Below are 53,625 nucleotides of genomic sequence, written 5' to 3' on the forward strand. Positions count from 1 at the left end.
ACCATCGAGAAGGAAGGCCGGCCATTGGTCTTCCGGCGGGAGATTGTCCCGCGCAAAGGTATCGGTATGACCTGTCGGTCCGAGCATGTTTCCTCCCTATTTCATCGTTTGCCGTGCGATCACGACTTTCTGGACGTCCGATGCGCCCTCATAAATGCGGAGCGCCCTGATCTCCCGGTACAGGCTCTCCACAATGTGTCCGCGGCGCACGCCGTCGCCGCCATGTATCTGCACTGCCTTGTCGATCACCTCCTGCGCCCGGTCGGTGGCGAACAGCTTGGCCATTGCCGCCTCGCGGGTGACGCGCGGCGCGCCCATGTCCTTGGTCCATGCGGCGCGGTAGATGAGGAGTGCTGCAGCGTCGATGTCGAGCGCCATCTCGGCGATGTGTCCCTGCACCATCTGCAGGTCGAACAGCGGCGCACCGAAAAGCTCGCGGCTGCCTGCCCGCTCCAGGGTCTCATCAAGCGCGCGGCGTGCGAAGCCGAGTGCGGCCGCACCCACGGTCGAGCGAAACACGTCGAGCACCGACATGGCGATCTTGAAGCCATCGCCCGGCTTGCCGATCATGGCGGAGGCGGGCACGCGCACATCGTTGAAGGCAAGCCGCGCCAGCGGATGCGGCGCGATCACGTCGAGGCGCTCCGCGACCTCCAGCCCCGGCGTGTCGGCAGGTACGAGAAAGGCCGAGATGCCTCTTGCGCCCGGCGCTTCGCCGGTGCGGGCAAACACGGTGTAGAGGTCGGCGATGCCGCCATTGGAGATCCAGGTCTTCTCGCCGGACAGCACATAGTCGCCGCCGTCCCGGGTGGCGGCCATGTCCATGTTCGCCACGTCCGAACCGGAGCGCGGTTCCGACAGGGCGAAAGCCGAGAGCGCCTTGCCCGCCCGCGTTCTGTCGAGCCATTGCTGCTGCTCCGGCGTACCGAACAGGCTGATCGCCCCGGTGCCGAGGCCCTGCATGGCGAACGCGAAATCGGCCAGCCCGTCATGACGGGCCAGCGTTTCACGGGTCAGGCATAATGTGCGCACGTCGAGCGGGCCGGGATTGGCCGTGTCGACTGCGGTGGGTTTCAGGAAACCCGCTTCGCCAAGCCGGGCGACGAGGTCGCGGCAGGCGGCGTCCACGTCGCTGTGGTCGACGGGGAGGTTTTTGGCGCACCACGTATCCAGCCTGTCGGCCCAGTCGCGGTGGCGCTGTTCGAAGAAAGGCCAGTCCAGAAACGAACGATCAGCCATCAATCCCCCTCGAAAACCGGTTTTTCCTTGGCGACGAAAGCGCGGTAGGCGCGCTCGAAATCCCGGGTCTGCATGCAGATCGCCTGCGCCTGGGCTTCCGCCTCGATGGCCTGTTCCAGACCCATCGACCATTCCTGATTGAGCTGCGTCTTGGTGATGCCATGCGCGAAGGTCGGCCCGGCGGCGATCCGCGCGGCCATGTTCAGCGCCTCCGCTTCAAGCGCGTCGGCGGCGACGAGCCTGTTGTAGAAGCCCCAGCGCTCGCCTTCCTCCGCGCTCATGGAGCGGCCGGTGTAGAGCAGTTCCGCCGCTCGGCCCTGACCGATGATGCGCGGGAGCATGGCGCATGCGCCCATGTCGCAGCCTGCCAGCCCGACGCGGGTGAACAGGAATGCGGCCTTCGCCTCCGGTGTCGCCAGCCGCAGGTCGGACGCCATGGCGATGATTGCGCCGGCGCCAACCGCCACGCCGTCGATGGCGGAGATGATCGGCTTGTTGCAGGCGATCATCGCCTTCACCAGATCGCCGGTCATGCGGGTGAAGGCGAGCAGGCCCTTCATGTCCATGTCGACCAGCGGGCCGATGATGTCGTGCACATCGCCGCCCGAGCAGAAGTTTCCGCCATTGGGCAGGAACACGACCGCATCCACGTCATCTGCATAGGGGAGGGCGCGGAACGTATCGCGCAGCTCGGCATAGGACTCGAAGGTGAGCGGGTTCTTGCGGTCGGGCCGGTCAAGCTGGATCAGCGCGACATTGCCCTCCATCCGCCAGATGAAATGCTGCGGCTTTAAACCCGCCATGGAGCTCATACCCCGCCCTCCCAATTGCTTTCGAATGTCTTGAGTGTGCCGGCCAGCGCCCGGGCTTCTTCCTCGGGCAGATTGCCGAGCAGTTCGTTGATCCAGCGTTCATGCGCTTCGGCCATGGCGGCGAAGGCTTCCTTGCCGGCCGGCGTCAGCTTGATGATCGAGGTGCGGCGGTCGCCGTCGCGCTTCGTGCGGCAGGCGAGCCCGTCGGTGACGAGCCGTTCCACGATCCCGGTCACATTGCCGTTCGACACGAGGAGAAAGCGCGAGATGTCGCTCATCGCCATGCCTTCGGGCGCGCGGTCGAGCACCGACAGCACATCGAAGCGCGGCAGCGTGGTGTTGAAGCGGGCTTTGAGCCGTTCGCGCAGAACAGCCTCGACCAGGCGCGAGGCGCGCAGAATTCTGATCCACAGGCGCAGGCGTTCCTTTGCCGGAGCGCCGCTGCGAACAGCGGCGAGGGGAGCGCTTACCATGTTTCACCTCCAGAGATGGAAATCGACTGGCCGGTGACCGAATTGGCCTCGGGGCTGATGAGCCAAAGCGCAGCAGCGGCCACTTCCCGGGGCTGAATCAGCCGGCCATGGGGGTTGGCTTCGACGAACCCCTTGCGGGCTTCCTCGTGGCTGCGCCCGGTCTTCTCGACCACGCGCTGAATGGACTCTTCCAGCATCTCGGTTTCCACGTAACCGGGGCAGATCGCGTTCACCGTCACGCCGGTCTTCACCAGCTCGACGGAGAGTGCGCGCATCAGGCCGATGACGCCATGCTTCGATGCAACATAGGGCGCGACATAGGCGTAGCCCTTCAGGCCGGCCACGGACGCGATGAAGATGATGCGGCCATTGCCGCGCTTGGCCATGGGCGAAAGCGCGGGCTTCACGCTCAGGAACGCCCCGGTCATGTTGACGTCGAGGATGCGGTTCCAGTCTTCGAGCTTCGTGCGATGGGCGGGCGCGCTGGAGGCCGTGCCCGCATTGGCAATGACGATGTCGAAGGGGCCGCGCGCGGCTTCCGCCGTCTCGTAGAGCGCCTGCATCGAGGCTTCGTCGGTCACGTCGGCAGTCAGCGCATGGATGCGCTCGTGCCGGGCCGCCACTTTTTCCAGCGGCTCGGCGCGCCGCCCGCAGATCGTGACATCGATGCCTGCCTCCGCGAGCGCAAGCGCAACGGCCTCGCCGACGCCCGTTCCGCCGCCTGTCACAAGTGCGTGGCGTGAACCGGTCATCGTGTCGGCCCTTTCTTTGAAGCCGGGCGATGCCCCTCATCCGCCTGCCGGCACCTTCTCCCCGCAGGCGGGGAGAAGGACGAAGCGGCGACGTTGATGCCCCCTTCTCCCCGTGCGCGGGGAGAAGGTGAGGATGAGGGGCGGAGCCAGCGCTCGGAAAACATGATCACACCTTCCCCGTCATCTGCTCGGCCCGCTCGGCAAGCCGGTAGAGCTGGTCGCGGCCGGGCAGGTAGGGATCGGGCCAGGACACGCCCCTGTCGCCCAGCGTTGCCGCAGCATGCAGCGTCCAGTAGGGATCGGCCAGATGCGGACGGGCGAGGCAGACGAGGTCTGCGCGGCCGGCCATCAGGATCGAGTTGACGTGATCCGGCTCATAGATGTTGCCGACGGCCATGGTCGCCATGCCGGTCTCGTTGCGGATGCGATCGGAGAACGGGGTCTGGAACATGCGGCCATAAACCGGGCGCGCCTGTTTCGAGGTCTGGCCCGCCGACACGTCGCAGATGTCGACGCCGGCTTCCTGCAGCATGCGCGCAATCTCCACGGCTTCGGCCGGGGTCACGCCTGCGTCGCCCACCCAGTCATTGGCCGAGATGCGCACCGAGATCGGCTTGTCTTCCGGCCATGCGGCCCGAACCGCAGCGAAGATCTCCAGCGGATAGCGCATGCGGTTTTCCAGGCTGCCGCCATAGTCATCCGTGCGCTTGTTGGTCATCGGCGAGATGAAGGACGACAGGAGATAGCCGTGCGCAAAGTGCAGTTCGAGCATGTCGAACCCGCAGCGCTCCGCCATCCCGGCGGCAGCGACGAACTGGTCGCGCACCGCGTCCATGTCGTCGCGGTCCATCGCCTTCGGCGTCTGGTTCGCGTCGGACCATGCCACTTCGGAGGCGGCCATGAGTGGCCAGTTGCCGTCTTTCAGCGGTGCGTCCATCTCTTCCCAGCCGAGTTGGGTCGAGCCCTTGGGACCCGAATGGCCGATCTGTGCGCAGATCCGCGCATCGGTCTCACGGTGAACGAAATCGACGATGCGCGTCCAAGCGGCTTCGTGCTCCGGCTTGTAGAAACCGGGGCAGCCGGGCGTGATGCGGCCCTCGGGGCTCACACAGGTCATCTCGATATAGACGAGACCCGCGCCGCCCTTGGCGCGCTCGCAATAATGCACCATGTGCCAGTCGGTCGGGCAGCCGTCGACGGCCTTGTACTGAGCCATGGGCGAGACGACGACGCGGTTCTTCAGTGTCAGGCCGCGCAGCTTGTAGGGCGCGAACATGGGCGCGCGGGCGGCATTGTCCTCGGCGCCTGCCTGCTGCTGGAACCAGGTCTCCGCATCCGCAAGCCATTCGGGATCGCGCATGCGCAGGTTCTCGTGGCTGATGCGCTGCGAGCGGGTGAGCAGCGAATAGTTGAACTGCACCGGGTCGAGATCGAGATAGCGCTCCACCTCCTCGAACCACTCCAGCGAGTTGCGCGCCGCCGACTGCAGGCGCAGCACTTCCAGCCGCCGAGCGTCTTCGTATTTGTCGAAGGCTTCTTTCAGTGTCGGTTCGGTGTGCAGATATTCGGCCAGCGCGATGGCGCTTTCGAGCGCCAGCTTGGTGCCCGAGCCGATGGAGAAATGCGCGCTTGCCGCCGCATCGCCCATCAGCGCGATGTTCTCATGCGACCAGCGTTCGCACAGCACGCGCGGGAAGTTGATCCATGCCGAACCACGAATGTGGTTGGCGTTGGTCATCAGCTTGTGGCCGCCCAGATGATCCTTGAAGATCCGCTCGCATACGGCGATGGAATCCTGCTGGCTCATTTCGCCGAAGCCAAACTTCTCCCAGGTCTCCGGGCCGCACTCCACGATGAACGTCGCGGTCTCGTCATCGAACTGGTAGGCGTGCGCCCACACCCAGCCATGCTCTGTCTTCTCGAAGATGAAGGTGAAGGCGTCGTCGAATTTCTGATGGGTGCCGAGCCAGACGAACTTGCATTTGCGCACGTCGATGTCGGGCTTGAACACGTCGGCGAAGGTGGTTCGCGTCCGCGAGTTCAGGCCGTCGGAGGCCAGCACCATGTCGTATTCGGCCATGAAGGGGCGGGGATCATCGATCTCCGTCTCGAATTCGAGCCTGATGCCGAGTTCGCGGGCGCGCTCCTGCAAGAGAATGAGCAGGCGCATGCGGCCAATGCCGCAGAAACCGTGCCCCGTGGAGAGCGTGCGCACGCCCTTGTGCACCACGGCGATGTCGTCCCAATAGGCGAAATGCTCGCGGATGCGCTCGGCGCTGACGGGGTCGTTTTCCGCCAGATTGTCGAGGGTTTCGTCAGAGAGAACCACGCCCCAGCCGAACGTGTCGTCGGGCTTGTTGCGCTCAAAGACCGTGATGTCGTGGGCTGCATCGCGCAGCTTCATGGAGATTGCGAAATAGAGGCCCGCCGGACCACCGCCGAGAATTGCGACTTTCATGCTCGAGCTCCTTCCTCCCAGGATTGCTCTACGCCTGGCTTTGTAAGCTTGGAGCATTGCACCGGACAGACGACATTTCAAGCATGAAATTTTAAGGTTGAAATATGTCCGGTCTGGGCGCAGTGTACATCACGATCCGCAATGATGACAGTGGAGGCTGGCACGGCTATGCAGGCCCTGTTGCCACGTGCGGAGGGCGGCGCGGAGGGAGAATTGAACATGTTCTATCGTCAGGTTTCGGACTGGGATGACGCCTATGCGAATGGCGTCAACATTCCGCAGGGCGACCGCTGGCCGGATGCCTGGGTAGCCCCGGCGCAGGCCTATCGTGATGCGCTTTCGGCCGCTGGTCGGGCCGAGCTCGACATCCCCTATGGCGACGGCGCACGCAACCGCTTCGACCTGTTTCTGCCCGAAGGAAAGCCGGCCGGTCTGGTGGTGTTCATCCATGGCGGTTTCTGGCTGAAACTCGACAAGAGCTTCTGGTCGCATCTGGCCGCCGGTGCGGTCGACAGCGGCTATGCGGTAGCCATGCCGTCCTACACGCTGTGCCCTGAAAACTCGATTTCCGGCATCGTGCGCGAGATCGGCGCGGCGGTCACCGCCGCTGCCGGACGCGTCGATGGACCGCTCGTCCTGACCGGCCATTCGGCGGGCGGCCATCTTGCTTCGCGCATGGCCTGCGAGACCTCACCGCTGCCTGCGGATGTGCGCGCGCGCCTTCGCCATGTCCTGTCGATCTCCGGCGTGCATGATCTGCGCCCGATGATGAAGACGGCGATGAATGAGGGGCTGAAGATCACGCATGAGGAGGCGCAGGCGGAAAGCCCGGCGCTGCTCGCGCCCATCCCCGGCGTGCGCCTGACCTGCTGGGTTGGCGCTTCGGAGCGGGGCGAGTTCCTGCGCCAGAATGCGCTTCTCGCCAATGTCTGGGTCGGGCTTGGTGCGCAGACCGCCGCTGTGGAAGAACCCGACCGCCATCATTTCGATGTCATTGACGGGCTCGTGGATTCATCCCATCAGATCGTGCGCTGTCTGTTGACAGCGTAACGCGATGGGCCAAGTCTGGCCCGACCCTGTTTCGAACTTGCTCCATGGAGCCCTTATGAGACCTGTCTTCGTTCAACTGCGCTGCAAACCCGGCAAGACCTATGAGGTGGCCGACGAACTCTACAAGCGCGAAATCGCCTCGGAGCTTTACTCCACGAGCGGCGATTACGACCTGCTCATGAAGGTCTACATCGATGACGGTGTCGATATCGGCAAGTTCGTCAGCGAGAACATCGCCAATGTGCCCGGCATTCGCCGTTCGCTCACCACTTTGACCTTCAAGGCGTTCTGATCCCGGTCCGGTCTTACGTCTCGACCGGCACCCCCAGAACCACGATCGCCAGGCCGAGCAGCGCCAGCGCGGCGAACCCCGCCGCGCGCCACGGGCTGTTTGCATCACGCCATGCCTTGGCTGCGGCAAGTGCGGCCTGCAGCATGTAGTAAAGCGCGAAGGCCCGCGACGCGTAGCTGATGATGTGGAACACATCCGCCGACCAGGTGAGAGCGAGGCCCACCGCCACAAGCAGGGCGTAGGACCGCCTGGGCGTAAGCCGGCCGCGCGTCAGCTCTGTCAGAAGCCCACCCGATCCGCTCGTGTCCGCCACTGCCGCGCTGAACTGCGCGGCCAGTCCCGCTGCCACCAGAAGCACGGAGAGGATCGGCGCGACGGCGGCCATCATGCCAATGATGGCCGTTTCCGTGAGCGGTTGCCCGTCGATGTCGAATGTGTAGCTGATCAGCAGGATGTAGCTCATATAGATGCCGGTCGAGATCCATTGCGCCAGCTTCATCGAGCGGATCAGCGTCGGCGTGTCATAGTCGCGGCCGAGATAGCGCGATGTCTCAAACCCCTGAACCGTCACGATCAGTCCGAAGGCAAGGGCGATGGCGTGCCAGCCGCTCACACTTGGCGCGCGCAGGATCATGTCATGCGCCGACACATGCTGGATGAAGAAGATGCCGAGACCGACCAGCAGGCCGGCAATGATGGCGAGCTTGAGCGCGACGGACGCGTACTCCATCTTTTCGAGCGCCCGGAAACCGCGTGTCCAGCCAACCATCAGGATCAGCACATAGACGGCCGATGTCAGAAGCCGGGCGTCCGTTGGCTGGTTCGCTTCGGTCAGGCTCACGCCGAAAGCGCCGAACAGATTCAGATAATAGGCGACCGACACGATGTAGGCGAAGCCGAGGCTGGCTGAGGCTGTCGTTTCCAGAAGCGTTTCCAGCCTGCTGCCGTGTCGTCCCGCTTCCGCCTGAAGCATGCTCATATTGTAGCGGATCGCCGCGCCGAACAGATACGCGCCCAGACACAGCGCCAGCATGACGAGCGGCGCATTGACGCCGTAGGCGAAATTGAGGATCGGCCCCAGAACGAGAAACCCGCTGCCGATGATGGAGGCCAGCGGCGTGGTCATCGCCCTCCATGTCGGCCGGCCATGGAGACGCGGCGACCACAGCGCCAGCATCACCGCAACGACGGTCAGCAGGATGATGGCGTTCAGATACATGGAAAGACCCGGGTTTGTGCTTCGTGTCCGGTGCGACGCCGTGCGCATCGCCGGTTTGAGGATGGGCATTCTATTGATGAGGCTGGCCGGTGCGTTGCGCAAGATCAAGTGGGTTACGCAAGATCCGGCCGGGCAAAACACCTTGGCGGAATGCCGGGCTTGCGGTACGACCACACATCAAGTCGGTTTCGCACGAGGGAGGTTGCGGTGAAGCGCTCGAGAGTGAACGAGATCCTGCGCCAGGGAGAAGAGTTCATCCGCTCCTTCGGCTATGTGCTGCCGCCCTTTGCCGACTGGACCCCGGAAGAGATGAGGCACCGGCGTGCCGCAATCGACGGCATTGTCGATGCAAGGCTCGGCTGGGACATCACCGACTATGGCGCTGGCGATTTCGACCGGCGCGGCCTCTTTCTCTTCACGGTGCGTAACGGCAATCAGGAAGATTTGAAGCATGGCCGCGGCATGCTCTATGCCGAGAAGATCATGATCTCCCGGCGTGACCAGCTCGCGCCGCTGCACACCCACGCGATCAAGGCCGAAGACATCATCAACCGCGGCGGCGGCACGCTGTGCATCGAGCTTTTCGGGTCTGATCCGGAAGGCGGGATCGACCGTGTCTCGCCCGTGCGCGTGCCGACCGATGGCGTGATACGGCGCGTGGATGCCGGCGGAGTCCTGCGTCTGGAGCCGGGCGAGAGCGTCACGCTTCTGCCGGGCGTCTGGCATGCATTCTGGGGCGAGAAAGAGGATGTGCTCATCGGGGAGGTGTCTACCGTCAATGATGATGTGACGGACAATATCTTTGCAGAGCCGATCGCCCGCTTCTCCGAAATCGAGGAGGATGAGGAGCCCTGTCGGCTGCTGGTTTCGGATTACGCGACCCGGCTTTGAGGGAACCCGCCGGGCGCCCCGCCCGTTGCCTTCTCCGGCAGAACATGTTTTCTGCGCGGCGAATCTACAGGATTGAGTCATGACCTTGAACATCGGATGTCGGCCCATGCCGCTACGAGCCGCACTTGCATTGACGATGGTCATCGCTTTGCAGTCTCCGCTTTTCGCGCAGGGGCTGAAGAGCGAAGAAGCAATCGATGCCATTGTGGGCTCCGAGGTGAAAACCGAGGAAGTCGAACCGGAGACGGCGAGCAAGCGCATCATCGCGGCAATCGGCATCACGACGCAGAATGCCGAGCGCGTGCGCAAGACCTTCTCGCTTGAAGAACTGGATATCGTTCTCCTGCCCGATCTGGACAGGAAGGGGCAGGACATCGCCAAGGCGATTGCCGAGCATGAGAAAGAAATTGCCATTCTGCGTGAAGCCATCGAAGGCAGTGCGCTGTTCTTCCATGCAGTGGATTCGCGTTCCATCCAGGTCCGCGATGTGGTCGCGCTGGACTATGGTGAGGACGGCACCGTAACCATTTTCGTAAAGGGTGGCGTGAACGAAAACTGACGCGGTGATGCGCGGCGGAATTGCACTGCAAACTCTTGCCGCAGGACACGCTTTGGTTTCTTATGTCTGCGATTTTATAGAGTTGAGCGTGGACGCCTTGCCCGATGGCATCCTAGCCTGCGTAAAAGTTGTCCAAGGAGACGCTTCATGAATGCTGAGACCAGTTTGAGCACGGATGAGATCGGCAAGACGATCCTTGAGAAGATCAAGACCCATGCGCAGGACGAGGTCGAGACGATAACGCTCGATACGCCGCTCGCCGACCTTGGCATTCACTCCCTCGAACTCACCGAGATCATTTTCGATGTCGAGGACGAGTTCAACATCGAAGTGGAGATGAACACCGCCGAGGCGTGGGAAAGCATGGAGACCGTCAGGGACATCGTCGCCGCCGTGCGCGAACTGGTGGACTCCAAGAACTAGATGACAGCTCCACGCATCGTCATAACGGGCATTGGTGGCATTTGCGCGCTTGGAACGGATGCCCCGGCCATCTGGTCGGGCATGCGCGCGGGCCGTCAGGCGATTGGCCCGATCACCACGGCGCCGCTGCATGAACTGAAAGTGCGCATTGGCGCCGAGATCAAGCAGCTGCCGGAGCACGGTCTGGACCGCAAGCGGCTCGTCACCATGGACCGCTTCAGCCTGCTCGCATCCATTGCGGCGCAGGAGGCCATGAGCCAGTCGGGCTTTGCCGTGGACGATGCCAATACGCACCGCGTTGGTGCCGTGGTCGGCACCGGTGTCTGCGGCTGGGAAGCCATCGAGGAAAGCTATCGCGCGATCCTTCTGGAAGGGAAGCCGCGAACGGGCATCTTCACGGTTCCGCGCGTGATGCCCGGTGCAGCTGCCGGACAGGTCAGCATGACGCTCGGGCTGCGCGGCCCGGTGTTCGGCGCGACCTCTGCCTGCGCGTCTTCCAACCACGCGATCCTTTCGGCGGCAGACCAGCTTCGTCTCGGTCGTGCCGATGTCATGCTTGCCGGTGGCTCCGATGCGCCGCTGATCTACGGCATCCTGAAGGGCTGGGAAGCGCTGCGCGTTCTGGCTTCGGAAACCTGCCGCCCGTTCTCTGCCGACCGCAATGGTCTGGTGCTGGGCGAAGGTGCTGGCATGGTGGTGCTTGAGACGCTCGAACATGCGCAGGCGCGTGGCGCGACCATTCTGGCCGAGCTGGCCGGTGGCGGCATGTCGGCCGATGCGTCCGATATCGTGGCCCCCACGGTCGAGGGGCCTTCCGCCGCGCTTCAGGCCTGTCTGAACGAGGCCGGTCTCGCCCCTTCCGATGTCGATTACATCAACGCGCATGGCACGGGCACCAAGGCCAATGACCGCATCGAGACCGAAGCGATCAAGCGCGTGTTCGGCGCACATGCCTCGAAGCTTTCCGTGTCGTCCACCAAGTCGATGCATGCTCACTGCCTTGGCGCATCGGGCGCGCTGGAACTCATCGCCTGCGTCATGGCGATCCGGGAGGGTATCGTCCCGCCGACGGCGGGCTATCGCGAAGTCGACCCGGAATGCGATCTGGACGTCACGCCCAATGAAGCGCGCAGGCGCGATGTGCGTGTCGCCCTCAGCAATGGTTTTGCTTTCGGTGGCACCAATGCCGTTATCGCGGTGAAAGCCATGGAATAGCGGGCGCGCAATGCGCCCGTCGGGCTTGCCTTTCTAAACCTGATAATTTAAGTCCACATTATTGAGTGGCGGCCACGAGGCCGTGCGCGTCCGTTGTCGATGGCAATGGCAGCGCCTGTTTTCAGGTTTGGAAGAGGGGAAGTCTTCATGAAACGTCGTTTACTGCTCGGCTCTGCAATCATGGCGGTCATGGCAGCGCCGGCCATTGCCGCTGAACCGCAGGAAGTGGTCGAGACCTACGCGGATATCGCTCTCGCCACCTATCAGGACAGTCTCGAGACGGCGAAAGAGCTGCGTACGGCGATCAATGCGCTTGTCGAAACACCGTCGGAAGAGACCATGGCTGCCGCCCGCGAGGCATGGCTCGCTTCACGCGTTCCCTACCAGCAGACCGAGGCCTTCCGTTTTGGCAACGCCATCGTGGATGAGTGGGAAGGCAAGGTGAATGCCTGGCCTCTGGACGAGGGCCTCATCGACTATGTTGATGCAAGCTATGGCACGGAGTCGGACGCCAACGAGTTCTACACGGTCAATGTGATCGCCAATGACAAGGTGAGCGCTGGCGGTACGGATATCGACGTTACCGAAATCACCACCGAGGTGATCGCGTCGCTGCACGAGGTTGGCGGCATCGAGGCCAACGTCGCCACCGGTTACCACGCCATCGAGTTTCTTCTCTGGGGGCAGGACCTGAACGGCACCGACGCCGGTGCGGGAACACGCGCTTACACGGATTTCGACACGGAAAACTGCACGGGCGGCAATTGCGAGCGCCGCGCGCAGTATCTCCAGGCTGCCGCCGATCTCCTGATCACGGATCTCGAAGAGATGGTCGCCAACTGGGAAACCGAAGGGGAGGCCCGTGCCGAAGTGATGGCGGACCCGCAGGCGGGCCTGACGGCGATGCTGACCGGTCTCGGGTCGCTCTCCTATGGCGAACTGGCGGGCGAGCGCATGAAGCTCGGCCTGCTCCTGAACGACCCGGAGGAGGAGCATGACTGCTTCTCCGACAACACGCACAACAGCCATTACTACGATGTCGTTGGCATCCGGAACGTCTATTTCGGCGCCTATGAGCGTGTCGACGGTTCCACGGTCGAGGGGCCAAGCCTCGCCGATCTGGTGTCGGAAAAGGATACCGCCCTCGCCGATGAAGTGAAGGCGAAGCTCGACACCACGCTTGAAGCGATGGCCGTGATGAAGGCGCGCGCCGAAGGCGGCGAGGCCTATGACCAGATGATCGGTCAGGGCAATGAAGAGGGCAACGCGGTCGTTCAGGCGGCGATTGACGGTCTCGTCGATCAGACCCGTTCGCTGGAACGCGTCATCGTCGCGCTCGACCTGTCCGGGATCGAGCTTGAGGGTTCCGACAGTCTCGACAATCCGGAAGCCGTTTTCGAATAAGAGCCAATTGCCGCCGGGCCGCCATGCCGGCCCGGCGACACAGCCAACAAGTTCCGCCATGAACATGATTGCCCGCAGCACGACACTCGTCGTCTTTCTTTCAGCCCTTGTCATGACCGCCCATGCGGGAGGTTCGCTGCCCGACACGCGCGACGACCTGACGGAGAAGGACCGCGCCCGGGTCGAAAAGGTCACGAAGCCCGCCGGGCAGTTTGAAAAGGCGGAGCGCTTCGAGCGTATGGCCGCGGGCGCGGCGACCTCCACCAAGCGCATCAATGCCGATGCGTTCTCCCATTCGTCGGCCAATCTGGAATTCGAGGCGCTGGAGCGCTTCCTTTTGGGCAACGGCCTGTTCCGCAAGGACTGGGTGTCGTCGCCCGCTTCCACGCAGGCCTCCGACGGGCTGGGGCCGCTGTTCAATGCGCGGGCCTGCCAGTCGTGCCACATCAAGGACGGGCGCGGCCATGCGCCGGCGCGGGTTGAAGATTCCGCCGTGTCGCTGCTTGTGCGCGTTTCGGTGCCGCCGAATAAGGAGCAGCAGGAGGCGATTGCCGACGGGCGGCTGCATGCCGCGCCCGATCCCGTGTACGGGCTGCAGCTTCAGGATCACGCCGTGGCCGGCCTCAACCCCGAAGGCCGCGTGCAGATCACCTATGAGGATGTGCCCGTGGCGCTCGCGGGCGGCGAGACCGTCACCCTGCGCCGGCCGGTGCTCGGCATCACCGAGCCCGGTTTCGGCCCGTTCCGTGATGATCTCATGCTGTCGGCGCGCGTTGCGCCGCCGATGATCGGCCTTGGACTTCTGGAGAGTGTTCACGAAGCTGATATCCTCGCCTGGGCGGACCCGGACGACGAGGATGGCGATGGCATTTCCGGGCGGCCCGCCCGCGTGCGCGATGCACAGGGAGAGTGGCGTCTCGGTCGTTTCGGCTGGAAGGCGATTGCGCCGACCATTGCCGAGCAGAGCGCAGGCGCTTTCTCCGGCGACATGGGGCTCTCATCGCCGCTCGCGCCCGACCATTGGGGCGATTGCACTGAAGCCCAGACTGCCTGCCGCGCTCTGCCGCACGGTGCGCAGGAGCGGCTGGGCGCGGAAGAGGTGCCCGAGGATCTGCTGGATCTCGTCACCTTCTATTCCAGCCATCTCGCCGTTCCGGCCCGTCGCGATATCGACGACCCGCAGGTGCTCGCCGGCAAGAAGGTGTTTTACGAAAGCGGCTGCGCCTCCTGCCATCGTGCGAAATATGTGACGCGTCGCGATGTGGACGATCCGGCGCTCAGGTTCCAGCTGATCTGGCCCTATACCGACATGCTTCTGCACGACATGGGTGAAGACCTCGCCGATCACCGGACCGAAGGGCTTGCCGATGGCTATGAATGGCGCACCCCGCCGCTCTGGGGCATCGGGCTCACCGGCACGGTGAATGAGGAAGCGACCTTCCTGCATGACGGGCGCGCCCGCACCCTGCTTGAAGCCGTGCTCTGGCATGGGGGCGAGGCGCAGGCCGCGCGCGACCGGGTGGTCGAAATGGCGAAGCAGGACCGGGACAATCTGGTCCGCTTTCTCGAGTCGCTTTGAAGCGCCTGTAAGGTCTGAAGCATCATTGTCTTTGCGCAATTCCGGACGGAAAACCGGTTCCCGCTTGTCTTGGAATTGCTCTATCTGCCCGCTTCCTGCTGCAGGTTGAGTTCGGCAACGAAATCAAACCTGTCGCCCTTGAAATAGGAGCGCGTGAACTCGACCACGCGCCCCTCCGCCGTGCGGGATATGCGCTCCAGAAAAAGCGCGGGCTCTCCGGCGTCAGCCTCCAGCAGGCGCGCATCGAACTCCGGCAGCGCGCAGGCATGCATGCGTTGCAGGGCCTTGTGCGGCCGTGCGCCCGCCTGCGCCAGCGCTTCATAGAGTGATGTGCCGAGCGCTGAGAGATCGGGCAGAAGGTCGGCCGGCACGATGGCCAGTTCCACCGCGAGCGGCAGGGCATCGGCCAGCCGCAGCCGGTGCAGCCGCACCACGCGGTCGCCCGGCGACAGGCCAAGCACCATCGCTTCCTGGGCAGACGGATTGGCGTATTCGCGCGCCAGCCAGCGTGTTTCCGGCTTGCGGCCATAGGAGAGCATGTCTTCGGTGAAGCTGGTGATCGCCGCCAGCGGCTGCTCGAAACGCTCTGCCGGCTCCAGCACATAGGTGCCCGACCCCCGGCGCTGTTCCAGAACGCCTTCCCGCACCAGCAGCTCAATCCCCCGCCGCACGGTCACGCGTGACAGCGCTGTCGCCTCGGCCAGAATACGCTCCGAGGGCAGGGCGGCGCCCGCTTCCAGCGTCCCCGCATCGATCAGCCGTCGAATTGCATTGGCGAGCCGGATGTAAAGCGGGGTCGCATCCGCTTCGCTGGCCTGCATGTCGCGTGCGAGAAACGCGCCAAGGGGTTCTCCCTGGTCCTGCCGGGTGTCGGTCATGGGTCTGGCGTTTCCCTGTCGATTAAAAATTGGTCTTAACAATATAAGCCCAATTATGAAGCCGGCCATACCGATTTGCAAGTCCGGCATTGCGTCTGGCCACACTGTCTTATCTCTGAAGCATAATGATTACAGGGTTTGGGGGCGAATTTCCGAATTTGCGAAGAGATCTGCAGAGAGGGAATGGATTCCGGAGAAAAAGCCTGTATAAGCTATTTGGTATTAGATTGGTCTATCATGGGCCATGCAAACCGGAAACCGATGAGCTCGCCATGACAAAACCGACGGAAACCGCCAGCCAGGCCTATCGCGACATTGAACGCTTCGCGACAGCCGACATGCTCACCGCCATGCTGGACGGTCAGCAGGCCGCAATGGAGGCGGTCAGGGCCGCGCTGCCGGCGCTTGAAACAGCCATTGAAGCAACGGCCAGCCGCCTGGTTGATCCTGATAGCCGGCTTATCTATGTCGGTGCGGGCACATCGGGCCGTGTGGGCATGCTGGATGCCGTCGAGCTTTATCCGACATTCGGCTGGCCGGAGGAGCGCTGCATTTTTCTTCTGGCCGGCGGCAGCATCAGTGTGGCCGAGGCGCGCGAAAGCGCGGAAGACGATGAGGATGCGGCCCGCGCCGAGATCGCCGGTGTCGACTGTGGCCCGCGTGACGTGGTGGTCGGCCTGGCTGCCAGTGGCAGCACGCCGTACACATGCGCGGCCATCGAGGCGGCGCGCGAGCGTGGCGCGCTCACCATCGGCATTGCCAACAATCCCGGCAGCCCGCTTCTCGAAAACGCCGAGTGCGACGTGCTTCTCGAGACCGGTGGCGAAGTCCTGGCCGGGTCCACGCGCATGGCCGCAGGCACGAGCCAGAAGATTGCGATGAACCTCTTCTCCACTTCTGTCATGATGCGCCTCGGCAAGGTCTATCGCGGCCGCATGGTCGATATGAAGCCGACCAATAAGAAGCTGGTGCAGCGCGCCGTCGAGATGCTGATGCAGGTCGCGGAGTGCGATGAGGCATCGGCACGCGCCGCGCTGGAGAAGACCGCCTTTCACGTAAAGCCGGCTGTGCTGGTGGTGCGCGGCCTGTCGCCCGAGGAAGCCGCTGCGGCGCTGGCGCGTCATGGCGACGACCTTCACCGCGCACTCGACGAACCGGGCTGAACGGCCCGTCCCGTACCGCCCCACTCCGCACCGCCCCACAGGCATGATTCATATGGAAAGACTGAAATGACCGAGACACCTTCCCTGATGTTTCAGGAAACCGCCGAAGCTTCCGAGGCTGTTGGCCGGCTCTTTGCCAATGAGGCGCAGGCCTTTGCCGAGCTTGGCAGGGTCATCGCCGAGCGCTCGCCCGCGCTGGTCAGCATGTCCGCGCGCGGGTCTTCGGACCATGCGGCGAGCTTCTTCAAATATCTGTTCGAGATCCACACGGGCATTCCCGTGGCGTCCATCGGTCCTTCGGTTGCCTCGGTCTATGATGCATCGCTGAAGCTCGACCGCGCGCTTCACATCACCATTTCCCAGTCCGGCGGCAGCCCCGATATCGTGGCGGCGCAGGCATCGGCCAAGAAGGGTGGCGCAGTCACGCTGGCCGTGGTCAATGTTGCCGACAGCCCGCTCGCAAACGCCGCCGACATCGTTCTGCCGATCCATGCCGGACCGGAGCGCAGCGTCGCGGCCACCAAGAGCTTCATCGCTTCTGCTGCAGCGCTTGCCGGTGTTGCGCAGGTCGCGTCCGCCAGCGCCGCGCTCAAGGGTGCGCTCGACCGGCTGCCCGAGGCGCTGGCTGCTGCCTGCGACGTGAACTGGGAACCGGCCCTGCCGCTTCTCGCCGATGCCGGCTCTGTCTACACGGCTGGCCGTGGTCCGGGCTTCGCCATTGCACTGGAAGCGGCACTCAAGGCAAAGGAAACCGCGCAGCTTCACGCCGAAGCGTTCTCGCTGGCAGAGCTCATGCACGGGCCGATGCAGCTGGTCGACAAGGGTTTCCCGATCCTCGCCTTCGTGCCCGAGGACGAGGCGCTGGCGTCCAGCGAGCAGTCGCTTGAGAAACTGCGTGGCTTCGGCGCGCAGATTGCGAGCTTCTCCTCGCGCGATGTGGGTGAGCGCACCATCAAGACGCCGACCACCGGCCACGGTCATATCGACCCGCTGGTTTCGCTGGTTGGCTATTACCGCCTGATCGAGCGCGTTGCGCGCGAGCGTGGCCTCAACCCCGACACGCCCGACAAGCTCAACAAGGTCACCCAGACCATCTGACGCTCTACCCTGTTGAATCTGCGCATCGTGCTCTCCGAAAATCGGTTCCGATTCTCGGGCCGATGCGTTAGCTTCCGGCACTTCAACCCGTGCCGGAAGCTTCCCATGACCTTCATCCCGGATTTCGCCACCATCGTTCAGTTCGCGCTGGCCACCTTTGTGATCTCCATCACGCCGGGGCCGGACATGACCCTTTTTGTCGGTCGTGCGCTCAGCCAGGGCCGTGCAGCGGGCTTTGCCTGCATGTTCGGCGCCATGACCGGCATCATGATCCATACGGCGCTCGTGGCGCTGGGGCTCTCGGCGTTGATCGTCGCCTCGCCGGAGGCGTTCCTTGCGCTCAAGGTGTTTGGCGCGGGTTACCTGATCTGGCTTGCCGTTCAGGCAATCCGCAAGGGCTCGGCCTTCACGCCGGACAACAAGGGCGGTTCGGGCCGTTCGCTCCTGAAGAACTGGGCCACGGGGCTCGGCATCAATCTCCTGAACCCGAAGATCATCCTGTTCTTCATGACCTTCCTGCCGCAGTTCGTTTCGGCCAATGATCCCGATGCGCCGGGCAAGCTGTTTTTTCTGGGGCTGCTGTTCATCCCGCTTGCGCTCCCCATCGTTGCGCCGATGGTGATTGCGGCAGACAGTTTTTCGAAGTTCCTGAAAAAGAGCCCGCGGGTCACCCGCGTGGTCGATTATCTCTTTGCCGGCGTCTTCTCGGCCTTTGCGCTGAAGATTCTGACCGCGCAGGCCCGCTGATCGGGGAAACCAGACAAACAAAAACGCCGGCTCGCAGATCGCGCGCCGGCGTTTTTGTTTGAAGGTGGTTTGGTCCTACTCGCCGTGGCCGGCGATCATCATCGCTTCAAGCTTCAGCCGGTCGGCTTTCTTCATGCGCTCGGAAGCGGATTTGAGCTGGCCGCAGGCCGCGAGGATGTCACGACCGCGCGGGGTGCGAATGGGAGAGGCGTAGCCAGCCTTGTTGACCAGATCCGCGAACTCCTCGATCTGCTCCCAGTCGGAGCATTCGTAATCGCTGCCCGGCCATGGGTTGAAGGGGATCAGGTTGATCTTGGCAGGAATGCCCTTCAACAGCCGCACGAGCTCGCGCGCATCGTCGAGCGAATCGTTGACGCCCTTCAGCATCACATATTCGAAGGTGATGCGGCGTGCGTTCGACAGGCCGGGATAGGCGCGGCAGGCGTCGAGCAGCTCCTTGAGCGGATACTTCTTGTTGATCGGCACCAGCTCGTTGCGCAGCTCGTCGCGGATCGCATGCAGCGAGATTGCGAGCATCACGCCGATCTCTTCGCCGGTGCGGTAAATCTCGGGAACCACGCCCGAGGTGGAAAGCGTAATGCGGCGCTTGGAGAGCGACAGGCCTTCGCCATCGGAGGCGATCAGCAGGGCCTGTTTCACATTCTCGAAATTGTAGAGCGGCTCGCCCATGCCCATCATGACGATGTTGGTGACCTTGCGGCCTTCGGCCGGCACGATCGCGCCGTCGGGCGTATCGGCTTCGGGGAAATCGCCGAGCCTGTCGCGCGCCACCAGAAGCTGGTCGAGAATTTCGCCCGGCGTCAGGTTGCGCACCAGCTTCTGGGTGCCGGTGTGGCAGAAGGAACAGGTCAGGGTGCAGCCCACCTGGCTGGAAACGCACAGCGTGCCGCGGCCTTCTTCGGGAATGTAGACCGTTTCCACATCCACCGGGCGTCCTGCGCCGCGCGGCGGAAAGCGCATCAGCCATTTCCGGGTGCCGTCCTGCGAGATCTGCTCTTCGATGATCTCGGGGCGCGCAATGGTGAAGTGCTCATCGAGCTTGGTGCGCAGGTCCTTCGAGATGTTGAACATCTGCGAAAAGTCCGACACGCCGCGCACATAAAGCCAGTGCCAGAGCTGGCGCACGCGCATGCGCGCCTGCCTTTCCGGCACGCCGAGCGGGAGAAGCGCTTCAGCGAGTTGTTCGCGCGAAAGGCCGATCAGCGGCTGCTTTTCGGCGGTTGCGGCGGGGCGCAGCTCAGCGCGCCCCTCGGGCGTCGATAGATCGAGTGTCAGTGCCATGGCGTTCTTGAAACGGTTGCGGGCAGCGCTCTCCGAATGACGGGGCTGCCCTTCATTTGCCGCGCTCATAGCACGCCTGAAGGCTGCCGTCACCTCTGGTGGTCGGCAGCCTCTCTTTGCAGGATGCTATTTGCAGTTCTGCGTGGCGTTGATCGCAGCCGTCACACCGCTCAGCGAGAAGGTGTAGCTGGTGTCGTTGCCACGTCCGGACTTGGCAGCGACCTTCATGTCGGCGCCGCCCTTCATGGCCGCGATGAGCTGCGGCTCTTCCGCTGCATTCTCGAGCCAGGCCGACTGGCCCTTGGTGAACATGGTGAAGCTCTTGTTGCCGACGGTGACAATCACCTTGGAGCCCGTCTGGAAATTGTAGGCGGCAATGAACTGGGGCTCGGAGGCAACGTTCTGGCCGGGCTTCTGGCTCACAAAGAAGAAAATGTCGCCATGGTCCAGGCTGGCCGGCTGCTTCGCTTTCGGCACGCTCATGGCGTAACACACCTTGCCGTTGCCGGACTGGTAGCTGTAAACGCCCCAATCGCGATGCTGCCCCACCGCCGTAGCCTGGGCCAGTACAGGGCTCGCTGCCGCCATTCCGCAAATGAGCATCAGTGTCGAAATCAGTACGCGCATCGTCTTGACCGTCTTTTTTGCCAGTGTTTCGAGGCCGGGTAGCCTCTCTCTAGATCACTTCATTTTTACTTAATCTGGGTTACCAAAGCGTGAAGCGAATTGACGAATTCTGCATGCGCTAAACCCCGATCCGTCATCACACAATTGGTGCGACAACTGCCGAACACCCCTTCGTTATCGGTTGAAACGAATGAAAGAGGCAAGATTTTGACTGGTTATGCGTCGAACCCGGTCTCGGAGAGCGCCTTCCGCGCGGCATAAGTGTGAGCCGGCGTAATATGACGGCGCACGGCGTTGAGCGCAGCGGCGAGAACCGCCACGTCATCGGTGAAACCGAAGCCGAGCAGGAAATCCGGCACCACGTCCAGCGGCAACACGAAATAGGCGAGCGCCGCCAGCAGGATGCCGCGCACGCGGGGTGGCGTGTCCTGATCGAGCGCGCAGTAATAGCCGGCGACAATCTCTTCCATGAAGGGCACCTGGCGGGCGGCCTTCTTCATCGTGCGCCAGAATTTTGCGCGCACACGCTCTTCGCGCCTGCGGTTTTCGCGCGGCTCGACCGGTTCGAGAATTTCGCCGATTTTCACGTCGTCCATAGCGTCTCCTGATTGCAGAAATGTGGGAGATGCGTGGCGAAATTCAATGTTTGCCCGTTTTGAGCCGCCCTAGAACGCCTCAAGTCCGGGCAAAACGGTTCATAGCGGCGGCAAGCTTCAGGTCCAGTTCGGTCAGCCCGTCGGCGTCATGGGTGGAAAGCACCACGTCCACGGTTTTGTACACGTTCGACCAGTCGGGATGATGGTTGAGCTTTTCCGCCGCCAGCGCCGCGCGGGTCATGAAGGCGAAGGCCTCGGAGAAATCCGCAAAGACGAACCGCTTCTGGATCGACGCGCCATCCTCGGCCAGTTCCCAGCCCTCGAGCTTTTCAAGGGCCTCTTCCAGTGCCGTCGGATCGAGCTTTGGTCTTGTCATCGCGTCTCTCCATGGTATCGCCTGTGTGGAATGTCACTTCCGGATGATAGCGCCATGAGCATGAACGCAAAGCCCCGCACATCGATCCTCTTTGTCTGCCTCGGCAATATCTGCCGTTCGCCGCTTGCCGAGGGCGTGTTTCGCAGCGTCGTTGCGGAAAAGGGCAGGGAGGATGCGTTTCTCATCGATTCGGCCGGCACCGGCGCCTGGCATGCGGGCAATGCGCCCGATCCGCGCTCGGTGGCGATTGCCCGTGATTTCGGCGTCGACATCACCGGTCAGCGGGCGCGTCAGGTGGTGGCGGGGGATTTCGACCGCTTCGACCTGCTGCTCGGCATGGACCACAGCAATGTCCGCACCCTGCGCGAGCGCGCGCCTGCCGGAGCGGCGGACCGCGTTCATCTCTTTCTCGATTATGCGGGCGGGCGCATGATCGACATTCCCGACCCCTATTACGGGGGCGATGACGGCTTCGCGTCCGTCTACCAGACGATCCGCGAAGCCTCGGAAGCGCTGTTGTCCAGGCTCGACTGACGGTCATAGTCCGCGCCGACCAGCGGCCAGGCCTCTTCGATCACATAGGGGCCGCCGCCGACGGAAGCGCGTGACGACATCAGCACGAAACGCCCCACGGTGAACGGCACCGAAGCGAAATTGCCGCGCGCCGAAAGATAGTGCGCCACCTCATGCGGATTGGCGTTCTTGAGGCGGGCGAGCGTCACATGCGGCGTGAATTTGCGGGGATCGGGCGGCAGTCGCAGCCGCCGGCAGATGCTCTCTATCTCGCCCTGCAGGGCGTAGAGATCCGGCGAGGCGGAAACGCCGGCCCAGATGGAGTGCGGCTTCTTCTGTCCAAAGGCGCCGACGCCGGAGAGCTTCATGGTGAAAGAGGGACGCCGAACCCGATCAAGCGCATTGGCGATCTCGTCGGCCGTATGGCCTTCCACATCGCCGAAGAAACGCAATGTCAGGTGATAGTTTTCGACGTCGATCCAGCGAGCTCCTGGAAGACCCCCGCGCAGGAGTGACAACGACAAAGCCGCGTCACGCGGGATCTCGAGGGCGGTGAAAAGTCGCGGCATGGCAACCTCCTCGAATCGAACTGTCGCCATCAGCGAATCACTGATCGCCAGTCTCGGCAAGCGGTTTTTGCCGCGCTTTTTAGGCGTCGTCTCCCTGATGCGCTTCGATCACGCCGCGGATGGTTGGCAGCATGCGTTCGACCATGCGCCTAACCCCTTGTGGGTTCGGGTGCATTCCGTCTTCCAGAAGCAGCGACTGTTCCGCCGCCACGCCATCGAGAAAGAAGGGGATAAGCGTTACGTCATGCTTCTCCGCGAGCCGTTTGAAGATCGGGTTGAAGGCCGACGCGTAGTCTTCGCCCAGATTGGGGGCGGCGAGCATGCCCGCCAGAACGACCCGCTGGCCGCGCTCATCCAGCTTGGCGATCATCCGGTCGAGGTTCTCTTCCGTTGAAGCCGGCGGGATGCCGCGCAGCATGTCGTTTGCGCCGAGTTCCAGGATCACGATGTCGGCGCTCTCGGGGATGGACCATTCCAGCCGCGAAAGCCCGCCGCTGCTCGTGTCGCCGGAAACGCCGGCATTGGCCACCTTCACCGCATAGCCTTCCGCCTTCAGCGCATCCTCGAGCTGCTCGGGAAAGGATTCCCCCGGCGCGAGGTTGTAGCCGGCCATGAGGCTGTCGCCGAAACCGACGATTTCGACCTGGTTTGCAAGCGCTGCGGGAGCCGTGACAAGCGCGAGCGTCACAGCCGCTGCGGCCGATGAAATTTTTGTGAACTGGCCGAAAGATCGAAAAAAATTGAATGCCATGCGGGATAACCCATATTTGCCGGAACCGTGCAATTGTACGATCCCAGCGCCATTTTTTCCCAATATAGGATATCTTTTCCGTGACAGAAGCCGTGATCGAACTTGAGAATGTGTCGCTGACGCTGGGTGAGGGCGCTTCCTCGGTCCATGTTCTCAAAGGGGTCAGCCTGTCGGTGGAGCGTGGCCGCTCGACCGCCATCGTCGGCCCGTCCGGCTCCGGAAAATCAACGCTTCTGATGGTCATCGCCGGGCTGGAGCGCATTGACGGCGGCACGGTGCGTGTCGGCGGAACGCAGATCAACGGGCTCAGTGAAGACGCCATCGCCGCCTTTCGCGGCCGCTCCATCGGCATCGTCTTCCAGTCCTTCCATCTCATTCCCAACATGACGGCGCTCGAAAATGTGGCCGTGCCGCTGGAACTGGCGGGCCATCCCGACCCGTTCGGCGCAGCGGAGGAAGAGCTGGCCGCTGTCGGTCTCTCGCAGCGCCTTACGCATTATCCCGGCGAGCTCTCCGGCGGCGAGCAGCAGCGCGTGGCGATTGCGCGTGCGCTGGCTCCCGGGCCTGCCATCCTCATTGCCGACGAACCTACTGGCAATCTTGACCAGGCGACGGGCCGGCAGATTGCCGACATGCTGTTTGCCAAGGCGAGCGAACGCGGCACATCGCTGGTGCTCGTCACGCATGACCCGGCCCTTGCCGCCCGCTGCGAACGCCAGGTGGCGATGCGCTCGGGCCGCATCGAACCTGCAGCCGAGGCCGAAAAGGCTGCAATGGCATGAGGGCCGGCGACATGAGTTTTGGCCGAACCCTGCGTCTTGCCTTCCGTTTTTCCCTCCGTGAAATGCGCGGCGGCCTGTCCGGCTTCTTCATCTTCCTTGCCTGTATCGCGCTGGGTGTCGGCGCGATTGGCGGCGTCAATTCGGTCGCCCGCGCGATCACCGAGGCGGTGGAGACGGAGGGGCAGTCTCTGCTCGCTGCCGATCTGCGCTTCGAGCTGAACCAGCGCCGTGCGGGTGCAGACGAGCGCGCGTTCCTCGCCGGTCTCGGCGATGTTTCCGAAAGCGCAAACATGCGCTCCATGGCCCGTCTGCCCGACGGTTCCGATCAAACGCTGGTCGAGGTCAAGGCGGTGGACGGCCTCTACCCGCTCTATGGCGAGCGCGTGACCGAACCGCAACTTTCGCATGACGATCTCTTTGCCGCGGTGGATGGTGCATTCGGCGCTGCCGCTCCGGCATTGCTGTTTGAACGTCTCGGCATTGCGCCCGGCGACCGCATTATGCTCGGCGGCCAGCCGATCGAGCTGCGGGCCGTTTTGACCACCGAGCCCGATGCTGTCTCGGACGGTTTCGGGTTCGCGCCACGGCTGATGATCTCGCTTGATGCGCTGGAAGCGACGGGCCTCATCCAGCCCGGCAGTCTGGTCGAGCATGTCTACAAGGTGCGGCTTGTCGGCGACACCGATGCCGGTGCGCTGGAGGCCGCACAGGCGCAGGCCGGCGCAGAGTTCCCCGAGGCCGGCTGGAGCATCCGCACGCGCAGCAATGCCGCGCCCTCGCTTTCCCGCAACATTGAGCGGTTTTCTCAATTCCTCACCCTTGTGGGCCTGACGGCGCTGGTGGTCGGTGGTGTTGGCGTGGCCAATGCCGTGCGCGCCTATCTCGACAGCAAGCGCGCCGTCATCGCCACCTTCAAGAGCCTCGGCGCATCGGGCGCGTTCGTCTTCACGGTCTATCTGGTGCAGATCCTGATGATCGCCGGGATCGGCATTCTTGCCGGTCTGGTGATCGGCGCGCTGATGCCGTTCGGCGCATCGGCCGTGCTTTCCAGCGTGTTGCCGGTGCCGGCCACGGGCGGGTTCTATCCGGCAGCACTTGTCGTTGCGGCGCTGTTCGGCGTCATGATCACGCTGGTCTTCGCGCTCATGCCGCTTGGTCGTGCGCGCGATGTGCCGGCGACGGCGCTGTTCCGCGAAATGGGTGTCGATGGTCGTGGCTGGCCGCGCCCCGTCTACATCCTCCTGTCCATGGCCATCGCTGCTTCGCTCGCCGGTTTCGCCATCTGGTTCTCCGATGACCGGCGCATGGCGGCGGTGTTCGTCGGTGCGACGGTGTTTGCCTTCATCGTGCTGCGCGTGGTGGCGCTCGGCATCGAGTGGCTGGCGCGCCGCAGTCCGCGTGTTGCGTCCACCCCCCTGCGTCTGGCGCTTGGCAACATCCATCGCCCCGGCGCGCTCACGCCCTCGGTCGTTCTCTCGCTGGGGCTTGGCCTGACGCTGCTCGCCACGCTGGCGCTGATCGACGGCAATCTGCGTCGGCAAATTACCGGCAATCTGCCGGAGGTCGCGCCGAACTTCTTCTTCGTCGATATCCAGAGTGGTGAGGTGGAAGCCTTCGCCGATCTGGTGAACGAGCAGGCGCCCGACGGCAAGCTGATCCAGGTGCCCATGCTGCGTGGCCGCATCACGGCGCTCAATGGTGTCAATGTGCGCGACATGGAGATCCCGCCGGAGGGCGGCTGGGTGCTGCGCGGCGATCGCGGCATCACCTATGCCCGCAATGCACCGGAAAATTCCACCCTGACCCAGGGCGAATGGTGGCCGGCCGATTATCAAGGCGAGCCGCTGGTTTCCTTCACGGCGGAGGAGGGCGGCGAGCTCGGGCTCAGGATCGGCGATACGATCACCGTCAACGTGCTGGGGCGCGATGTCACGGCGCGGATCGCCAATTTCCGCGCGGTCGAGTGGGAATCGCTCGCCATCAATTTCGTGATGGTGTTCTCGCCCAGCACGTTTGCCGGTGCGCCGCATGCATGGCTCGCCACGCTGACGGATGCCGAGGCAACGCAGGCTGACGAATCACAGATCCTCAACGCGGTCACGCGCAGCTTCCCGACCGTGACCACGGTGCGGGTCAAGGATGCGCTTGATGTGGTGAACCGGCTGGTCGAGCAACTGGCGACCGCCATTCGCGCCGCCGCCGCTGTGGCGCTGATCGCCTCGGTTCTGGTGCTTTCGGGTGCGCTGGCGGCCGGAAACCGGGCGCGGGTGCATGATGCGGTGGTGCTGAAGACGCTGGGCGCGACACGGCGCACGCTGATCGCGGCCTTCTCGCTCGAATATCTGCTGATCGGTCTGGCGACAGCGGTGTTCGCGCTGCTTGCCGGCGGTGTCGCGGCATGGTTCGTTGTTGCGCAGGTCATGGGCCTGCCATCGAGCTTCCTGCCGGAGGTGGCTTTGACAACCATTGCGGTGGCGCTCGTCCTGACCGTCGGCTTCGGCCTGGTCGGCACCTGGCGGGTGCTCGGGCACAAGGCGGCTCCGGTTCTGCGCAATCTCTAAAGCGAGAGACTCTGAAACAGCGGGGCGGCCTTTGGGCCGCTTCCGGCAGCCTCAGGCATGAAAAAGCGTTAACCGTCCCGCCGGGGAAGCGCTTTTTTTGCCCGCGAAGTGTTGCCGCATCTGCATTTCTGGGCGTTTCAGGTCTTGTCGTCAGCTTAAACTGACATCATATTTGCATTACGCATGCTGGTATCCCGCCAGCGGCGCACGGTCGTATGGCCGTCACCCGACGGGATTAAAGCCAGAAAGGGATAATTATGGCTGACCTTCGTAACTATCAGGCCCGCGCAACGCCCGGCGTACGCGCGGACGCGGCCATCGACGAGGGCCTGCGCGCCTACATGATTCGCGTCTACAACCTTATGGCGCTTGGCCTGGCCATCACCGGTCTTGCAGCCTTTGGTGCATTCAATCTCGCCATCGCGGATGGCCAGCTGACCGCATTCGGCCAGCTCATCTACGCCAGCGCCTTCCGCTGGGTTGTCATCCTCGCACCGCTCGCGCTGGTGTTCTTCCTCAGCTTCCGCATTCAGAACATGAGTGTCGCGGCTGCGCAGACGACATTCTGGGTCTATTCGGGCCTCGTGGGTCTTTCCCTGTCGACGATCTTCCTCGTCTACACGGGTGAGAGCATCGTCCGCACCTTCTTCATCACCGCCGCATCGTTCGGCGCGCTGTCGCTCTGGGGTTACACGACCAAGCGTGACCTCTCGGGCATGGGCTCGTTCCTGTTCATGGGTCTGATCGGCATCATCATTGCCTCGATCGTGAACATCTTCCTCGGCTCGTCCGCGCTGCAGTTCGCCATCTCGGTGATCGGTGTGCTGGTGTTCGCCGGCCTCACGGCTTACGACACCCAGCAGATCAAGGAGATGTACTACGAGGGCGACGACGCCACCGTGTCCGGCCGCAAGGCAATCATGGGCGCCCTGCGTCTCTACCTCGACTTCATCAACCTGTTCATGTTCATGCTGCAGTTCCTCGGCAATCGCGAGTAGCGGGCGCAGGACTTTGAACGACGATACGAAAGGGCGGCTCTCGGGCCGCCCTTTTCTTTGATCCGGTTTCCCAAAAGGCGTTTTTGCTCCATGCCGCTCACCATCCGCCCCGCCAGCCTCGATGACGCGCCCGCCATCACCCGCATCTACGCCCATGCCGTGAACAAAGGCACGGCCAGCTACGAGCTTGATCCGCCGGGCGAGGCCGAGATGCGTGAGCGCATGAGCGTGCTCCTCGGTAGCGGCTATCCCTATCTGGTGGCGGAGGAGGAGGGCGTGCTGCTTGGCTATGCCTATGCGGGGCCGTTTCGTCCGCGCCGCGCCTATCGCTTCATGGTGGAGGATTCCGTCTATCTCGACCCGCAGGCGCAGGGGCGCGGTATCGGCCGCACTCTGCTCGAAGCGCTGGTCGAGGCCTGCATGCTGTGCGGGTTCCGCCAGATCGTTGCGGTCATTGGCGATGGCTCGGAAACCAGCGCTTCGGTCAAGCTGCACCGGGCCATGGGGTTCGAGGATGCAGGGGTGCTGCGCGGCAGCGGGTTCAAGCATGGCCGCTGGCTCGACACGGTGTTCATGCAGCGCACGCTGAATGGGGGAACGAACACGCCACCCGATCCTCAATCGCTCCCCGAGCGGCTGTTTCGCGGTGAGACTGTGGGCTGACCCAAGGGGGCTGACCGAGGGGGCAGACCGCCATGCGTCCGGGCGGACGCACAAAGGCGATCCAGACCAGCGATGCTCCAGCCGGCTTTGCTCAGGTGACCAGCTTGAGCTTCTTGTCGAACACGGCGAGCACCCGCGTCAGTTCGTGCCCGCGCTTCAGGATCGCGCCGGTGGCCGCAACCACACTGTATGCGCCCTGCTTGCGCGTGAGCTTGGGGTCTTTCACGATCTGGAAAAGGGGCACTTCGCTGGTGCGCCGGAAAACGGAGAAGATGGCCCGGTCCTTCAGGTGGTCGATTGCATAATCGCGCCACTCCCCGGCGGCGACCATGCGCCCGTAGATGCGAAGAATCTGGTCCAGTTCGCGCCGGTCGAAGGTTACGGGAAGGCTGGAGCGCGCACGGCGCTCTTCATGCAGCGGGATCAGTATCCCGGAGCTGTCCCTATCCTCCCCGGCGCTGCCGTAATCGCTCATTGGCTAAACCTCATGACGATTTGGTGACACGAAAGGTTCGCCCGCCATAGCCGGAAATGCAAGCCCTGCATTCCTTCCCGGCTTACGATCGAGATTGTCCAGAGGCATCGGGGCAACCGAAAAACCGGTCTCCACTGTCTCGGTCCGATGCTCAGGCCGCGCGGGATAGGTTGGAAAAGCCTTTTAACCTTTCTTGATGCCGTGCTATATTCGGAGTGGTTAGATCATCCCTGACATTTTGCCGACGCATGTTTTGTGAACCTGCAAGCCACTATCGTTAGCCGGTAGTCACAAATCGGGACCGTTTGTCGGAATTGGTGATGACGTGCCTTTTTCTCGACACATTTTGTCCAAGCTCACGCCCCATTGTGCCGCGACGATCCGACCGTTGCCTGAGACGGTTCGGTCCGGACACGGATCCCGAAAACCCCAAGCCCCCCCGCCCTCGGGGTCATGACCGGATCGAACCAACTCGGATCTCCGAGCCGGGCAACGGTCCCAAAAGATCAAAACCGGTGCTGAATGATTCAGCACCGGTTTTTCTTTTGGGACCACCGGGTTTTTTGACTTACGGGGTTGGCTTACGGGGTGCCCATGCTTGGTTCATGGGGTGCCCATGCTTTTGGTTCACGGGGTGATTGCGACAGCGCCGAGGATGGCGCCCGGCCTTCCTTCCCTGTCGACGCGCTGGAGAAGCAACGCGCAGCCATTGCCTTTCTTCACCAGCTCGCTCTTGGGCATTTCGAAGCTCTTGGCCGTTCCGTCCCACATGCCGATTGTCTGGATCTGGTTCACCGCGTTGCGATATTCGATGGTGCGGCCCCGGTTCTCTCCGGCGCGTATCTCCACCGTCGCGCGTGGCGCAAAGTCGACAAAGACCAGATGCGCGTCGAGCAGCTCGTTGCCCGCGTCGCCGCGAAATGCGCCGACTTCGACGAGAATGGTGTCGCCCCTGTCCTGAAGCGACAGATCCACCTGTAGCCCGTCCGGCGTGCCGGCCATGCTGTCGAGCGATGCGGTGACCCTGCTCCTGTCCGCACCGTTCATGTCGGTGCGGCCATTCACGATCATCTGTGGCGTGTAGACGGAGGCTTTCTGGAGCGCGCGCGCGTAGTTCTTCTGCCGCGCGGTGTTCGCGGCGCTGCCAAGCGCATCGCGCCAGCCCAGATAGTCCCAGTAATCGACGTGATAGGCGAGGGAGATGACGTCATTCCTTTCCGCCAGTTCGCTGAGCAGCGCATCCGCTGGCGGGCAGGAGCTGCAGCCCTGACTGGTGAACAGCTCGACCACACCGACCGGGCGCGCCAACTCCTGGGCGCCGGCAATGCCGGTAAGGGCGTAGAAGCCTGCAACCGCCGCCAGCAGCTGGCGGCGCGTGGTGAGCCAAGTCATCTGTACTCCGTTCGGAAACTGAACCCGATCCTGTTTTCAGGCACTATAGGTGGCGGGCGGGCTCAACAAGAAGTCACGTTCCGGTGAGGAAATGCAGCCGGAAACAAAAAAGACCGCCGGCGTTTCCGCCGACGGTCTGTCTCAGGCAGGTGGCAGACCTGGATTATGCAGCCAGGTCGCGCAGCACGTACTGCAGGATGCCGCCATTCTTGAAGTACTCGAGCTCGTCGAGCGTATCGATGCGGCAGAGCAGCGGAACCTCTTTCACCGAACCATCGGCAAAGGTGACCTTGGCGTTGACCTTGGCGCGGGGCTTGAGCGTCTCAAGACCCTCGATGCTCACCGTCTCGTCGCCCTTCAGGCCAAGCTTCTCCCAGCTCGTCTCTTCAGCGAAGACGAACGGGATGACGCCCATGCCCACCAGGTTGGAGCGGTGGATGCGCTCGTAGCTCTCTGCGATCACGGCGCGGACGCCGAGCAGGTTCGTGCCCTTGGCAGCCCAGTCGCGCGAGGAGCCATTGCCGTATTCGCCACCGGCGAACACCACCAGCGGAACACCTTCCTTGCGGTATTCCATGGCTGCGTCATAGATCGACATCTCTTCCTTGGAAGGATAGTGGATCGTGTAGCCGCCCTCGGTGCCGTTCTCGCCCAGCATGTGGTTGCGGATGCGGATGTTGGCGAAGGTGCCGCGCATCATGACTTCATGGTTGCCGCGACGCGTGCCGTACTGGTTGAAGTCGACAACGCCCACGCCATTGTCCATCAGGTACTTGCCGGCAGGCGACTGTGCCTTGATGGAACCGGCCGGGGAGATGTGGTCGGTGGTGATCTTGTCGCCGAACAGGCCGAGAATGCGCGCACCCTCGATGTCCGTCACCTTGCCGGTCGACTTGGTCATGCCGGCGAAGTAGGGCGGGTTCTGAACATAGGTCGACGTGTCGTCCCATGCGTAGGTCTCGCCTTCCGGCACCTGCACGGCCTGCCAGTTCTCGTCGCCCTTGAAGACCTCTGCGTACTTCTTCTCGAACAGGTCGCGGGTAACGTTCTTCTGGATGAACTCCTGGATCTCCTGGTTGGAGGGCCAGATGTCCTTCAGGAAGACGTCATTGCCGTCCTTGTCCTGACCGATCGGCTCCTTCGTCAGGTCCTTGGTCACCGAGCCGGCGAGCGCATAGGCGACGACCAGCGGCGGCGAAGCCAGGTAGTTGGCCTGCACGTCGGGCGAAATACGGCCTTCGAAGTTGCGGTTGCCGGAGAGAACGCCGGCAGCGATCAGGCCCTTGTCGTTGATGGTCTTGGAGACCGGGGCCGGAAGCGGGCCGGAGTTGCCGATGCAGGTCGTGCAGCCGAAGCCGACGAGGTTGAAGCCGATCTGGTCGAGCTCCTTCTGCAGGCCGGCATTCTCCAGATACTCGGCAACCACCTGCGAGCCCGGAGCGAGCGACGTCTTCACCCAGGGCTTCTGCTTGAGGCCCAGGCGGTTGGCGTTGCGGGCCAGAAGGCCGGCGCCGATCAGCACGCTCGGGTTCGAGGTGTTGGTGCAGGAGGTGATGGCGGCAATCGCCACGTCACCATGGCCGAGGTCGTAATCCTCGCCTTCAACCTGCCAGCGCTGTTCCAGCGTGGACGGGTCTTTCTTGTATTCCTTCTCGAGCGATTCGGCGAAGCCGGATGCGATGTTCTCGAGCGGAATGCGGCCTTCCGGACGCTTCGGGCCGGCCATGGACGGCACGACCTCGCCGAGGTCGAGCTCGAGCGTGTCGGTGAACACCGGATGCTCGGTGCCCGTCTCGCGGAACATGCCCTGCGCCTTGGAGTATGCTTCCACGAGCGCGATGCGCTCCTTGGAGCGGCCGGAGACGTTGAGGTAGTTCAGCGTTTCCGAATCAACCGGGAAGAAGCCGCAGGTCGCGCCGTATTCCGGGCCCATATTGCCGATGGTCGCGGCGTCCGCCAGCGTGAGGTGGTCGAGGCCTTCGCCGAAGAACTCGACGAACTTGCCGACAACGCCTTTCTTGCGGAGCATCTGCACGACGGTCAGCACCAGGTCGGTTGCCGTCACGCCTTCTTTCAGCTTGCCGGTCAGCTTGAAGCCGATGACTTCCGGCAGGAGCATGGAGACCGGCTGGCCGAGCATGGCCGCCTCTGCCTCGATGCCGCCCACGCCCCAGCCGAGAACGCCCAGGCCGTTGATCATCGTGGTGTGCGAATCGGTGCCCACGCAGGTGTCCGGATAGGCAATCGTCTTGCCGTCCTCTTCCTTCGTCCAGACGGTCTGGCCGAGATATTCGAGGTTCACCTGGTGGCAGATGCCGGTGCCGGGCGGAACGACGCGGAAGTTCTTGAACGCGTTCTGACCCCATTTGAGGAAGCGGTAACGCTCGCCATTGCGCGCATACTCGAGTTCCACGTTGCGGTCGAATGCCTTCGGCGTGCCGAACTCGTCGACGATGACCGAGTGGTCGATGACCAGATCGACGGGCACCAGCGGGTTGATCTTCTGCGGGTCGCCGCCGAGCGACACCATGGCGTCGCGCATGGCTGCCAGATCGACCACGGCGGGAACGCCGGTGAAGTCCTGCATCAGCACGCGGGCCGGGCGGTAGGCGATCTCGTGGCCGGCCGTGCCGCGGTCGTCGAGCCATGCTGCGACTGCTTCGATGTCGGACTTGGTGACCGAGCGTCCGTCCTCGTTGCGCAGCAGGTTCTCGAGCAGCACCTTCATCGAGAAGGGCAGGCGGGAAATGCCTTCAAGACCGTTCTTTTCGGCCTCTTTGAGGTCGAAATAAACATACTCTGCATCCCCAACCTGGAGGGTGCGGCGGCAATTGAAACTGTCAAGTGATTTGGTCACGGGCGATCCTATCCTGTTCTGCTATCCGAAACGGGAACGGACTCCTCGAGGCATCACGCGCAAAAGGTGCGGGTACGGTCATTTCCGCTGTCCGCCCCCAAGCGTCCCGGCCGTTCAAGGCGGCGCGCGCGCGGGGTATCGGCACAAAGAGTTACACGCCGACCGCTGGCGTGGTTGAGGCGGATATAGAGAATTTTGTAGAAGAGTTCTAGAGTGGGAAACGGCAAATCTGCCGCGTCGTGAAAAAATCAGGAATACACCCTTGCCGAAGGATGAAGACATGATGCGGCTCGTCGCCGAAAACGTGAGTGGCGAGCGGGGCGGTGAAACCGTGTTCTCCGGCATATCCTTCGTGCTCGAAGCTGGCGAGGCGCTGACGGTGACCGGGCCGAACGGCGCGGGAAAGTCGACATTGCTCCGGGTGCTCTGCGGCCTTTTGCCCATGGCGGAGGGCGTGGTGTCGTTTTCCGGCGGTGGCGACGAATTTCCCGATGCCGGTGCGGCCTGCCACTATCTCGGCCACCGCAATGCCATGAAGGCGGAACTTGGCGTCGAAGAGAATCTGCGCTTCTGGCAGGACTTTCTGGGGCATCCGCATCTTTCGCCCTTCGAAGCGCTGGAAATGGTCGGGCTCGGTGATATCGGCCATCTGCCCTTCGGCTATCTCTCCACCGGCCAGCGCCGGCGCGCCTCCATTGCCCGGCTTCTCGTCAGCTACCGGCCGGTCTGGCTTCTGGATGAACCCACTTCCGGCCTCGACAAGGCGTCTGAAGCCCAATTTGCCGAACTGATGGGCGTGCATCTGGAAGATGGCGGGCTGATCGTGGCCGCCACCCATCTGCCGCTCGGCTTGACCGGCGCGCGCGAATTGCGCATGGGGCAGGTTCAGGCATGAGGACGTTTGACGCCGCGCGGCTGTCAGGCGCTCTCGGTCCCACACCCGGTCAGGAGCTTTTCCAGTCATGCTAGCGCTTTTCCGCCGCGAGCTGCAGATCGGCGTGCGCACCGGAAACGGCGCGCTCACCGGTGTCCTGTTCTTCCTCGCCGTGGTGGCCGTCATCCCCTTCGGCGTGGGACCGGACCTCAACCTTCTGGCGCGGATCGGCCCGGCCATCCTTTGGATCGGCGCGCTGCTTGCGGGCCTGCTCGGGCTTGAGCGCCTGTTCCAGGCTGATCGCGAAGACGGCTCGCTTGATCTCATGCTTCTCGCCGACAACCGCCACATGACGGCGCTGACCGTGTTCGTGAAGTGCCTCGCGCACTGGACGGTGAACGTCCTGCCGCTGGTGGTGGTGACGCCGCTGCTCGGCCTCTTCATGAATGTCGAACCGGTGGGCATTCTGGCTGCGACCGCGACGCTGGCCGTCGGCACGCCCGCCATCACCTTCATCGGCGCGGTGGGCGCGGCCCTTGCCGTGGCGCTGCCACGGGGCGGGCTTCTGGTCTCGGTTCTGGTTCTGCCGCTCACCATCCCGGTTTTGATCTTCGGCGTGGCGGCGGCGCGCGGCGCGGTTGCCGATCCGGACCCGTTTTTGCCGCCCTTCCTCATTCTTGCCGCGCTGATGCTGTTTTTTGCGGTCATCGGGCCGCTGGCCGCCTCGCTCGCACTGCGGTGGGGCGGCGATTGATGTGCGGCAATCGATTCGATTGCGGAACAGGACACTCGACGCTATGGGTTCAGGCATGACAAACGCCACCCCGCAAGCCTCCACGCTCTCCGGTCGCCTGACGGCGCTCGCCAATCCCACGCGCTTTCTCGCGCTGGCAGACACGCTCGTGCCCTGGCTTGGCGGCACGGCGCTGGCGGTGCTTGCGGCAGGCTTCTACATGGCCTTCACCGCGCCCGAGGATTATCAGCAGGGCATCACGGTGCGGATCATGTACATCCATGTGCCGTTCGCCTGGCTCGCCATGTTCTGCTACTCGCTCATGGCGGCGTCCGCGCTTGGCACGCTTGTGTGGAAGCATCCGCTCGCGGATGTGGCGCTCAAGTCCGCCGCTCCCATCGGCGCGGCCTTCACCGCGCTGGCGCTGTTCACCGGCTCCGTCTGGGGCAAGCCCATGTGGGGCACGTGGTGGGTCTGGGACGCGCGGCTGACCTCCGTTTTCATCCTGTTCCTGATGTATCTCGGCATCATCGCCCTGACGCGGGCGATGGACGATCCCGGCCGTTCGGCGCGGGCCGCCGCGATCCTCACGCTTGTCGGTTTCGTCAACATCCCGATCATCAAGTTCTCGGTGGACTGGTGGAACACGCTGCATCAGCCGGCATCCGTGTTCCGTCTCGATGGTCCCACCATCCACACATCGCTTCTTTGGCCGCTGCTCGTCTGCGCGCTTGGTTTCACGCTCGTGCTTCTCACGCTTCACCTGATGGCCATGCGTGCGGAGATCTGGCGTCGGCGTGTGATCGCCATGCGCAGGCTTTCGGCGCGCGCGGCAGAAAGGGCAGCGCGATGACCCACGCAGGTTATGTGTTCGCCGCTTATGGTATTTCGGCACTGGTGATTGCGGGGCTCTGCCTCTGGATCCTGATCGATCAGGCAGGCCGCAAGCGCGAACTCAGGGAACTCGAAGAGCGCGGCGTTCGCCGCCGTTCCGAGCGTAAGGCAGAGAAGAAATGAGCGTTACCGGCGAAAAGTCCAACCGTTCGCGGCGGTTGCTGTTTCTGCTGCCGCTTCTGGTCTTCCTGGCGCTGGCCGCCGTTTTCCTCATGCAGCTTTTTTCCGGGCGGGACACCTCGCTCGTGCCTTCGGCGCTGATCGGCCGTGATGCGCCGCAGACGGATCTGCCGCCGCTTGAGGGCATGTCCCTGCCGGGACTTTCCTCAGACGCCTTTGCGGGCAAGATCACGCTGGTGAATGTCTGGGGCTCCTGGTGCCTGCCCTGCCGGCAGGAGCATCCGCTCTTGATGGAGCTGGCAAAGGACGAGCGTTTCGTCATCGCCGGCCTCAACTACAAGGACAAGCCGGAAAACGCCCGCCGCTTTCTCGGCGATCTCGGCAACCCCTATGATGCGATCGGCGTCGACCAGAATGGCCGCGCGGCCATCGACTGGGGTGTCTACGGCGTTCCGGAAACCTTTCTCGTCGGGCCGGAAGGCAGGATCCGCTACAAGCATGTCGGCCCTTTCACGCCCGAAAGCGTGCAGAACGACCTGATGCCCGAGATCGAAAAGCTTTTGGCGGAGCGCCCGGCAGGCTGATTTTTCTGTGCCAGTTGGCTGGTCCAGAAAAAATGCTGCGCTGCAACAGATCTCTCGGATGACGCGTGCTAGCCTCTCCTTCAAACTTTGAAGGAGAACTGCATGGAAAGCCGGATCAGCGCACATTTCGAAAAGCAGGCCGAGGCCTGCGACCGTATGGGCTCCCCCTTCACCGCCCAGCTGTGCCGGCTCCTGCCTGAAATTCTGGATCGCAACACGAGAACCGGCGCGCGCGTGCTCGACTGGTCCGGAGCGCCCGGCGAAGATGCGCTGGCGCTGCGGCTTTGCGGCGGGCTTCATGCGCTGGTTCTGGCGGGAGAGGACGCGGAGTTAGCCGGCGTCTATCCACCCGGAACGGCCTCGCGTGATGCCGTTGGCGCGGCTGTCGCCGGCACCATTGCGCGCCATGATGCACGGCTCTGCGCCACTCTGGACAGCGCGCCGCAGACCAATGAGATCGCCCGCTCGGCCATGCTCCTGCCGGGTTTCCTCACGATTGCCCGCGAAACCGGCCTTCCGCTTGACCTTCGTGAGATCGGATCAAGCGCGGGGCTGAACCTTCTGTTCGACCGGTTCCACTATTGTTACGGCGAGAGCATCTGGGGCGATGCCGCCTCACCGGTAAAGCTCGCGCCAGAAGTGCGGGGCGCTGCGCCCGACCTTTCCGGCAGGCTTGAAATCGCCTCGCGCGGGGGCAATGACATCGCCCCCATCGATGTTGCGCTGGAGAGCGAGCGCCTGCGCCTCACCTCCTATGTCTGGGCCGATCAGGCGGCGCGGCTCGAACGTCTGGTCGCGGCGATCAGCCTTGCGGACGGCGCTTCTCTCTCGCTGGAAAAGGCGGATGCGGCCGATTTTGTCGAGGCGGCGCTTGCCATGCGCAAACCCGACCGGGTGCTGGTGCTGTTTCACTCGATCATGTGGCAATATCTGCCGTTCGAAACGCAGTCCCGCATCGAGGGCGCGCTGGAAAAGGCGGGGCGCGCCGGCGGGGCGCCCATCGCCTGGCTGCGCATGGAGCCTTCCGACATGAAGGAGCCCTTCGCGCGCGTTTCGCTCACCCTGTGGCCGGAAGGCACGCGCCGCGATCTGGCGCGCTGCGACTTCCATGGCCGCTGGATCGAGTGGATTGGCGCTGACGTCTAGGGTCCTGACCCTAGAACGGTTCACCGTTGCAGGGAAACGCGGCCCTGAATGTCTGAGCGCCGAACGCCCTACCGCGCCGCGATGGCTGCTGCTGCACTTGCCATCAGCGATGCGCTTGTACGGTTGGCGATGCGCATGGCGCGCGGGCTTCTGAGCAGCTTTCGGGCCTGCGCCGCCGCGACGATCCAGCCCGCGTCCACCACCAGCAGCACGAGCAGCATGGTCAGTGTCAGCTCTGCCCAACCCATCAGGGTCACCGAAGCCAGATCAATGATCGTGGGCAGCAGCGAGACGTAGAACATCATGATCTTGGGGTTGCCAAGCGTGACCGCCAGACCGGCGAAGAACAGCCGCCCGCCCGATTGCGCGTCGGGCACGGCGTCGTCCGGGTTCGTCACCGGCGCGGTCCACATTTTCCATGCGAGATAAAGCAGATAGGCCACGCCCGCATATTTGATGACCGAGAACGCCAGGTGGAAGCTTTCGGCGAGAACCGCGAGGCCGAAAATCGCGAAGGAAAGCCACACCGCTTCGCCGATCCACATCGCCACCATGAAGGGCAGGACATCGCCCCAGCCGCGCGTGATCACACGGGCCACGAGGGCGGCGATGCTGGGGCCGGGCGTGCCGGCAGCAACCAGAAGCGCGCCGGCGAAGATGACGAGAGCGGAGAGTTCCATCTGACTACCTTGTCGAAAGGGCGAGGCGCAGTCCCAGCGCCGCAAAGGCTGCCGCGAAGGAGCGGCGCAGCCATTTCATGATCGTCGGGCTCGACAGAACCCTGCCGCGCACCAGCGACGCCATCTGCCCATAGAGCACGAAGACCACGAACGTCATGACCATGAAGACAAAGCCGAGCCACGCCATGTCGAGCGCGGGAAGGGTGCTTTCAGCAGGGATGAACTGGGGCAGGAACGCCAGAAAGAAGATCGACAGTTTCGGATTCAGAATGTTGATGAGAAAACCGCGCCGGATGATGGCGCGATGTGCAATCGCCGTGCGGTCTGGCTCTGCATCGAGCATGCCGTTTTCCTTCAGCGCGCCCCATGCCATCCAGAGCAGGTAGAGCACGCCGGCGAATTTGACGATCTGGAAAAGCATGGCGCTGGCATGCAGCAGCGCGGCGATGCCGAGAATTGCGGCTGCGATATGTGGCAGGATGCCCAGCGTGCACCCGAATGCCGCCGAAACCGAAGCGGGGCCGCCTCGACCAAGCGCAATCGCCAGCGTGTAAATCACGCCGGTGCCGGGAATCAGCACAACGACAAGCGCCGTGAGCAGAAATGCCGGATCCATCTGAGATCTCCTCCACAACCTTGTGGCGATTAGCGCGGGATGTTCGGTTGCTGTCAACCCGGCTGCGTCGGGCTGCTGCCTTGGGAGGTGGCGTGAAGGAGAGGCCGCGTCTCAGTCCGCGCCAGGCGCCCTCGCCCTTCGACAAGCTCAGGATGAGGGTTATTGGGACGCATGTAAAAACGGGCCTGGCGGATGCTTCAGCCGCCCATGCTGCAGCCTGATGGGATGCCGGTCACACAGCCACAGCCACTGGATTGGCACCCGACGCCTCAACAACCCTCATCCTGAGCTTGTCGAAGGGCGAGGGTGCCTGACGCGGCGTTGAAGTCGGTTCTATCCTGTAGCGGCCCTCAACGGGCTACGATGCCATGTTGCGCCCAAGCGGGATGATCTCTCTCGACGCTGGCTCGAGCGGCCTGCCGGTCCAGTCCCCAAGCCAGCGGTCGACCGTTAGCCCGCAGTCATCCAGCAGTGCCGCAAGAGTGTTCTTTGGCGTATAGCGAATGCGCGCCGTTGCCGTGTGGACCTCGCCACTCTTCAGCACCCGGTAGCTGTTTCGATAGCTGAGTATCTGTGTCTCATCATCGAAAACGGACTCGTTCCACGCCTCGACCTCACCATGCTTGGGATGTGTGAAACGGCGCAGTGTCTCTTCCTTCGTGCGGGTTTTCCCACCCGGGAAGTCCGGATTGCGACTGTCGAAGATAAAGCGGCCACCGGGTTTCAGGTGTTTGGCGATGGTCTCAATGACCGCTCGCTGATCGGCCTCGGTAAGGAAAACCTGAAACGTATGGCCGGTCAGGACAATCAGATCGAAACGTTCGGCCAGCCGGATTGTGCGGGCATCGCCCTCGATCCACTCCACCAACGGATCATTACGGCGACCGCGTGCAATGTCGAGCATTGCCCCTGCGGGATCAATTCCTACAAAACGATGGTTGTCGGCCAGCTGAGTGGCCAGCTCGCCTGTTCCGCAGCCAAGATCGAGAACCGAGTGGGCATCGCTGGCGAGTTTCCTGCAGAATGCGAGGTCGGGGCGCGCTGCCCCGCGATAATCATAGAACTGCGCGACATCAGCGTCGGCATAAAGTGTTTCGGCCAGGTTGCTCATGTGAACAACCTGGCCGGAAAGCAGTCAGACCTCAAGCCGCGCCGGCGCGGCTTTTCTCGAAGCGCTTGCGCTCGTGCGGGTCCAGGTAAAGCTTGCGCAGGCGGATCGACTTCGGCGTCACTTCCACCAGCTCATCGTCCTGAATCCAGGAAAGCGCGCGCTCCAGCGTCATGCGGATCGGCGGGGTCAGCTTCACGGCTTCGTCCTTGCCGGAGGCGCGGACGTTGGTGAGCTTCTTGCCCTTCAGCACGTTCACTTCCAGATCGTTGTCGCGGGAGTGAATGCCGATGATCATGCCCTGATAGACCTTCACGCCGGCGTCGATCACCATCGGGCCGCGGTCTTCCAGGTTGAACAGCGCGTAGGCTGCCGCCTCGCCGTCATCGTTGGAGATGAGCACGCCGTTGATGCGGCCGCCGATCTCGCCCTTGTAGGGCTGATAATCGTGGAACAGCCGGTTCATGATGGCCGTGCCGCGCGTGTCGGTCAGGAGCTCCGACTGGTAGCCGATCAGGCCGCGCGTCGGTGCGTGGAAGACAAGGCGCTGGCGGTCGCCGCCGGAGGGGCGCAGCTCGATCATCTCGGCTTTGCGTTCCGACATCTTCTGCACGACGATGCCGGAATGCTCCTCGTCCACGTCGATCACGACTTCTTCGATTGGCTCGAGAAGATTGCCATTCTCGTCCTTCTGCATCACCACGCGCGGACGCGAAACGGCAAGCTCGAAGCCCTCGCGGCGCATGGTCTCGATCAGAACGGCAAGCTGAAGCTCGCCACGGCCGGAGACGTAGAAGGAATCCTTGTCGTCGGCTTCCTCGATCTTCAGCGCGACATTGCCCTCGGCCTCCTTCAGGAGGCGGTCGCGGATCACGCGGCTCGTCACCTTGTCGCCCTCGGTGCCGGCCAGCGGCGAGTCGTTGACGATGAAGCTCATGGTCACCGTCGGCGGATCGATGGGCTGTGCCTCCATCGGCTGGTTGACGGAGGGATCGCAGAACGTGTCGGCCACCGTGCCCTTGGAGAGGCCGGCAATGGCGACGATATCGCCTGCCTGCGCTTCCTCGATGGGCTGGCGCTCGAGCCCGCGGAAGGCGAGGATCTTGGAAATACGGCCGGTCTCAAGCAGCGTGCCGTCGTGATGCAGCACCTTCACCGCCTGGTTCGGCTTGATGGAGCCGGCTGCCACGCGGCCGGTGATGATGCGGCCGAGGAACGGGTTGGCTTCCAGGATCGTGCCGATCATGCGGAACGGACCGGGCTCCGTGCTTGGCTCCGGCACATGCTTCAGCACCAGATCGAAGAGCGGGGTGAGGCCCTCATCCTTCGGACCTTCCGGGCTGTAGTTCATCCAGCCATCGCGGCCCGAACCGTAAAGGATCGGGAAGTCGAGCTGCTCGTCGGTGGCGTCGAGTGCTGCGAACAGGTCGAACACCTCGTTGATCACCTCGTCGGCGCGTGCGTCCGGGCGGTCGATCTTGTTGATGGCGACGATCGGCTTCAGGCCAACCTTCAGCGCCTTGCCGACAACGAACTTGGTCTGCGGCATCGGGCCTTCGGCCGCGTCCACCAGAAGAACTGCGCCATCCACCATGGAGAGGATGCGCTCCACCTCACCACCAAAGTCGGCGTGTCCGGGCGTATCGACGATGTTGATGCGGGTGTCGTTCCATTCCACCGAGGTGGCCTTGGCGAGAATGGTGATGCCGCGTTCTTTTTCGATCTCGTTGGAGTCCATGACGCGTTCGGCGACGCGCTGGTTCTCGCGGAACGCGCCGGACTGCTTCATAAGCTCGTCGACGAGTGTCGTTTTCCCATGGTCAACGTGGGCGATAATCGCAATGTTGCGCAGTTTCATATGTGCTCTTTGGGGTCGGTAGGCGCGCGAAAGGCAAGGCGCGGCCCTGTTGCGTTGCCGCGCTCTTACAGGTTTTTTCGCAATTGCGAAAGTCCGCAGTGCCCGTTGTCGACCCCGGGACCGCTCAAATCATTGTTCTTGCGCAATTCCGGACGGAAAACCGGTTCCCGCTTTTCCTGGAATTGTCTAGCGCATCGGCCCGAAAATCGGGATCGATTTTCGGAAAGCACGATGCACGGCGCTCTAGCCCCAGGACGCGCCTTCAAGCGCGTTGAGCGGAAACTTCAGATAGCGCTCGCCATTGGCTTCCGGCGCGGGAAGCTGGCCCGCATTCATGTTCACCTGAAGCGCATGCAGAATGAGCTTCGGCATGGGCAGCGTCCTGTCGCGCGCCTCGCGCACGGCAACGAATTCCGCCTCTGTCGCGCATTTCGACATGTGGCTGTTGGTGGCCTTCTGCTCGGCAACCGTGCTTTCGAAGCGCGGCTCGCGTCCGCCCGGCTGATAGTCATGGCCGACGAAGATGCGCGTTTCGTCCGGCAGGCTGAGAATGTCCTGAATGGACTTCCAGAGCCGCTCCGCGCTGCCGCCGGGAAAGTCGCAGCGCGCGGTGCCGGAATCGGGCATGAACAGCGTGTCGTGCACGAAGGCCGCATCGCCGATCACATAGGTGATCGAGGCCAGCGTGTGACCGGGCGAGAACATGACCTTTGCCGGCAAAGATCCGATGGTGAAGGTCTCGCCGTCAGCGAAAAGCCTGTCCCACTGCGATCCGTCTGCCTGGAACTCCGGCCAGTTGTAGATGCTTTTCCAGAGCTTCTGCACCTCGACCACTTTCTCGCCGATGGCGATCGGCTTTCCGGTTCTGGTTTTCAGATAGCTCGCGGCTGAAAAATGATCGGCATGGGGATGGGTGTCGAGAATCCACTCGAGCTCGAGCCCCTTCTCCTCGATGAAGGCGAGGAGCCGGTCGGCGTTTTCCGTGGAGGTTGCGCCGGATTTCTCGTCGAAATCGAGAACGGGATCGATGATTGCGCATTTGCCGGTCGCCGGATCTGCGACGACATACTGTGCCGAGAAGGTGCGCCTGTCGAAGAAGACGGTCACGTCGGGCCGGGCAGGACCTGCGTCTGCGGTCATTTCGGCTCCCTGGGGCGCGCCTGTCTGATGCATCTTGCTCTCCACGGTTTTCGACAGCTTTCCGAGTTTAGTTAGTGTGCGTTGCGGAAAGATGCAATTTCGCAGACTGCGACCAATTGGGCATGATTTTCTAAGAGTAACCGGATTACCTCCAGTCATTTGCGTGGCACATGCGCTCGCGCGAAACAAAAAACCGGGGCGCAAAGGTCCCGGTTCGAGTGCATGCGCTCAGTGTCAGGCCGAGCGCACGGGATCGAGCGTCATTGTGTAGAGCTCGTTGTCATCGCGATCCATAAGGCGCACCGTCATCTGCTGGGTGTCGGCGTCGATGTCGACCAGGCCGAAGAACTGGAAGCCGTCCGAAGGCGGCAGGTTCACGCCCTGCTCCTTGCTCGGGGCCTTCACATATTTCAGTTCCGGGCCGAAGGTCTGGTCCAGATCGTTGGGGCCGAACGTGCCGGCGTGCAGCGGGCCGGAAACGAATTCCCAGAACGGGTTGAAGTCCTGGAACTGCGCCTTGTCGGGATTGTAGTAGTGGGCAGCCGTGTAGTGCACGTCGGCGGTCAGCCACACCGTGTTCTCGATGCCCGCATTCTTGATGAAGCGCAGCAGCTCGGCGATTTCCAGCTCGCGGCCCTTGGCAGCGCCATCGTCGCCATTTGCAATCGCCTCGATCTTCTCGCCGTCACGCACCACAAGGCCGATCGGCATGTCGCAGGCGATCACCTTCCAGGTGGCGCGCGAGTTCGAGAGTTCGCGCTTCAGCCACTGCATCTGCGCATCGCCCAGAATGCGGGCCTCATCGCTCAGCTCATCCTGCATGGAAGCGGTGTTGGGGCCGCGATAGGAGCGCAGGTCGAGGAAAAACACGTCCAGCATCGGCCCGTAGGCGATCTTGCGGTAGACGCGGCCGGGCTCTGCCGGTGTGAAGCGGATCGGCGACATCTCGTGGAACGCGCGGGCAGCGCGCGCCTGCAGAAGCGCCACCGATTTCTCGGTGTAGCGGTCGTCTTCGGTGAGGTCCTTGGAGGCCGACCAGTTGTTGACCACTTCATGGTCATCCCACTGGAAGAAGGTCGGGCACACGGCGTTCAGCGCGCGCACATGGTCGTCCATCATGTTGTACTTCCACTGGCCGCGGAACTCGTCCAGCGTTTCAGCGACCTTGCGCTTCTCGTCGATCACCACCTTGTTGATCCATTTGGAGCCGTCCTTCAACTCCACCTCGTCCTGGATCGCGCCGTCGGCATAGATCGTGTCGCCGGAATGCAGGAAGAAGTCGGGCTCGTGCTTCGACATGGTGGCATAGGTCTTCATGCCGGTCTCATCGATGCCCCAGCCCTGGCCGGCGGTGTCGCCCGACCAGGCGAAACGGATGTCGCGGCGTGCAGAGGGCGCGGTGCGGAAGCGTCCGACAATCGGCTCCGAGCGCGCCGAAACGTCGGAGAGATCCACGGCGGTCATGCGGTAGAAAATATCCTGATCGGGCGTCAGGTTCTCCAGCAGCCTTTTCACGGCGAGATCGCTGTCGGGCAGGGCGTCGAGGCTCGGCAGCCGGGTCGGGTTGGCGAAGCTCTCGGTGGTCGAGACTTCAAACTCCACCCGCGCCGGGCGATCCGTGCGGGTCCAGATCATGCCGGTCGTGGTGTCCACGTCGCCGGACTGGACGCCATGGGTGAAGACGGGGCGCGACGAGGCGCGCGAAATGGCGGGCATGGCCAGCCCGCCAAGCGTGGTGGCAAGTGCGGTTGCGCCGCTTCCGATCAGGAATTTGCGGCGGGTGCTCACTCCAAAGGACTTCATGACAGTCTCCCTCGATCTGGTTGGGTCGTGGGAGGCAATTTCACCGTTTAGTGTGGCAACCGGTTATCGGCGGCGTGACATCTATCTGACCATTGAATGACGGCCCGCAGGCAGGCCGTCATCGTCAGGTTCTCGGGCCTAGGCGAGCCCCTTCTTTTCCATCATGGCTTCCGGCGTCGGCATGCGCCCGCGGAACGCCTTGTAAAGCTCTTCGGGATCAGCCGACCCGCCGGCCGCATAGATGTGCCGGAGCAGTTTCTTCGCGGTTTCGGGATCGAACGGATCGCCCGTTTCCTCGAAGGCGCGGAAGGCGTCTGCGTCGAGCACTTCCGACCACAAATAAGAATAATAGCCGGCTGAATAACCGTCGCCCGCAAACACATGCAGGAAATGCGGCGTTCGGTGGCGCATCACGATGGCGTCCGGCATTTCCATCTGCTTCAGCGTTTCCGCCTCGAAGTCCAGCGGCGCTTCGGGTGCTTCGGCCTGGCTGTGGAACGCCATGTCCATCAGCGCCGAGGCGGTGAACTCCACCGTTGCAAAGCCGGCGTCGAAGGTGCGCGCCGCGCGCATCTTCTCAAGCAGTTCCTGCGGCATGGGCTGGCCGGTTTCGTGGTGCAGGGCGAATTTCTGCAGCACCTCCGGCACGGTGAACCAGTGCTCATAGAGCTGCGAGGGCAGCTCCACGAAGTCGCGGGAGACCGAGGTGCCGGAAATCGACGGCCAGGTCACGTCGCTCAGAAGCCCGTGCAGCGCATGGCCGAATTCGTGAAACAATGTGCGTGCTTCATCGACCGAGAGAAGGGCAGGGGTGCCCTTGGGCGGCTTTGCGAAGTTCATCACATTGTAGATGATCGGCGTCTTGCCGGCGCCCAGCCGATAGCCCGACTGCAACCCGCTCATCCATGCGCCGGAGCGCTTGGACGGGCGATTGAAATAGTCGGCCAGGAACAGGCCGCGTTGCGAGCCGTCGGCATTGCGCACGATGAAGGTGCGCACGTCTTCATGCCAGGCCGGAACGCCCTTCTGCTCCTCGAAGGTCAGGCCGAACAGCCGGTTGGCGACGTCGAAGGAGGCGGCGATCACGTTTTCGAGTGCGAGATAGGGTTTCAGCGCGCTTTCATCGAAGGCGAAGCGCTCGGCGCGCCGCTTCTCCGCATAATAGCGCCAGTCCCAGGGGGCGATGGCGTGGTTCTGGCCGTCTTCGGCTGCCAGCCTCGCCAGTTCCTTTTCGTCTTCGGCGGCTTTCTCGCGCGCCTTTCGCCAGACCGGCTGCAGCAGCTCCTGCACGGCCTCCGGCGTTTTCGCCATCGTGTCGTCCAGCTTCAGCGCGGCATAGGTTTCATAGCCGAGCAATCGCGCCTTTTCTGCGCGAAGCTTCAGCGTGCTCGCAATAATGTCGGCATTGTCCGTGTCGCCGCCATTCTCGCCGCGTTTGGCGAATGCGTTGAACACCTTCTCGCGCAGGTCGCGCCGTTCGGAGGAGGCAAGGAACGGTTCCACGATGGAGCGTGAGAGCGTTGCCGCATAGCGGCCCTGCTCGCCGCGCGCTTCGGCGGCTTCCGCCATCGCGCTCTTCAGCGCGTCGGAGAGCCCGGCCAGGTCGTTTTCCTCCAGAAACAGTGACCAGCCGCTTTCGTCTGCAAGCACGTTCTGGCCAAATGTCGCGCCAAGTCCGGCCAGTTCCTCATTGATCACGGCAAGCCGCGCCTTGTCGTCTGCGTCGAGCTGCGCGCCACCGCGCACAAAGCGCTTCCAGACCTTTTCAAGAACGCGGTCGGTCTCTGCATCAAGGTCGAGCGTGTCGCGCGCCTGATAAAGCCGGTCGATGCGCTCAAACAGCGCCGCGTTCATGAGAACGGACGAGATGTGCCGGGCCATGCGCGGCGAGATTTCCCGTTCCAGCGCCTGGATCGTCTCATTGGTGTGTGCGCCTGCGCGGCACCAGAAGATGGCCGAGACCCGCGAGAGCGCTTCGCCGGCGAGTTCCATCGCAGCCAGCGTGTTTTCGATGTCCGGCGCGTCCGGATTGTTGGCGATCTGCTCGATCTCCGCCTCATGGGCAGCGATGGCTACCTCGAAAGCGGGCGCAAACGCGGCATCGTCGAATGCGGTGAAATCCGGCAGGCCGTGCGGCCCGGTCCAGTTCGTCAGCGGGTGCGTTGCAAGATCGATGGGAGCGGATTTCTGCATGGCGTTTCCGGTTCGTTGGAGGAACAGAGCCCTTGCGATGTAAGCGCTGGCGGCTGGCGGCGCAATGGCCGGAGTTGACGATGATAGGGGCTGACTATATGTATGGCTTATATTAAGTTTGCCTTATAATAAGGGTCTTTTTGATGACGCAGCACGTGAATCCGGAATCGTTCGGTTTCCTCATCGCAGACGTTTATCGTCTGATCAGAAACACGATGGATCGGGCAATTTCCAATGCCGGTATCGGCGTGACGCCCGGTGAGGCGCGCACGCTGGTTCATGCCGCGCGCGCCGGCGCAGTTCGCCAGAATGTTCTCGCCGAGCGCATGGGCGTCGAGGCGATGACGCTGAGCGGCTATCTCGACCGGCTTGAGGCGCGCGATCTCGTGCGCCGTGCGAACGACCCGTCCGACCGCCGGGCAAAGCTCGTCGAGTTGACGGACAAGGCCGATGGAGTGCTTGAGGCCATTGGCCGGGTGGGCACCGAGATGCGGCGCAGCGCTGCCGGCACGCTCAGCGAAGCCGAGTGGGACGAAATGCTCGAGAAACTGAAAGTGGTGCGGGCCAATCTGGCGGGCCTGTCGCAAAAGCCTGCCGCGCCACGGCAGGGGGAGCCTTTATGAACATGCGCGCAGAAGCACCGGATGCCGAAACCCCGCCACCGCCGCTGATGAGCGAACGGCGGGTCAGCATCATCGGTGCGCTGCTGGTGGCGCTCGGGCCCGTTTCGATGGCGCTTTTCACGCCTGCGCTGCCGGAGATCGTCGAGGCTTTCGGCACCACGGAAGCGGCGGTCAAGATGACCATCTCGTTATACTTTGCCGGCTTTGCAGTGGCGCAGCTGTTCTGCGGCCCCCTGTCGGATGGCCTCGGGCGCAAGCCCGTCACCTTCGCCTTCATCGCGATCTATGTGGTGGCGAGCTTCATCGCGCTGATCTCACCCAACATTGAAACGCTGATCGCCGCCCGCTTTCTACAGGGCTTTGGCGCGGCCGTCGGCGTGGCCGTTTCACGCGCCATCGTGCGCGATCTTTTCACGAATGAAAGTTCCGCCCGGATCATGAACCTGGTCGGCATCATTCTTGCCGTGGGGCCGGCCTTCGCGCCGACGCTCGGCGGTCTGACGATGCAGATAGCCGGCTGGCACGCCATCTTCATTCTCATGCTGGTGGCGGGACTGGTGATCGCGCTCATCATCCATTTCTGTATGCGCGAGACCGTCGAGCGCGATCTCTCGCGCATCAGCCCGAAGGCGCTGGTCCACTCCTATGGCCTGCTTCTGAGCAATGGCTACTTCATGCTGTCGAGCTTCGTCATCGCCGGTGCGGTCGGCGCGCTCTATACGCAGGCAACCGTTCTGCCTTTCATTCTAATGGACAATGTCGGCATGACACCCGCCGAGTTTGGCCTCGGCATGCTGGCGCAATCGGGCATGTATTTCGTCGGCGCTGTCGCCGCGCGGCAGTTGATGAAGTCGCTCGGCGCTTACAGGCTCGTGCCCATCGGCCTCACGGCCATCGGTGTGGGCAGCGTGCTTCTGGTGTTTGCGCTCACCCTGTTCGAGCCAAGCTTCATCGGCGTGATGGGGCCGGTCGGCGTTTATGCCTTCGGCATCGCTTTCGTGATGCCGGCCATGATGACGGCGGGCCTTGCCCCATTCCCCCGCATTGCGGGCTCCGCATCGTCGCTGACGGGCTTTCTTCAGATGACCACAGGGCTCGCCGGCGGAACCATCGCCGCACTCATCGGCGATCCCGTTCTGGCCATGGTACTCATCATCCCGACGCTTGGAACGGTGGCAATCGTTTCATGGATCATCTGGAACAGGCTGCCGGAGCCAACGCTGGCAACGGCATTGCGGCATGGCCCGACAGGCCCCGTCTGATACGGGGCCATCGCGCTTCGCTTTTGGTGAAAAGTCAGGCGATCCCGCCTGACAGCATCGGGTCTACTCGAAGTCCGGCCGTTCGAAATCGCCGGTCTTGGGGTCCATCACCCACAGCTCGCCGCTCGAAATGTCGAACCACGCGCCGTGCAGGGTGAGTCTGCCCTTGTCTTCGAGAATTTTCACGCAGGGAAAGCTGCGCAGGTTTTCCACCTGGTAGCGGATCGAGATGCGCTCAAGCGCTGTCTGGCGCTCGGCCTTTGTCATCATCTCGTTCTCGGCCAGGGCTTCTGCGGCCGGCTTGACCAGCCCCATCCATTTGCCAATGAAGTCGCCGGGCGAAAGCGGCTCGGCCGAGCGGTTCAGCGCCGCGCCAATGCCGCCGCAGCGTCCATGCCCCATCACGACGATGTGCTTCACCTTGAGGCTCTGCACCGCGAATTCCAGGGCTGCGGACGTGCCGTGATGCTGCCCGTCCGGCGCATAGGGTGGCACGAGGTTGGCCACGTTGCGCACGACGAAAAGCTCGCCGGGGCCGCAGTCGAAAATCGTTTCCGGCGCCGCGCGTGAATCACAGCAGGCGATGACCATGGTTTTCGGGGATTGGCCATCCTTGGCCAATGCGCGATAGCGATCGCTCTCGGAGCTGTAACGGCCCGCCATGAAGTTGCGGTAGCCGGCGATAAGACGGTCTGGCAGATGGGTCATGGAATTCCGAATAACGGTAAACCGTTCTTCGGGCAATCCGGTTTATGCGTTTGCCCGCAGGCTCAGACCGCCGTCATGCCTCCGCGGTTTCCGCCACATGCTCGATCTCGATGCTCATTTCCGGGCGCGTCAGGATCTGCCGGTCGGTTTCGAGCATCAGTTCGTTCGAGCCGCGTTCTGCCGCCTTGTTGAGGATCGCCACAACCGAGCCCGTCGTCTTTGCAAGCGCTTCTTCACGCGTCTCGCCTGCGAGCAGCCGGGCGAGATAGAGCGCTGCCGTCAGATCGCCCGTCCCGTTCGGCGCGCTTGGAATGCTGTCATGCACGGCGCGCAGAACGTCCGTCTCGCTCACCAGAAGATTGGCGAGCCGGTCGGGGCTGCTGGCCGGCGCTGACGTCACCATCACATCCGCCGGCGGGGCCTGCCGCGCCGCGCGAATGGCGCTTTCCGTGCCGGAAATCTCCATCCCAGTCAGCCACGCCAGCTCATAGCGGTTCGGCGTGGTGATGTCGGCCAGTGGCAGCAGCTGATCACGGATCGCCGTTGCCGTCGCCTCCGGCACGTAAAGCCCGCCCTTGTCGCCCAGAACGGGGTCGCAGACATAGCGCGCCTGCGGGTTATGTGCCTTCAGGGTTTTCACCAGCCCGGCAATCGCCGTCGCCTGTTCCGGCCCGCCCAGATAGCCTGTCAGCACGGCCGACACTTCACCCAGCCAGGGGGCGTTTTCCAGATCGTGAATGAAGCGCGCGAACTGATCTGCTTCCGGCACGATCCGCGTCGCCGGCCCATGGCCGGGGTGCCAGGGCAGAATGACCGTCGGCACCGCCCAGACCGGAAAGCCCAGTGCCTCAAGGGTGAAAACGGCCGCCCTGTTGCCAACGCTGCCGCGCGCCACATGGCTTGAAATGACGATAACGGCGCGCGCCTCGCCCCGGTTGTCCTGATTGGTCATGCTGTCCGTTATCCGCCGATTATGCCGAAGACGTAGAGAAGGAGCCAGAGGATCAGGGCCGTCAGCGTGGTCACGGCGATGGCCCTGCCGATGCGGGTGCCCCAGAGTTCAATCGGGTCGTTCTGCTCTGCATCGGTAGCCGCCACGTGATCGCGCACGCGCGTCATCATGGAGCTGCCTTCGCTCTCTCGGCCAACCCGCTCGAGAATCCGGCGCGACTCCGCTTCGGCTTCCTGATCCTGTTTGTTTCCCGACCCCATCTGAAAACCCGTTGCAGTGGATTTGCGATAACCGTACAGCATGGGCAGCCTGATCGGAATTGGTTTCCTGTCAGTGGCCCATGTTCTAGATCGCCGTGCGCCCATTCCGGCGCACAAAGGACGATCTAAGCGATTGATGGAGCATCGGAATAACCGAAAACCGGTTTCCACTTTTCGGTCCGATGCTCTAATGTTCCCAGAACCAATGTTTCGGAGGCGCTCCTTCATGCCGATTGCCAAGCCGCTTGCCGCTGTCTCTCAGCGCGGCCTTCTTTCTCTTCTGGCGCTCTTCGTGATGTTGCCGCTGCTTTCTGCCTGCGGGTTCAACACCATCCCCACCCGTGAGGAACAGGCCAAGGCCGCCTGGAGCGAAGTGCTGAACCAGTATCAGCGCCGCGCCGACCTCATCCCGAACCTGGTCGAAACGGTGAAGGGCTATGCCTCCCACGAGCGCGAGGTTCTGGAAGGCCTCGTCGAGGCGCGCGCAAAGGCCACCCAGGTTCAGGTGTCGACGGACATGCTCACCGACCCGGAAGCCTTCAAGGCGTTTCAGGAGAGCCAGGCCGGCCTGACCGGCGCGCTGTCGCGCCTTCTGGCTGTCGTCGAGAACTATCCGGATCTGAAGGCGAGCCAGAACTTCCTGGCGCTGCAGGCCCAGCTTGAGGGCACGGAAAACCGCATCGCCGTCGCCCGGCGCGACTATATCGAGGCGGTTCGCCTCTACAACACGTCGCTGAAGACACTGCCCTCCATGCTGTGGGCGATGTTCTGGTTCACGGGCAACGAGCCTTATGAGACCTTCACCATCTCGCAGGAGCAGATGGATGCGCCGTCGGTCAATTTCGGCACGAACAGCGGCGGCTGACGGAGACTGATCGATGGGGGAGGCAGTCCGGCGGTTTCCCGCCGCACGTGATCGCCAGCGCCTTTGGCTTGCCCTTGCGGCTGGCCTTGTCGCTCTGTTTCTGGCATCGGCGCTGGCCGCTGCGGAACTGCCCCGGCTCACCGGGCGGGTGGTCGATGACGCCGGCATCCTCAATGCGGAAACCACGGCCCGCCTGACCGGAAAACTCGAAGCTTTCGAGCAGAAATCTTCCGACCAGATCGTCGTCGCCACCATTCGCAGCCTCGATGGCGAGGCGCTGGAGCCATTCGCCAACCGTCTCTTCCGCGCATGGGGGCTGGGGCAGGCGGGTGAGGACAATGGCGTCCTGCTTCTGGTCGCGCTCGATGACCGCAAGATGCGGATCGAGGTCGGCTATGGTCTCGAAGGCACGCTGACCGACCTGCACTCCAAACTCATCATCGAAAACACCATGGTGCCGGCCTTCCGCGCTGGCGATTACGACGCCGGCATCGATGGCGCGGTGGATGACATCATCATGGTGCTGGAGGGCAATGCGGCGGAGCTCGAGGCCCGCGCCCGGCGCAGCCAGCAGCAAGATGACAGCATTCCCTGGCCGACGATCCTGTTCTTTATCGTCTGGGGCACCTTCTTCTTCGGCGGTTTCGCCATGGCGCTTCTGCCGCCCATCTTCGGGCGCAAGATCGGGCCGGGCCAGTATGAGTGGCTCGGCATGAAGGTGAATTACAAGAAGTCCAGCGGGCGCTCCGGACGCAGCTCCTCCGGCGGATGGTCTTCCGGCGGCAGCAGTGGCGGGGGCTTTTCCGGCGGCGGCGGTTCGTCCGGCGGCGGCGGTGCTTCGGGGAGCTGGTAGGATGTTGCGAAAGATCAGGACACTGACGGACGAAGAACACGCCCGCATCGCAAAGGCGATCCGTGACGCCGAGCGCAGCACTGCGGGCGAAATCTACTGCGTGCTCGCGCGGTCCAGCGATCCCTACCTCTATCCCGCCGGCCTCATCGTCGCGCTGGCAATCCTCATTCTCGGGCCGTTTCTGGCGCTGGCGCTCAGGCATTGGTGGATTTCCGTCGATCCCGTGGTTTTCGCCGCTGCGCAGCTCGCGGCATTTGCCGCGGCTGGCGCTCTTCTGATCGCTTTTCGGGGGCTGCGCGTAGCGCTTGTGCCCAGGGCGCTGAAATACCGGCGCGCCCACGAGAAAGCGCAGAACCAGTTTTTCGCCCACAACATCCATGTGACCGAGGGGCGGACCGGCGTTCTGATTTTCGTTTCGCTGGCGGAACGCTACGTGGAAATCGTGGCTGACCGCGAGATCGACGCCTGTGTCGAACAGCGTGTCTGGAACGAGGGCGTCGCCATGATGCTGGAGCACGCGCGCCGCGGCACGCTGGCCGACGGGTTTGTCGAAACCGTTGGCTACGCCGGAGAGGTGCTTGCACAGCATTTCCCCGCCGGCCGGCTTAATCCCAATGAAATCGAAGACCGTTTGACGGAAATCTGAGCGCTTTCGGCTGCCTGTGCGCGACCGCAAAGATGAGCGCTCTAATGCTTGCGCATGTCGACCCGACGCAGCTATGGTTAAGAAACTATGAACACGCTGACGATCGACATCAGACGAGCAGAGCCGGAAGACGCCGAGGCGGTGGCCGCAGTCCACGATAGCGCGTGGCGCGGGGCCTATACCGGCATCATCCCCTATCAGGCGCTGGGGCGCATGATCGGTCGTCGTGGTCCGCGCTGGTGGGCCAATGCGATTCGTCGGTCCGCCACCGTTCTCGTCATCGAAATCGGCGGTGAGATTGCCGGCTACGCAACGCTCGGGCGCAACCGCGCCCGTGAGCTGACGCAGGAAGGCGAGATCTACGAGCTCTACCTGCGGCCTGAATATCAGGGCGTCGGTCTTGGCACGCGGCTCTTCCAGGCCGCGCGCGACATGCTGTCGGCCCATGGTCTGAACGGTCTTGTCGTGTGGGCTCTGGAAGACAATGAGGCAGCGCTGGCGTTCTATGCCGGTGCCGGCGGGCGCGACATTGCCGAGGGCGTCGAGGTGTTTCACAGCCGGGCGCTGCGCAAGCTGGCCTTCGTCTGGGACTGAGCTTCGACCCTGCTGCGCATGTCTTTCCGGTCCGCGCGCGCACCATCAAAATTTCGCACTGCACCATTCGCTGCATTGCCATGCGGCCTGTGACGCGATAAAGCGGCAGCCATCCATTTCCGGGTTGCCTCGTCCGGTGGACCTTATCGGTCGCCGCGCCGGTCTCCGGCAGCCATCACCTGCCAGAACAAAGGTTGCTTCTCCATGCGCATAGACGCCATCTCCACCGGTGATAATCCGCCGGAAGACGTGAACGTCATCATCGAGGTCCCGGTCGGCGGTCAGCCGATCAAATACGAGATGGACAAGAATTCGGGAACGCTGGTCGTCGACCGCTTCCTCTACACGCCGATGACCTATCCGGGCAATTACGGCTTCGTGCCGCACACCCTGTCGGAT

55 protein-coding genes and 1 pseudogene (2 of these 56 running past the window's edge) are annotated in these 53,625 nt (G+C 63.1%); 29 read left to right on the plus strand and 27 right to left on the minus strand.

Translation table 11 applies throughout. From position 1 onward, the window contains the following. The 6 genes from AC4PTT_RS01650 to AC4PTT_RS01675 all read right to left on the minus strand — a co-directional run. Positions 1-87, minus strand: the start of a protein-coding gene (locus AC4PTT_RS01650) for an AMP-binding protein (RefSeq protein ID WP_206545611.1). It extends 1,533 nt beyond the left edge of the window; 87 of the gene's 1,620 nt are visible here — the first part of the coding sequence; the start codon lies at positions 85-87; its stop codon lies beyond the left edge, outside the window. Between the two features lie 9 nt (positions 88-96). Then, the gene (locus AC4PTT_RS01655; RefSeq protein WP_317088575.1) at positions 97-1,239 is read right to left on the minus strand and encodes an acyl-CoA dehydrogenase family protein; all 1,143 of its coding nucleotides are present in this window, start codon (positions 1,237-1,239) and stop codon (positions 97-99) included. Then, positions 1,239-2,051, minus strand: coding sequence for an enoyl-CoA hydratase family protein (locus AC4PTT_RS01660; RefSeq protein ID WP_113153566.1), 813 nt, complete (start codon positions 2,049-2,051; stop codon positions 1,239-1,241). Before AC4PTT_RS01660 ends, AC4PTT_RS01655 begins: the two co-directional genes overlap by 1 nt. Further along, positions 2,048-2,524, minus strand: a complete 477-nt coding sequence (locus AC4PTT_RS01665) for a MarR family winged helix-turn-helix transcriptional regulator (protein WP_113153565.1) — start codon at positions 2,522-2,524, stop codon at positions 2,048-2,050. The genes AC4PTT_RS01660 and AC4PTT_RS01665 overlap by 4 nt, the downstream gene beginning before the upstream one ends. Beyond that, positions 2,518-3,276: an SDR family NAD(P)-dependent oxidoreductase gene (locus AC4PTT_RS01670; RefSeq protein ID WP_206545614.1), complete on the minus strand. Its 759-nt coding sequence runs from the start codon at positions 3,274-3,276 to the stop codon at positions 2,518-2,520. Before AC4PTT_RS01670 ends, AC4PTT_RS01665 begins: the two co-directional genes overlap by 7 nt. Before the next feature lie 166 nt (positions 3,277-3,442). Beyond that, positions 3,443-5,734 (minus strand): bifunctional salicylyl-CoA 5-hydroxylase/oxidoreductase, encoded by a 2,292-nt coding sequence (locus tag AC4PTT_RS01675; protein WP_492161989.1) that lies wholly within the window; start codon positions 5,732-5,734, stop codon positions 3,443-3,445. A 219-nt stretch (positions 5,735-5,953) separates the two neighbouring features. Here AC4PTT_RS01675 and AC4PTT_RS01680 point away from each other — a divergent pair, with 219 nt between their 5' ends. Together AC4PTT_RS01680 and AC4PTT_RS01685 are read left to right on the plus strand one after the other, a co-directional pair. Further along, on the plus strand, positions 5,954-6,784 hold the full coding sequence (locus tag AC4PTT_RS01680; RefSeq protein WP_492161990.1) for a hormone-sensitive lipase: 831 nt from the start codon (positions 5,954-5,956) through the stop codon (positions 6,782-6,784). 55 nt (positions 6,785-6,839) lie between these two features. Continuing rightward, positions 6,840-7,076 (plus strand): Lrp/AsnC ligand binding domain-containing protein, encoded by a 237-nt coding sequence (locus AC4PTT_RS01685; protein WP_007010700.1) that lies wholly within the window; start codon positions 6,840-6,842, stop codon positions 7,074-7,076. Between the two features lie 13 nt (positions 7,077-7,089). Here the strand turns inward: AC4PTT_RS01685 and AC4PTT_RS01690 are convergent, their stop codons facing one another. Next, on the minus strand, positions 7,090-8,295 hold the full coding sequence (locus AC4PTT_RS01690) for an APC family permease (RefSeq protein WP_492161991.1): 1,206 nt from the start codon (positions 8,293-8,295) through the stop codon (positions 7,090-7,092). Between the two features lie 207 nt (positions 8,296-8,502). Between AC4PTT_RS01690 and AC4PTT_RS01695 the strand changes: the two genes are divergently transcribed. The 6 genes from AC4PTT_RS01695 (at position 8,503) to AC4PTT_RS01720 (ending at position 14,366) form a co-directional block, all read left to right on the plus strand. After that, positions 8,503-9,186 (plus strand): D-lyxose/D-mannose family sugar isomerase, encoded by a 684-nt coding sequence (locus AC4PTT_RS01695; protein WP_492161992.1) that lies wholly within the window; start codon positions 8,503-8,505, stop codon positions 9,184-9,186. Between the two features lie 106 nt (positions 9,187-9,292). Continuing rightward, positions 9,293-9,745 (plus strand): hypothetical protein, encoded by a 453-nt coding sequence (locus tag AC4PTT_RS01700; protein ID WP_224873570.1) that lies wholly within the window; start codon positions 9,293-9,295, stop codon positions 9,743-9,745. A 147-nt stretch (positions 9,746-9,892) separates the two neighbouring features. Beyond that, positions 9,893-10,168, plus strand: coding sequence for an acyl carrier protein (locus AC4PTT_RS01705; RefSeq protein ID WP_113153557.1), 276 nt, complete (start codon positions 9,893-9,895; stop codon positions 10,166-10,168). Beyond that, positions 10,169-11,383, plus strand: a complete 1,215-nt coding sequence (locus AC4PTT_RS01710; protein ID WP_492161993.1) for a beta-ketoacyl-[acyl-carrier-protein] synthase family protein — start codon at positions 10,169-10,171, stop codon at positions 11,381-11,383. Between the two features lie 147 nt (positions 11,384-11,530). Beyond that, positions 11,531-12,787, plus strand: a complete 1,257-nt coding sequence (locus AC4PTT_RS01715) for an imelysin family protein (protein ID WP_492161994.1) — start codon at positions 11,531-11,533, stop codon at positions 12,785-12,787. 112 nt (positions 12,788-12,899) lie between these two features. Continuing rightward, a complete protein-coding gene (locus AC4PTT_RS01720; protein WP_492162579.1) occupies positions 12,900-14,366 on the plus strand; it encodes a di-heme oxidoreductase family protein in 1,467 nt (488 codons plus the stop codon). A gap of 80 nt (positions 14,367-14,446) precedes the next feature. Here the strand turns inward: AC4PTT_RS01720 and AC4PTT_RS01725 are convergent, their stop codons facing one another. After that, positions 14,447-15,244: a GntR family transcriptional regulator gene (locus AC4PTT_RS01725; RefSeq protein ID WP_299939334.1), complete on the minus strand. Its 798-nt coding sequence runs from the start codon at positions 15,242-15,244 to the stop codon at positions 14,447-14,449. 272 nt (positions 15,245-15,516) lie between these two features. On the opposite strand from AC4PTT_RS01725, the gene AC4PTT_RS01730 reads away from it, so the two are divergent. The 3 genes from AC4PTT_RS01730 (at position 15,517) to AC4PTT_RS01740 (ending at position 18,252) form a co-directional block, all read left to right on the plus strand. Further along, complete coding sequence (locus tag AC4PTT_RS01730; protein ID WP_206545623.1) at positions 15,517-16,407, plus strand: N-acetylmuramic acid 6-phosphate etherase; 891 nt, start codon at positions 15,517-15,519, stop codon at positions 16,405-16,407. A 66-nt stretch (positions 16,408-16,473) separates the two neighbouring features. After that, positions 16,474-17,505 carry an SIS domain-containing protein gene (locus tag AC4PTT_RS01735; protein ID WP_283800603.1) on the plus strand — a complete coding sequence of 344 codons (1,032 nt, stop codon included), beginning with the start codon at positions 16,474-16,476 and terminating at the stop codon, positions 17,503-17,505. Positions 17,506-17,610: 105 nt separating this feature from the next. Continuing rightward, the gene (locus tag AC4PTT_RS01740; protein WP_113153552.1) at positions 17,611-18,252 is read left to right on the plus strand and encodes a LysE family translocator; all 642 of its coding nucleotides are present in this window, start codon (positions 17,611-17,613) and stop codon (positions 18,250-18,252) included. A gap of 75 nt (positions 18,253-18,327) precedes the next feature. Here AC4PTT_RS01740 and rlmN read toward each other — a convergent pair whose 3' ends face one another. The 4 genes from rlmN to AC4PTT_RS01760 form a co-directional block, all read right to left on the minus strand. Next, on the minus strand, positions 18,328-19,554 hold the full coding sequence (gene rlmN, locus AC4PTT_RS01745; protein WP_206545754.1) for a dual-specificity RNA methyltransferase RlmN: 1,227 nt from the start codon (positions 19,552-19,554) through the stop codon (positions 18,328-18,330). Positions 19,555-19,680: 126 nt separating this feature from the next. Further along, a complete protein-coding gene (locus AC4PTT_RS01750; protein ID WP_492161995.1) occupies positions 19,681-20,181 on the minus strand; it encodes an invasion associated locus B family protein in 501 nt (166 codons plus the stop codon). 215 nt (positions 20,182-20,396) lie between these two features. Beyond that, on the minus strand, positions 20,397-20,777 hold the full coding sequence (locus AC4PTT_RS01755; RefSeq protein ID WP_113153550.1) for a YkvA family protein: 381 nt from the start codon (positions 20,775-20,777) through the stop codon (positions 20,397-20,399). A gap of 79 nt (positions 20,778-20,856) precedes the next feature. Next, positions 20,857-21,153, minus strand: a complete 297-nt coding sequence (locus AC4PTT_RS01760) for a 4a-hydroxytetrahydrobiopterin dehydratase (RefSeq protein WP_113153549.1) — start codon at positions 21,151-21,153, stop codon at positions 20,857-20,859. Between the two features lie 60 nt (positions 21,154-21,213). Between AC4PTT_RS01760 and AC4PTT_RS01765 the strand changes: the two genes are divergently transcribed. After that, positions 21,214-21,687: a low molecular weight protein-tyrosine-phosphatase gene (locus AC4PTT_RS01765; RefSeq protein ID WP_492162580.1), complete on the plus strand. Its 474-nt coding sequence runs from the start codon at positions 21,214-21,216 to the stop codon at positions 21,685-21,687. On the opposite strand, the gene thpR is transcribed toward AC4PTT_RS01765, so the two are convergent. Then, the gene (gene thpR, locus AC4PTT_RS01770; protein ID WP_113156087.1) at positions 21,636-22,235 is read right to left on the minus strand and encodes an RNA 2',3'-cyclic phosphodiesterase; all 600 of its coding nucleotides are present in this window, start codon (positions 22,233-22,235) and stop codon (positions 21,636-21,638) included. The two genes, AC4PTT_RS01765 and thpR, sit on opposite strands and share 52 nt — an antisense overlap. Positions 22,236-22,314: 79 nt before the next feature. Further along, positions 22,315-22,986, minus strand: a complete 672-nt coding sequence (locus tag AC4PTT_RS01775) for an arylesterase (RefSeq protein ID WP_492161996.1) — start codon at positions 22,984-22,986, stop codon at positions 22,315-22,317. A gap of 80 nt (positions 22,987-23,066) precedes the next feature. Here AC4PTT_RS01775 and AC4PTT_RS01780 point away from each other — a divergent pair, with 80 nt between their 5' ends. The 4 genes from AC4PTT_RS01780 to AC4PTT_RS01795 all read left to right on the plus strand — a co-directional run bounded on the left by AC4PTT_RS01780 (position 23,067) and on the right by AC4PTT_RS01795 (position 27,990). Further along, a complete protein-coding gene (locus AC4PTT_RS01780) occupies positions 23,067-23,768 on the plus strand; it encodes an ABC transporter ATP-binding protein (RefSeq protein ID WP_113153547.1) in 702 nt (233 codons plus the stop codon). 11 nt (positions 23,769-23,779) lie between these two features. Further along, positions 23,780-26,329, plus strand: a complete 2,550-nt coding sequence (locus AC4PTT_RS01785) for an ABC transporter permease (protein WP_492161997.1) — start codon at positions 23,780-23,782, stop codon at positions 26,327-26,329. Positions 26,330-26,586: 257 nt separating this feature from the next. After that, positions 26,587-27,327 carry a Bax inhibitor-1/YccA family protein gene (locus tag AC4PTT_RS01790; RefSeq protein WP_113153546.1) on the plus strand — a complete coding sequence of 247 codons (741 nt, stop codon included), beginning with the start codon at positions 26,587-26,589 and terminating at the stop codon, positions 27,325-27,327. A 90-nt stretch (positions 27,328-27,417) separates the two neighbouring features. Continuing rightward, positions 27,418-27,990 (plus strand): GNAT family N-acetyltransferase, encoded by a 573-nt coding sequence (locus AC4PTT_RS01795; RefSeq protein WP_492161998.1) that lies wholly within the window; start codon positions 27,418-27,420, stop codon positions 27,988-27,990. Between the two features lie 91 nt (positions 27,991-28,081). Here AC4PTT_RS01795 and AC4PTT_RS01800 read toward each other — a convergent pair whose 3' ends face one another. The 3 genes from AC4PTT_RS01800 to acnA all read right to left on the minus strand — a co-directional run bounded on the left by AC4PTT_RS01800 (position 28,082) and on the right by acnA (position 32,714). After that, positions 28,082-28,465, minus strand: coding sequence for a DUF2794 domain-containing protein (locus AC4PTT_RS01800; RefSeq protein ID WP_113153544.1), 384 nt, complete (start codon positions 28,463-28,465; stop codon positions 28,082-28,084). 627 nt (positions 28,466-29,092) lie between these two features. Continuing rightward, positions 29,093-29,857 carry a DUF1223 domain-containing protein gene (locus AC4PTT_RS01805; RefSeq protein ID WP_492161999.1) on the minus strand — a complete coding sequence of 255 codons (765 nt, stop codon included), beginning with the start codon at positions 29,855-29,857 and terminating at the stop codon, positions 29,093-29,095. A 163-nt stretch (positions 29,858-30,020) separates the two neighbouring features. After that, positions 30,021-32,714: an aconitate hydratase AcnA gene (acnA, locus tag AC4PTT_RS01810; protein WP_206545629.1), complete on the minus strand. Its 2,694-nt coding sequence runs from the start codon at positions 32,712-32,714 to the stop codon at positions 30,021-30,023. Between the two features lie 346 nt (positions 32,715-33,060). Between acnA and ccmA the strand changes: the two are divergent. The 6 genes and pseudogenes from ccmA to AC4PTT_RS01840 all read left to right on the plus strand — a co-directional run. Next, positions 33,061-33,609: pseudogene (gene ccmA, locus AC4PTT_RS01815) on the plus strand (heme ABC exporter ATP-binding protein CcmA); the annotation flags it as partial. Between the two features lie 67 nt (positions 33,610-33,676). Beyond that, complete coding sequence (ccmB, locus tag AC4PTT_RS01820; protein ID WP_113153541.1) at positions 33,677-34,342, plus strand: heme exporter protein CcmB; 666 nt, start codon at positions 33,677-33,679, stop codon at positions 34,340-34,342. A 43-nt stretch (positions 34,343-34,385) separates the two neighbouring features. Continuing rightward, a complete protein-coding gene (locus AC4PTT_RS01825; protein WP_113153540.1) occupies positions 34,386-35,174 on the plus strand; it encodes a heme ABC transporter permease in 789 nt (262 codons plus the stop codon). Continuing rightward, positions 35,171-35,338: a heme exporter protein CcmD gene (gene ccmD, locus AC4PTT_RS01830; RefSeq protein WP_206545631.1), complete on the plus strand. Its 168-nt coding sequence runs from the start codon at positions 35,171-35,173 to the stop codon at positions 35,336-35,338. Before AC4PTT_RS01825 ends, ccmD begins: the two co-directional genes overlap by 4 nt. Next, on the plus strand, positions 35,335-35,919 hold the full coding sequence (locus AC4PTT_RS01835; protein WP_492162000.1) for a DsbE family thiol:disulfide interchange protein: 585 nt from the start codon (positions 35,335-35,337) through the stop codon (positions 35,917-35,919). Before ccmD ends, AC4PTT_RS01835 begins: the two co-directional genes overlap by 4 nt. Before the next feature lie 102 nt (positions 35,920-36,021). After that, positions 36,022-37,065, plus strand: coding sequence for a DUF2332 domain-containing protein (locus tag AC4PTT_RS01840; protein ID WP_492162001.1), 1,044 nt, complete (start codon positions 36,022-36,024; stop codon positions 37,063-37,065). A 68-nt stretch (positions 37,066-37,133) separates the two neighbouring features. Here the strand turns inward: AC4PTT_RS01840 and AC4PTT_RS01845 are convergent, their stop codons facing one another. The 7 genes from AC4PTT_RS01845 to AC4PTT_RS01875 form a co-directional block, all read right to left on the minus strand. Then, positions 37,134-37,745 carry a LysE family translocator gene (locus tag AC4PTT_RS01845; protein WP_206553266.1) on the minus strand — a complete coding sequence of 204 codons (612 nt, stop codon included), beginning with the start codon at positions 37,743-37,745 and terminating at the stop codon, positions 37,134-37,136. A 4-nt stretch (positions 37,746-37,749) separates the two neighbouring features. After that, positions 37,750-38,361: a LysE family translocator gene (locus tag AC4PTT_RS01850; protein ID WP_475083701.1), complete on the minus strand. Its 612-nt coding sequence runs from the start codon at positions 38,359-38,361 to the stop codon at positions 37,750-37,752. 358 nt (positions 38,362-38,719) lie between these two features. Continuing rightward, positions 38,720-39,472, minus strand: a complete 753-nt coding sequence (locus tag AC4PTT_RS01855; RefSeq protein ID WP_492162002.1) for a class I SAM-dependent methyltransferase — start codon at positions 39,470-39,472, stop codon at positions 38,720-38,722. 31 nt (positions 39,473-39,503) lie between these two features. Beyond that, positions 39,504-41,327, minus strand: coding sequence for a translational GTPase TypA (typA, locus tag AC4PTT_RS01860; protein ID WP_113153534.1), 1,824 nt, complete (start codon positions 41,325-41,327; stop codon positions 39,504-39,506). A gap of 243 nt (positions 41,328-41,570) precedes the next feature. Continuing rightward, positions 41,571-42,467, minus strand: a complete 897-nt coding sequence (locus AC4PTT_RS01865; protein ID WP_492162003.1) for an MBL fold metallo-hydrolase — start codon at positions 42,465-42,467, stop codon at positions 41,571-41,573. Positions 42,468-42,701: 234 nt separating this feature from the next. Next, positions 42,702-44,270, minus strand: a complete 1,569-nt coding sequence (locus AC4PTT_RS01870) for an alkaline phosphatase D family protein (RefSeq protein ID WP_206545637.1) — start codon at positions 44,268-44,270, stop codon at positions 42,702-42,704. A 138-nt stretch (positions 44,271-44,408) separates the two neighbouring features. Beyond that, the gene (locus AC4PTT_RS01875) at positions 44,409-46,463 is read right to left on the minus strand and encodes a M3 family metallopeptidase (RefSeq protein ID WP_492162004.1); all 2,055 of its coding nucleotides are present in this window, start codon (positions 46,461-46,463) and stop codon (positions 44,409-44,411) included. Positions 46,464-46,606: 143 nt separating this feature from the next. Here AC4PTT_RS01875 and AC4PTT_RS01880 point away from each other — a divergent pair, with 143 nt between their 5' ends. Both AC4PTT_RS01880 and AC4PTT_RS01885 read left to right on the plus strand, forming a co-directional pair. Beyond that, positions 46,607-47,086, plus strand: coding sequence for a MarR family winged helix-turn-helix transcriptional regulator (locus AC4PTT_RS01880; protein WP_492162005.1), 480 nt, complete (start codon positions 46,607-46,609; stop codon positions 47,084-47,086). Then, on the plus strand, positions 47,083-48,348 hold the full coding sequence (locus AC4PTT_RS01885) for a multidrug effflux MFS transporter (RefSeq protein WP_492162006.1): 1,266 nt from the start codon (positions 47,083-47,085) through the stop codon (positions 48,346-48,348). Before AC4PTT_RS01880 ends, AC4PTT_RS01885 begins: the two co-directional genes overlap by 4 nt. A gap of 63 nt (positions 48,349-48,411) precedes the next feature. Here AC4PTT_RS01885 and AC4PTT_RS01890 read toward each other — a convergent pair whose 3' ends face one another. The 3 genes from AC4PTT_RS01890 to AC4PTT_RS01900 form a co-directional block, all read right to left on the minus strand. Beyond that, on the minus strand, positions 48,412-49,056 hold the full coding sequence (locus AC4PTT_RS01890) for a carbonic anhydrase (protein WP_113153529.1): 645 nt from the start codon (positions 49,054-49,056) through the stop codon (positions 48,412-48,414). Positions 49,057-49,129: 73 nt separating this feature from the next. Further along, on the minus strand, positions 49,130-50,008 hold the full coding sequence (gene pdxY, locus AC4PTT_RS01895) for a pyridoxal kinase PdxY (RefSeq protein ID WP_206545641.1): 879 nt from the start codon (positions 50,006-50,008) through the stop codon (positions 49,130-49,132). 8 nt (positions 50,009-50,016) lie between these two features. Continuing rightward, complete coding sequence (locus AC4PTT_RS01900; RefSeq protein ID WP_492162007.1) at positions 50,017-50,310, minus strand: hypothetical protein; 294 nt, start codon at positions 50,308-50,310, stop codon at positions 50,017-50,019. Between the two features lie 184 nt (positions 50,311-50,494). Between AC4PTT_RS01900 and AC4PTT_RS01905 the strand changes: the two genes are divergently transcribed. The 5 genes from AC4PTT_RS01905 to ppa all read left to right on the plus strand — a co-directional run. Next, complete coding sequence (locus AC4PTT_RS01905) at positions 50,495-51,133, plus strand: LemA family protein (protein ID WP_113153527.1); 639 nt, start codon at positions 50,495-50,497, stop codon at positions 51,131-51,133. 13 nt (positions 51,134-51,146) lie between these two features. Then, the gene (locus AC4PTT_RS01910) at positions 51,147-51,986 is read left to right on the plus strand and encodes a TPM domain-containing protein (protein WP_299939322.1); all 840 of its coding nucleotides are present in this window, start codon (positions 51,147-51,149) and stop codon (positions 51,984-51,986) included. Position 51,987: 1 nt separating this feature from the next. Continuing rightward, positions 51,988-52,632: a TPM domain-containing protein gene (locus AC4PTT_RS01915; RefSeq protein WP_206553260.1), complete on the plus strand. Its 645-nt coding sequence runs from the start codon at positions 51,988-51,990 to the stop codon at positions 52,630-52,632. Between the two features lie 87 nt (positions 52,633-52,719). Beyond that, complete coding sequence (locus AC4PTT_RS01920) at positions 52,720-53,226, plus strand: GNAT family N-acetyltransferase (RefSeq protein ID WP_206545645.1); 507 nt, start codon at positions 52,720-52,722, stop codon at positions 53,224-53,226. A gap of 204 nt (positions 53,227-53,430) precedes the next feature. Beyond that, positions 53,431-53,625, plus strand: partial view of an inorganic diphosphatase gene (gene ppa / locus AC4PTT_RS01925; protein ID WP_113153523.1) — the 5' portion only. It continues 339 nt past the right edge of the window; 195 of the gene's 534 nt are visible here — the first part of the coding sequence; it begins with the start codon at positions 53,431-53,433; its stop codon lies beyond the right edge, outside the window.

The organism is Nitratireductor sp. WH36-1 (assembly GCF_058725515.1).

What these genes read in the sequence shown, in the direction of transcription:
- AC4PTT_RS01690 (WP_492161991.1), bottom strand. Translation starts at nt 8,295, where the DNA reads ATGTATCTGAACGCCATCATCCTGCTGACCGTCGTTGCGGTGATGCTG.
- AC4PTT_RS01855 (WP_492162002.1), bottom strand. Translation starts at nt 39,472, where the DNA reads ATGAGCAACCTGGCCGAAACACTTTATGCCGACGCTGATGTCGCGCAG.
- AC4PTT_RS01850 (WP_475083701.1), bottom strand. Translation starts at nt 38,361, where the DNA reads ATGGATCCGGCATTTCTGCTCACGGCGCTTGTCGTTGTGCTGATTCCC.
- AC4PTT_RS01665 (WP_113153565.1), bottom strand. Translation starts at nt 2,524, where the DNA reads ATGGTAAGCGCTCCCCTCGCCGCTGTTCGCAGCGGCGCTCCGGCAAAG.
- AC4PTT_RS01835 (WP_492162000.1), top strand. Translation starts at nt 35,335, where the DNA reads ATGAGCGTTACCGGCGAAAAGTCCAACCGTTCGCGGCGGTTGCTGTTT.
- ccmB (WP_113153541.1), top strand. Translation starts at nt 33,677, where the DNA reads ATGCTAGCGCTTTTCCGCCGCGAGCTGCAGATCGGCGTGCGCACCGGA.
- AC4PTT_RS01760 (WP_113153549.1), bottom strand. Translation starts at nt 21,153, where the DNA reads ATGACAAGACCAAAGCTCGATCCGACGGCACTGGAAGAGGCCCTTGAA.
- AC4PTT_RS01920 (WP_206545645.1), top strand. Translation starts at nt 52,720, where the DNA reads ATGAACACGCTGACGATCGACATCAGACGAGCAGAGCCGGAAGACGCC.
- AC4PTT_RS01700 (WP_224873570.1), top strand. Translation starts at nt 9,293, where the DNA reads ATGCCGCTACGAGCCGCACTTGCATTGACGATGGTCATCGCTTTGCAG.
- AC4PTT_RS01805 (WP_492161999.1), bottom strand. Translation starts at nt 29,857, where the DNA reads ATGACTTGGCTCACCACGCGCCGCCAGCTGCTGGCGGCGGTTGCAGGC.
- AC4PTT_RS01800 (WP_113153544.1), bottom strand. Translation starts at nt 28,465, where the DNA reads ATGAGCGATTACGGCAGCGCCGGGGAGGATAGGGACAGCTCCGGGATA.
- AC4PTT_RS01730 (WP_206545623.1), top strand. Translation starts at nt 15,517, where the DNA reads ATGACAAAACCGACGGAAACCGCCAGCCAGGCCTATCGCGACATTGAA.
- AC4PTT_RS01655 (WP_317088575.1), bottom strand. Translation starts at nt 1,239, where the DNA reads ATGGCTGATCGTTCGTTTCTGGACTGGCCTTTCTTCGAACAGCGCCAC.
- AC4PTT_RS01755 (WP_113153550.1), bottom strand. Translation starts at nt 20,777, where the DNA reads ATGGACGACGTGAAAATCGGCGAAATTCTCGAACCGGTCGAGCCGCGC.
- AC4PTT_RS01865 (WP_492162003.1), bottom strand. Translation starts at nt 42,467, where the DNA reads ATGACCGCAGACGCAGGTCCTGCCCGGCCCGACGTGACCGTCTTCTTC.
- AC4PTT_RS01680 (WP_492161990.1), top strand. Translation starts at nt 5,954, where the DNA reads ATGTTCTATCGTCAGGTTTCGGACTGGGATGACGCCTATGCGAATGGC.
- typA (WP_113153534.1), bottom strand. Translation starts at nt 41,327, where the DNA reads ATGAAACTGCGCAACATTGCGATTATCGCCCACGTTGACCATGGGAAA.
- AC4PTT_RS01905 (WP_113153527.1), top strand. Translation starts at nt 50,495, where the DNA reads ATGCCGATTGCCAAGCCGCTTGCCGCTGTCTCTCAGCGCGGCCTTCTT.
- AC4PTT_RS01790 (WP_113153546.1), top strand. Translation starts at nt 26,587, where the DNA reads ATGGCTGACCTTCGTAACTATCAGGCCCGCGCAACGCCCGGCGTACGC.
- AC4PTT_RS01765 (WP_492162580.1), top strand. Translation starts at nt 21,214, where the DNA reads ATGAACGCAAAGCCCCGCACATCGATCCTCTTTGTCTGCCTCGGCAAT.
- rlmN (WP_206545754.1), bottom strand. Translation starts at nt 19,554, where the DNA reads ATGGCACTGACACTCGATCTATCGACGCCCGAGGGGCGCGCTGAGCTG.
- AC4PTT_RS01740 (WP_113153552.1), top strand. Translation starts at nt 17,611, where the DNA reads ATGACCTTCATCCCGGATTTCGCCACCATCGTTCAGTTCGCGCTGGCC.
- AC4PTT_RS01880 (WP_492162005.1), top strand. Translation starts at nt 46,607, where the DNA reads ATGACGCAGCACGTGAATCCGGAATCGTTCGGTTTCCTCATCGCAGAC.
- AC4PTT_RS01750 (WP_492161995.1), bottom strand. Translation starts at nt 20,181, where the DNA reads ATGCGCGTACTGATTTCGACACTGATGCTCATTTGCGGAATGGCGGCA.
- AC4PTT_RS01685 (WP_007010700.1), top strand. Translation starts at nt 6,840, where the DNA reads ATGAGACCTGTCTTCGTTCAACTGCGCTGCAAACCCGGCAAGACCTAT.
- AC4PTT_RS01900 (WP_492162007.1), bottom strand. Translation starts at nt 50,310, where the DNA reads ATGCTGTACGGTTATCGCAAATCCACTGCAACGGGTTTTCAGATGGGG.
- AC4PTT_RS01720 (WP_492162579.1), top strand. Translation starts at nt 12,900, where the DNA reads ATGACCGCCCATGCGGGAGGTTCGCTGCCCGACACGCGCGACGACCTG.
- AC4PTT_RS01710 (WP_492161993.1), top strand. Translation starts at nt 10,169, where the DNA reads ATGACAGCTCCACGCATCGTCATAACGGGCATTGGTGGCATTTGCGCG.
- AC4PTT_RS01670 (WP_206545614.1), bottom strand. Translation starts at nt 3,276, where the DNA reads ATGACCGGTTCACGCCACGCACTTGTGACAGGCGGCGGAACGGGCGTC.
- ccmD (WP_206545631.1), top strand. Translation starts at nt 35,171, where the DNA reads ATGACCCACGCAGGTTATGTGTTCGCCGCTTATGGTATTTCGGCACTG.
- AC4PTT_RS01845 (WP_206553266.1), bottom strand. Translation starts at nt 37,745, where the DNA reads ATGGAACTCTCCGCTCTCGTCATCTTCGCCGGCGCGCTTCTGGTTGCT.
- AC4PTT_RS01725 (WP_299939334.1), bottom strand. Translation starts at nt 15,244, where the DNA reads ATGACCGACACCCGGCAGGACCAGGGAGAACCCCTTGGCGCGTTTCTC.
- AC4PTT_RS01775 (WP_492161996.1), bottom strand. Translation starts at nt 22,986, where the DNA reads ATGGCATTCAATTTTTTTCGATCTTTCGGCCAGTTCACAAAAATTTCA.
- thpR (WP_113156087.1), bottom strand. Translation starts at nt 22,235, where the DNA reads ATGCCGCGACTTTTCACCGCCCTCGAGATCCCGCGTGACGCGGCTTTG.
- AC4PTT_RS01840 (WP_492162001.1), top strand. Translation starts at nt 36,022, where the DNA reads ATGGAAAGCCGGATCAGCGCACATTTCGAAAAGCAGGCCGAGGCCTGC.
- AC4PTT_RS01660 (WP_113153566.1), bottom strand. Translation starts at nt 2,051, where the DNA reads ATGAGCTCCATGGCGGGTTTAAAGCCGCAGCATTTCATCTGGCGGATG.
- AC4PTT_RS01785 (WP_492161997.1), top strand. Translation starts at nt 23,780, where the DNA reads ATGAGTTTTGGCCGAACCCTGCGTCTTGCCTTCCGTTTTTCCCTCCGT.
- pdxY (WP_206545641.1), bottom strand. Translation starts at nt 50,008, where the DNA reads ATGACCAATCAGGACAACCGGGGCGAGGCGCGCGCCGTTATCGTCATT.
- AC4PTT_RS01915 (WP_206553260.1), top strand. Translation starts at nt 51,988, where the DNA reads ATGTTGCGAAAGATCAGGACACTGACGGACGAAGAACACGCCCGCATC.
- AC4PTT_RS01875 (WP_492162004.1), bottom strand. Translation starts at nt 46,463, where the DNA reads ATGCAGAAATCCGCTCCCATCGATCTTGCAACGCACCCGCTGACGAAC.
- AC4PTT_RS01675 (WP_492161989.1), bottom strand. Translation starts at nt 5,734, where the DNA reads ATGAAAGTCGCAATTCTCGGCGGTGGTCCGGCGGGCCTCTATTTCGCA.
- AC4PTT_RS01735 (WP_283800603.1), top strand. Translation starts at nt 16,474, where the DNA reads ATGACCGAGACACCTTCCCTGATGTTTCAGGAAACCGCCGAAGCTTCC.
- AC4PTT_RS01910 (WP_299939322.1), top strand. Translation starts at nt 51,147, where the DNA reads ATGGGGGAGGCAGTCCGGCGGTTTCCCGCCGCACGTGATCGCCAGCGC.
- AC4PTT_RS01795 (WP_492161998.1), top strand. Translation starts at nt 27,418, where the DNA reads ATGCCGCTCACCATCCGCCCCGCCAGCCTCGATGACGCGCCCGCCATC.
- AC4PTT_RS01825 (WP_113153540.1), top strand. Translation starts at nt 34,386, where the DNA reads ATGGGTTCAGGCATGACAAACGCCACCCCGCAAGCCTCCACGCTCTCC.
- AC4PTT_RS01715 (WP_492161994.1), top strand. Translation starts at nt 11,531, where the DNA reads ATGAAACGTCGTTTACTGCTCGGCTCTGCAATCATGGCGGTCATGGCA.
- AC4PTT_RS01885 (WP_492162006.1), top strand. Translation starts at nt 47,083, where the DNA reads ATGAACATGCGCGCAGAAGCACCGGATGCCGAAACCCCGCCACCGCCG.
- AC4PTT_RS01870 (WP_206545637.1), bottom strand. Translation starts at nt 44,270, where the DNA reads ATGAAGTCCTTTGGAGTGAGCACCCGCCGCAAATTCCTGATCGGAAGC.
- AC4PTT_RS01890 (WP_113153529.1), bottom strand. Translation starts at nt 49,056, where the DNA reads ATGACCCATCTGCCAGACCGTCTTATCGCCGGCTACCGCAACTTCATG.
- AC4PTT_RS01705 (WP_113153557.1), top strand. Translation starts at nt 9,893, where the DNA reads ATGAATGCTGAGACCAGTTTGAGCACGGATGAGATCGGCAAGACGATC.